Here is a 57,671-nt window from a genome sequence, read left to right as displayed (position 1 = left end):
ACGAGGTGCTCGTGCGCCGCTTCGAGCAGGTGCGCCGGCCGCACCCGCTGCAGGGCGACGGCCGCATCCTCGACGGCATCGCGGAGGAGCGGGCAGTGGTCGCGACCCTGGCCGAGCGCGCCGACCTGCGGATCGACACCTCCGACCTGTCCGTGCACGACCTCGCCCGCGAGATCCGCGCGTGGCTCGCGCACGACGCGACCGAGGTGCTGCGGATCAACGTCATCTCGTTCGGGTTCAAGTACGGCATCCCCCTGGACGCGGACCACGTCGTGGACGTACGGTTCCTCGCCAACCCGTACTGGATCACCGAGCTGCGGCACCTGACGGGACGCGACGAGCCCGTGCGCGACTACGTGCTCGCCCGCCCGGGCGCCGTCGAGTTCGCGGACCGCTACGTCGACGCCCTGGCCCCCGTGCTCGCCGGCTATCTCAACGAGGAGAAGCGCTACGTGACCATCGCAGTGGGATGCACGGGAGGAAAGCACCGGTCCGTCGCCATGTCGGACGCCATCGCCGAACGCCTGCGCGCCCGAGGACAGCTCGTCACCGTCTCGGCACGCGATCTGGGTCGCGAGTGATCCCGCACGCCCCAGGGGTGCCCGACGTCCCCGCTCCGGAGTGGAGCAAGAACCCGTCGGTCGTCGCTCTCGGCGGCGGCCACGGCCTGTCCGCCAGCCTGTCCGCGCTGCGGCTCATGTCGGACCGCCTCACGGCAGTCGTGACGGTGGCCGACGACGGCGGCTCCTCCGGCCGGCTGCGCGAGGAGCTCGACGTGCTGCCGCCGGGCGACCTGCGGATGGCGCTCGCGGCCCTGTGCGACGACTCCGAGTGGGGCCGCACGTGGAGCGCGATGCTGCAGCACCGCTTCTCGTCGTCGGGCGACCTGGACAACCACGCCATGGGCAACCTGCTGATCGTGGCGCTGTGGGAGCTGCTCGGCGACGAGGTGGAGGGCCTGGACTGGGTGGGCCGCCTGCTCGGCGCCCGGGGCCGGGTGCTGCCGATGGCCTCGGTGCCGCTGGTGGTCGAGGCCGACGTGCGGCACCCCGCCACCCCGGAGGAGCCCGAGCCCGCCCTGGAGACCGTGGTCGGGCAGAGCAAGGTCGCCGTGACCGACGGCCGGATCGAACAGCTGCGCCTGCTCCCGGCCGACCCGCCCGCCTCCCCGGAGGCGGTGCAGGCGGTGCTCGACGCCGACTGGGTGGTCCTGGGGCCGGGGTCCTGGTACTCGTCGGTGCTGGTCCACCTGCTGGTGCCGGAGCTCGCGGACGCCCTGCACGTCACCAAGGCGCGCCGCTGCGTGACGCTCAACCTGACCGCGGAGAACGGCGAGACGGAGGGCCTGACCGCCGTCGACCACCTTGAGGCCCTGCACAAACATGCGCCCGGACTGCGGGTCGACGCCGTGCTCGCCGACCCGTCCGCCGTCGAGGACGTCACTGCCCTGGAGGCCGCCGCCGCGTCGATGGGCGCGCGCGTGATCATGCGGCAGGTCCGCCGTGGTGACGACACCGCCAAGCACGACGGGCTGCGCCTGGCCGCGGCCTACCGGGACGTGTTCGAGGGTGTCTACGGCGACGTCTGAGCTGCCGCTCGTAGCCATGTCACCGGGCGTTCCGTCCGCAATGCGAGACCTTCCCGACGTCCGTTGACATGCCCTGCGGGCGGACGTACCTTCCCGCATATCGAATCCCTATCAAAGTGATAGGAAATTCGAATCGGAGGGAGACCGACATGGCACGAGCGACGAACGGCACGGTGCGGATCGCGCACGCCGGCTCCATGTGTTGTGTCCGCGAGTGTTGTCCCGCCTGTCGCTGACCGCACCCAGGTAAGACCTAGCAGCGCCCCCCGCTGAACGGTCCTCGAGGCCGGTCCGCGTCGTACCCGCCCGGGTCCGACGTCCCGCGCTCTGTCACCTCGCGTCTCCTGACCGACCTGCCGCACCCACCCGCCGCCCCGCGCTGCGCCGCACTCGCCCGCCGCACTCATCCCCGCCCCCACGTCACATCCGGTGACGGACCTGCGCGTACCCGCGCGCGGGTCTGCTTTGCCGTGCCCCGAAAGGACGCCCCTCCCATGGTCCGGACCCACCCGCGCCGCACGATCCCGAACCACAGCGCGCCGAATCGCGCGACGCCGAACCGCACCGCGCCCGCCGCCCTCGCCGTGGCCCTGGCCACCGCCCTCGCGTTGACCGGCTGCGCCGGACCCGACACCGCCTCGGGCGCCGCGCCCGCCGACCCGACGCCGGGCGGCACGCTCCGGTTCGCGCTCGGGGCCGCGCCGCAGGGCGTTGACCCGCAGCAGGTCGGCAGCAACGTCAGCATCTACGTCGCGCGGCAGCTCGCGGACTCGCTCACCGACCAGGACCCCGAGACCGGCGAGATCGGGCCGTGGCTCGCCGAGAGCTGGGACGTCAGCGACGACCTGACCGAGTTCACGTTCCACCTGCGCGACGGCGTGACTTTCTCGGACGGCAGCCCGCTCACCGCCGACGACGTGCGGGCCAGCTTCGACGCGATCGCGGGCGACCTCGGGGCGACCGCGCCGCTCGCGGCGAGCTACCTCGCGGGCTACGAGAAGACCGAGGTGCCCGACGACGGCACGGCGACCGTCGTCTTCGACGCGCCGAACGCGCAGTTCCTGCAGGCCACCTCGACGGTGTCGCTGGCGATCCTGTCGGAGGAGACCGCCGAGGCGGACCCGGCCGAGCGCCTGCAGGGCGACGTCGTCGGCTCGGGGCCGTTCGTGCTCGACAGCTACACGCAGGACCAGGGCGCCGTGCTCACCCGGCGCGACGGCTACAACTGGGCACCCGCCTCGTCGCAGCACGAGGGCGACGCGTACCTGGAGCGCATCGAGTTCTCGGTGGTCCCGGAGTCCGGGGTGCGTGCCGGCGGTCTCGCTTCCGACCAGTTCGACGCCGTCGGCGACGTGCTGCCGCAGGACGTGCCGCAGGTCGAGGGCTCGGGCGGCGGGGTGCTGACCCGCGCCAACCCCGGGGTGCCGTTCGTGCTGCAGCCCAACCTGACCCGGCCGCCCCTGGACGACCCGGAGGTGCGCCGCGCGCTCCTGGTCGCGATCGACCGCCAGGAGCTGGTCGACACCGTGCTGTCCGACGCGTTCAAGCCGGCCACCGGCGTGCTCGCCTCGACCACGCCGGGCTACACCGACCTGTCGGACGAGCTCGCGTTCGACCCCGACGAGGCCGCCAAGATCCTCGACGAGGCGGGGTGGACGGAAGGCCCGGACGGCATCCGCGTCAAGGACGGCGAGCCGCTCGAGATCGAGGTGACCTACACCCCGGTGTTCACCGGCAGCACCCCGGTACTGGAGCTGGCCGCCCAGCAGCTGCGCGCGGTCGGGGTGGACCTGAAGCTCCGCCAGCTCACAGCGGCCGAGCAGACCACCGCCCAGGACTCCGGCGACTACGACTTCTTCTACTACAACGTCACGCGGGCCGACGCCGACATCCTGCGCACCCAGTTCTCCACGGCCCAGCGCAACCTCAGCCTGCGCGAGCCCGACGACGTCGTCGACCCCCTGCTCGACGAGCAGCTCGGCGAGGCGGACCCGGCCGCCCGCGACGCGCTCGTCGCGGACGCCCAGCGGGCGATCCTCGACGAGGGTCTCGCGATCCCGCTGTTCGAGCTGGCGCAGTCGATAGGGGTGCGCGGCGACGTGCACGGCGTCACCTTCGACGCCTCCTCCCGCCTGCTGTTCCACGACGCATGGATCGAGCAGGAGTGATGCTCGCCTACGTCCTGCGCCGGCTCGCCGGCGCCGCCGCGGTCCTCTGGGCGGCGTTCACCGTCTCGTACCTGATCCTGTACCTGCTGCCCAGCGACCCCGTGGCGATCATGCTCGACCAGGGCGCCGGGGGCGAGCGCGTGGACCCGGCGCGGGTCGCCGAGCTGCGCGAGCGCTACGGGTTCGACCAGGGCCCGGTCCAGCAGTACTTGACGCTGCTCGGCCGCACCCTCACGGGCGATCTCGGCACCTCCATCAGCAGCGGCGCCCCCGTGGCGGGTCTCATCGCGGACGCGTTCCCCGAGACGGCGAAGCTCGCCGGGCTCGCGCTCGTGCTCGCCCTGGTCGCGGGCGTCGGGATCGCCACCCTCGCCTCCTGGACCAGGGCCGCCTGGCTGCGCGACCTGCTGCTCTCGCTGCCGCCGCTCGGCGTCGCGGTGCCCGGGTTCTGGGTCGGCCTCGTGCTGCTGCACCTGTTCTCGTTCACCTGGTTCGTCTTCCCGGCGGTCGGCAACGAGGGATTCGCCTCCCTGGTGCTGCCCGCGGTCACGCTCGCCGTGGGGCTGGCCGCCGTCGTCGCGCAGGTGCTGTCCCAGGGGCTGCGTGAGGCCTGGCGGGCGCCCTACGTCGAGACAGCGTTCGCCAAGGGCTCCTCGCGGGCCCGCGTGCTCGGCGCCCACGTGGCGCGCAACGGGTCCCTCCCGACCGTCACCGTCCTCGGCGTCCTGGTCGGCAACCTGCTCGGCGGCACCGTGGTGGTCGAGACGGTGTTCTCCCGGCAGGGCTTCGGCCGGCTCGTCGAGAACGCCGTGACCACGCAGGACATCCCCGTGGTCCAGGGGCTGGTGGTCGTCGCCGCCGCGGTCTTCGTCGTCACCAGCCTGCTGGTCGACCTCGCCCACCCCCTGCTCGACCCCCGGGTGCTGAGCGGCGGCCGCGGCCGCGCCGGCAGCGGGGGAGGCGCGCGATGAGCCGCACGCCGACCCGCGCCGCGCCCCACACCCTGCCCCGCGGCCTCGCCCTGGCCCGCACCCGGCCCGCCGCGCTGGTCGCGCTCGCCGTGGTGCTCCTGATCCTGGCCTGGGCGCTGTTCCCCGGCCTGTTCACCGGCCAGGACCCGATCACCGGCGTCCCCGCCGACAAGCTCCTCCCGCCCGACGGCGCCCACTGGTTCGGCACCGACCACCTCGGCCGCGACCTGTTCGCGCGCACCGTGCACGGCACCAGCCTCTCGGTGCGGGCCGCGCTGCTCGCCATCGGCGTCGCCCTGGTCGCGGGATCCGGGGTCGGGCTGGTCGCGGGCTTCCTCGGCGGCCCGGTCGACGACGCGCTCATGCGCGCCACCGACGTACTGCTCGCCATCCCCGGCCTGCTGCTGTCGCTCGCCGTGGTCACCGCGCTCGGCTTCGGGACCGTGAAGGTGGCGATCGCCGTCGGCGTGGCCTCCGTCGCCACGTTCGCCCGCGTCATGCGCAGCCAGGTGCTGCGGGTGCGGCACGCCACCTACGTGGAGGCCGCGCGGCTGGCCGGCTCCGGCCGCACCGCCGTCCTGCTGCGGCACGTGCTCCCGAACGCGGCCGGCCCCGTGCTGGCGCTCGCGGCCGTCGAGCTCGGCGCGGTGATCCTCGCGGTCTCCGCCCTGAGCTTCCTCGGGTACGGCGCCACGCCGCCCACTCCCGAGTGGGGCTCGCTGGTCGCCGAGGGCCGCGACTACCTGGCCGTCGCCTGGTGGTACTCGACGCTGCCGGGCCTGGTCATCGCGCTGTTCGTGCTCGCCGTCGGCGTGCTCGGGCGGGCGCTCACCCGCGAGGGAAGGACCGACCGATGACACTGACGACGAGGGCCTCCGTGCCGGGCACCACCGCGCCGGCCCAGGCGGAAACACCCGCGCCGGACGACCCCGCGCCGTCGGGCAGCCTGCTGCGGGTGCGCGGTCTGCGGATCGCCTATGGCGACCACGAGGTGGTGCACGGCGTGGACCTGGACGTGCGGCCGGGCGAGGTGGTCGCCCTGGTCGGCGAGTCCGGGAGCGGCAAGTCCACCACTGCCCACGCCCTCATCGGCCTGCTGCCCGACGGCGGCCGCGTCACCTCGGGGGAGGTGACCCTCGGCGCCGGGCCGCGCACCGTGCCGCTCACCGGGCTCCTGCCGGACGCCTGGCGGCGCGTGCGCGGCGTGCGCGTGGGGCTCGTGCCGCAGGACCCGGGCACCGCGCTCGACCCGGTGGTACGGGTGGGGGAGCAGGTCGCGGAGGCGCTCGTGGTGCACGGGACGCCGCGCCGGGCCGCGCGCGAGCGGGCAATCGAGATCCTGGACGAGGTGGGGCTCGACCGGCCCCGGGAGCGGGCGCGGCAGTACCCGCACCAGCTCTCGGGCGGCATGCGCCAGCGCGTGCTCGTGGGGATCGCCATGGCGTGCGAGCCGGAGCTCGTGATCGCGGACGAGCCGACGTCGGCCCTCGACGTGACCGTGCAGCGGCGCGTGCTCGACCTGCTCGCTGACCTCACGGGCCGCGCGGGGACGGCGGTGCTGCTCATCACGCACGACCTCGCGATCGCTGCCGACCGGGCCGATCGCGTAGTGGTGCTCAAGGACGGCGTGGTGGTCGAGGAGGGCCCGGCCGCTCGGGTGCTGGGCGCGCCCGAGCACCCGTACACGCGGGAGCTCGTGGCGGCAGTGCCTGGCAGAAATACTGTGCCAAGCGCAGCCTTCACAGCACCCGGTCAGGCGAGCGCGACAAACCGAGCAGGGAGCGGAACGTCGGTCTCGGCCCCAGGTGCGACGTCAGGCCTGGGTGCGAAGTTGGTCACGAACGCGACGTCGGTCACGAGCGCGACTTCCGTGACGGGCGCAACGTGGGCCACGAGCGCAACGTCGGCAACGAGCGCAACGTCGGTCACGAGCCCGACCACCGGTGAGGGATCGGCACCGGAGCCCGTGCTCCTGGCCGCGCACGCCCTGGTCAAGGAGTTTCGCCTGGGCCGCCGCGAACGGCTGCGCGCCGTCGACGACGTGTCCTTCGCCGTGCCGCGCGGCTCCGCGTTCGCGCTGGTGGGGGAGTCCGGCTCGGGCAAGTCGACCACCGCGCGACTCGTCCTGGGCCTGGAGCGGCCCGACGCCGGCGTCGTCGAGCTGGACGGCGCCCCCGTCGGCGGCGACCGGGCCACCCGCCGTCGGACCCAGCTGGTGCACCAGGACCCGTACTCGTCGCTGGACCCCCGGTTCACGGTGGCCGGTGTCGTGGAGGAGCCGCTGCGCGCGCACCGCGTCGGGAACCGCGCGGAGCGCCGCGACCGGGTGGCGCAGCTCCTGGAGCAGGTGCACCTCTCGCCGGACCTGGCCCGACGCCGGCCCGCCGAGCTGTCGGGCGGGCAGCGCCAGCGGGTGGCGATCGCGCGGGCGCTCGCGCTCGACCCGGAGCTGCTCGTGCTGGACGAGCCGACCTCCGCGCTCGACGTCTCCGTGCAGGCCCGCGTGCTCGACCTGCTCGCCCGGCTGCGCGCGGAGCACGGCCTCACCTACCTGTTCATCTCGCACGACCTGGCAGTGGTGCGGCAGGTCGCCGACCACGTCGGGGTGATGAGCAACGGGCGGCTCGTGGAGACCGGACCCGTCGGGCGCGTCTTCGACCACCCCGCCCACCCGTACACCGCCGAGCTGATCGCGGCGATCCCCGGTGCCCGCACTGCTGCGCACCCCGACCGGAAGGACCTGACATGACCGAGGTACTGAGCAAGACGACGGCCCCGGCGGCCCCAGCGGCGGACCCGGCGACCGACACGGCGGCGGACCCGGCGACCGACACGGCGGCGACGGACGCAGCGACCGAGGCGGCGACCAACGCAGCATCTGACGCACAGGTCCAGAGCGCGCCCGACGCCGCCGCCCGCGAGCACGCCGCCTGGCACGCCGCCCGCGAGCGCGAGCTGCGCTCGCCGCACGGGTGGCTGAGCCCTACCGCCCTCCTCTGGCCGACGGCGAAGCCCGGGCGCCTGCCCGGCCTGCCCGGCGAGTGGTGGGTCGCCGACCGGAAGCTGTTCACCCGGCCAGTGCCAGGGGACACGGTGGTGCTGACGGGCGAGCACGTCGAGCCGGAGGGCCCGACGGCGGTCGGTGTCGCCGAGGGGCGCAGCCGCATCATCGGCACGTTCCTGCCGGAGGGCCGGGACGACGCCGACGACGAGCACGAGGTAGCGGTAGAGGTGGTGCTGCGGACCGGCCGGTACGGCATCCGCCCGCGCGACCCGCAGGCCGCGACGCGCACGGGGTTCGACGGCGTCCCCGCGTTCGGCTACGACCCGGACTGGGTGCTGGACGTCCCCGTGCGCTGGTACGACGAGCCGGAGCCCATCACGGTCGGCGCCGCCCAGCCGCGCCTGGTGCACCACGTCGAGGTGTTCGGCGAGGTCGACATCGCCCGCGACGGGACGGTCACCACCCTGGCCCTGACCGGCAGCCTCACGGAGCCGGCCCTCCTGTTCACCGACGAGGCCGACGGCGTAGCACCCTGGCGGATCCTCCGGATCACGGCGCCGGACGTGGCCCAGGACTCAGCCCTGAACTCAGCCCTGAACTCAGCCCTGGACCCGGACCAGGACCAGGACCAGGACCTGGACCCAGCCCCCGCGACCTCCGACACCCTGCGCCTGGACCTCAACCGGGCGGTGAACCTGCCGTACGCGTTCACGGACTTCGGCACGTGCCCGGCCCCGGCGTCGGGCAACCACCTGCCGTTCGCCGTGACCGCGGGCGAGAAGGCACCCCGATGACCGCCACCACGGGGACGTCCACGGAGACCTCCCCGGCCCTGGAGGTCCGGGAGGTGCACCTGTCCGACCCGCTGGTCGAGCCGCTCCTGGCCGGGCTCTCGGTCGAGTACCGCTCCCGGTACCACGACCTCCTGACCGAGGAGCAGCACCGGGCCGAGATGGCCCACTACGCCGCCGAGGAGTTTGCTCCGCCCGTCGGCTCCCTGGTCCTGCTCCTGGAGGACGGCGAGCCGGTGGCGGGCGGCGCGTTCCGCCGTCGGCTCGAGCCGGAGCTCGGGGAGGCCGCGCGCCTGGCCCGGGCCGACGTCCGCGACGTGGACGGCGTCCCCGTGATCCCGACGGCGGAGCTCAAGCGCATCTGGACGCACGCGGCCCACCGGCGTCGCGGCCTGGCGCGGCGCGTGCTGGCCGAGCTCGAGGCGCGGGCCCGCGACCTGGGCTACCCGCGGCTCTACCTGACCACGGGCCCGCGGCAGCCGGAGGCGGCGGCGCTCTACCGGAGCACGGGCTACACGCCGCTCTCCGCTGCGGCGGCCGGCGATAGCGACCCGGCGGGCGAGCAGCCGTTCAGCCCGCTCCCCTTCGAGAAGTGGCTGGCCCCATGAGCGCGGACCTGGCCGAGGGCGAGTCGCGCCTCCTGTACCCGCCGCCCGGCCTGCCGCCGGGCGGGGGCGGCGGATCGGGGTCCGCCGGACCGGCCGACGAGGACCTGCGCGTCGTCGCGGCCCGGCCTGCCCAAGACCGAGGAGTGAGGAGCACCATGACCGACCGAACGAACACCCGAAGAGTCCCCCTGTCCGTCCTCGACCTCGCCCTGGTCGCCGACGGCGCCACCGGCGTCCAGGCGATCCAGCGCGCCGTGTCGCTCGCCATCGATCTCGACGCCCTCGGGTACCGGCGCGTCTGGTACGCCGAGCACCACCTGGCGCCCGGCGTCGCCTCGGCGTCGCCGGCGGTCCTGGCGGCCGCCGTCGCCGCCCGCACCTCGCGGATCCGCGTCGGCTCGGGGGCGGTGCTGCTGTCCACGACGTCGCCCCTGATCGCCGCCGAGCAGTTCGGCACCATCGCGGCCCTGCACCCCGGCCGGGTCGACCTGGGGCTCGGGCGCGCGTTCGCCCCGCCGCCGTCGTCGTCGGACAAGCCGGCCGACGGCGCCCGGCCGGCCCAGCCGGCCCAACCGCCGCGCCCGCCCGCGCCCGCCGTCCCGCGGCTCGTCGACGGGCTGTACGTGCCGCCCGCGCCGCCGAACGGGCTCAACGACCCGGCGCTGCGCGAGCGGATCCTGGCCCAGCAGGAGGTGATCGGCGCGCACCGGAAGCCGGCCGGCTTCCGCGAGGAGGTGGGTCTCGTGCTCGCGCTGCAGCAGGGCACCTACCGGGACCGGACCGGCGCCGCCTATGCGAGCCCGCCCGTCGAGGGGGCGGCGTTCGACCTGTGGCTGCTCGCGTCCAGCGGGGGCGAGAGCGCCACGGTGGCGGGCGAGCTCGGGCTGCCGCTCGCGGCCAACTTCCACGTCAGTCCCGCCACCGTGCTGGACACCGTCGCCGCCTACCGGGCAGCGTTCCGGCCGGGCGTGCTCGCCGAGCCCTACGTCGTGGTGTCGGCCGACGTGCTCGTCGCACAGACCCTCGAACGCGCCCGCGTGCTCGCCGAGCCGTTCGCCGACTGGGTGCTGTCCATCCGCCGCGGCGAGCGCGGCGCCATCGCCTACCCGTCGCCGTCGGCCGCCACCGCCTGGACCGACCGGCCCGACGCCGAGCGCGCGCTGGTGGCCGACCGCGTCGACACCCGGATCGTCGGCGACCCGGCCACCGTCGTCGAGCGGCTGGAGACGCTCGTGCGTGTCACAGGCGCCGACGAGCTGCTCGTCACCACCGCCACCCACGACCCCGCGGAGACGCGCCGCTCGTTCGAGCTGCTCGCCCAGGCCTGGGGCACAGACGGGGCCGCAGCCGACCGGGACGCCACCAACAGCCCGAGGACGACGGCGGGCGTGGCCTGACCCGGCTCCGCCCCCGCTGTCGTCGTCCCGCCCCGCACCGCCGTCATCCAGCACCCGCCCCGTACCGAAGGAGAACCCCCATGCCCGTCGAGTTCCTCGGCATCGCCGCCACCAGCAACGCCTCCGAGACCACCGAGCGCACGACCAAGCCCTTCGACCCCGACTACCTGGTCCGCATAGTGCGCGCCCACGAGGACAACGGCTGGACCCGCGTTCTGTTCGCCTACGGCTCGTCCGGGCCCGAGCCTGCCGCGCTCGCGGCCCACGTCGCAGCGCACGTGCCGTCGATCGAGCTGCTGCTGGCGCACCGGCCCAACGTCTCGTACCCGACGTACGCGGCGAAGACGTTCGCGACGCTGGACCAGCTCTCGGGCGGCCGGCTGTCGGTGCACTTCATCTCGGGCGGCAACGACCACGAGCAGGGCCGCGAGGGCGACACCCTCACGAAGGACCAGCGGTACGCCCGCACCCGCGAGTACATCCAGATAGTGAAGCGGGCGTGGACCAGCGCCGAGCCGTTCGACCACCACGGCGAGTTCTACGACCTCGACGACTTCGTACTGGACGCGAAGCCGGTCGACGGGCACGTGCCCACCATCTCGTTCGGCGGCTCGTCGGAGGCGGCCTACCCGGTCGGCGCGGCCGAGGCCGACATCTACGCCGTCTGGGGCGAGCCGCTGGACCGCACCGCCGAGCAGATCGCCCGCGTGCACGCCGAGGCGGCAGCGGCCGGCCGGGCGACGCCGCCGCGGATCCACGCCGCGTTCCGGCCGATCATCGCGCCCACCGAGAAGCTGGCCTGGGACAAGGCATACGACATCCTCGGCCGGATCGAGGCGCGCAAGGCCGCGCAGGGCGGCGTCCTGAGCCGGCGCCACCCGATCGACAAGCCCGAGAACGCGGGGTCGCAGCGCCTCCTGGAGATCGCCGCCCAGGGCGAGCGGTTCGACACCGCGCTGTGGACCGTGACCGCGAAGGCGACCGGCGGTGCCGGGAACTCCAACGCGCTGGTCGGCACGCCCGAGCAGGTCGCCGAGGCGCTGCTCGCCTACTACGACCTGGGCGTGCGGGTCATCTCGGCGCGCGGCTACGACCTGCTCGACGACGCCATCGACTTCGGCCGGTACGTCATCCCGCTGGTCAAGGAGGGCGTGGCGCGGCGCGACCGTGCGGCGGCTCAGGAGGTGGCGGCCTGATGCGCTTCCAGGTCCTGGACATCGCGTTCAACCCGCCGCACCCCGTCACGGGCCAGGAGGTGCCGCCCGCCGACCGGCTGAACCGGATAGTCGAGACGGCGGTGCTGGCGGAGGAGCTCGGGTTCGACTCCTTCGCCGTCGGGGAGCGGCACGCCGGGCCGGTGCTGTCGTCGGCCCCGACCGTCCTGCTGGGCGCCATCGCCGCCCGTACGTCCCGCATCCTGCTCTCCACGGGCGTCACCGTCCTGTCCCTGCACGACCCGATCCGGCTCGCGGAGGACCTGGCGACGGTCGACCAGCTCAGCCGCGGCCGGCTGGAGATCGTGATCGGCAAGGGCAACGAGGACCTGCAGTACCCGCTGCTCGGCCTGGACATCACCAAGCAGTACGAGTACCTGCGGGAGAACTACGAGCTCCTCCGGCTCCTCCTGTCCACCGAGGACGTCACGTGGGAGGGCAGGCACCGGCACCGGCTGGAGCACGCGACCACCCTGCCGCGCCCGTTCGCGGGCCCGTTCCGCATCTGGCACGGCTCGGCGACGTCGCAGTTCGCCGTCGACCTGGCGGCCGAGCACGGCGACCCGATAGTCAGCGCCAACGCGCTCCAGCCCCGCGAGAACTACGGCGTGCTGATCGACCGGTACCGCGAGCAGTACGCGGCCGCCGGGCACGACCCGGCCTACGGGTTCGTGGGCGCCGGGTCGGGCGGCCTGTTCCTGGCCGACACCACCGAGGAGGCCGTCGAGCAGTACCGGCCGATCTACGAGGGCCAGGTGCGCCAGCAGGACCAGCGGAAGCACGCGCCGGGCGCCATCGGCAAGGTGACCAGCTTCCGGACCGTCGAGGAGGCCGTCGAGCGGGGCCCGGCACTCGTGGGCTCGCCCGAGCGGGTGGCGGAGAAGATCCTCGACTACCACTCCTCGTTCGGCCACGTGCTGCAGGCGGTCTCCGTGAACCACCTGCTCGCCCCGGCGCAGCAGGAGGACGTGCTGCGGCGGTTCGCGCAGGAGGTGATCCCCCAGGTGCGGGCCGAGGTCCGGACCGACCTGTGGGGCCCGCTCGACGAGCGCCGGGCCGCCGGCTTCACCGCCGTCGACCCGCCGGCCCGCGTCGAGGAGGTGCCGGCATGACGACGCCGGCCGCCCCGGACCCCGGCCGGCGCCCCGCCGGCGTGCACTGGTTCCTGCCGACCAACGGCGACGCCCGCGGCATCGTCGGCAGCGCGCACGCGAAGGATGCCCGCGGCTCGGCAGCCGGCCTGCGGGAGCCGACCGTCGAGTACCTGGGCGACGTCGCGCGCGCCGCCGACCGCCTCGGCTACGACGCCGTGCTCACCCCGACCGGCACCTGGAGCGAGGACGCCTGGCTCAGCACGGCGGCGGTGCTGAGCCAGACCGAGCGCCTGAAGTTCCTCGTCGCGCTGCGGCCCGGGCTGGTCTCCCCGACGCTCGCCGCACAGATGGCGGCCACCCTGCAACGCTTCTCGGGCGGGCGGGTGCTGCTCAACGTCGTCACGGGCGGCGACGAGGTCGAGCTGCGCCGGTTCGGCGACTGGCTCGACCACGACGAGCGGTACGACCGCACTGCCGAGTTCCTCGAGGTGCTGCGCGGCGTGTGGTCCGTCGGTTCGTCCGACGGCGCCGCCGAACCGTTCGACCACACCGGCCGGCACTACCGCATCGAGGGGGCACGCAGCCTCGCGCCGCCCGACCCGACGCCCGAGATCTGGTTCGGCGGGTCGTCCGAGGCGGCGCTCCCGGTCGCGGCCGAGCACGCCGACGTCTACCTGACGTGGGGCGAGCCGCCGGAGCAGGCGGCACGCAAGATCGAGCGCGTCCGCGAGCTGGCCGCCGAGCGAGGCCGGATCCTGCGGTTCGGCGTGCGGCTGCACGTCCTGACCCGCGACCGGTCGTCCGACGCGTGGGAGGTGGCGCAGCGCTGGCTCGACGAGCTCAGCCCCAAGCAGGTGGCCGACGCCCAGCTCGTCCTGACGACGTCGGGATCCGTGGGGCAGCGGCGGATGGCCGCGCTGCACGACGGCGGCCGGCTCGCCGCGGCGGGCGACGCGCGCGAGCTGGAGATCCACCCGGGGCTGTGGGTCGGCGTCGGGCTGGTGCGGGGCGGCGCGGGGACGGCGCTCGTCGGCAGCCACGAGGAGGTCGCCGACCTGGTGGCGGAGTACCACGAGGCGGGCTTCGACGAGTTCGTGCTGTCCGGGTACCCGCACCTGGAGGAGGCGTACTGGTTCGCCGAGGGGGTGCGCCCGCTCCTGGACGAACGGGGCATCACGGCGCGGGCCGGTGGCGTGATTCGTTGACACGACCTGGGGAGCGACGTAATTTTCGAGGCGTAATATCCTACCGATCGAATGCCTATTCGTTTGGATGGGTATGGCACCGCGACTTCACCCGCTGCCCGGGACAACCCTTTCCGCCGCCCGCCCGTCGTGTGCGGTGGGGTCAAAGCCCGCGCCAGCCGGCACCCCGACCGGGAGGAAACGACATGACCGAGGCCCTGCACACTGGGACGGCCGGCACGACCGCCGCCGACGACGACGCCGTGAGCGGTCATGCCGCGTGGCGCGCCGCTCGCGAGCGGGAGCTGCTGGAGCCGCACGGGTGGCTGAGCCCGGTCGCGCTGTTGTGGCCCACGGCGACGCCGCGGCGCCTGCCCGGCGTGCCCGGCGAGTGGTGGGTCGCCGACGGAGTCCTCTACACCAGGCCCGCGCCGGGCGATACGGCGGCACTGGTGGGGGAGCGCGTCGTGCCGGACGGCCCGACGGCGATCGGCGTCGGCGAGGGACGCAGCCGCATCATCGGCACGTTCCTGCCGGAGGAGCGGGCCGGCTCCGCCGCCGGGGCGGACGGCGCGCACGAGGTGGCGGTCGAGGTAGTGGTCCGCACCGGCCGGTACGGCGTGCGCCTGCGCGATCCGCAGGCCGCAACCCGCACGGAGTTCACGGGCGTCCCCGCGTTCGACTACGACCCGTCCTGGGTGCTCGACGCCCCCGTGCGCTGGTACGACGAGCCGGAGTCCGTAACGGTCGGCGCCGCCCAGCCGGGCCTGGTGCACCACGTCGAGGTGTTCGGCGAGGTCGACCTCGTGCGCGGCGGGCGGTTCGCAACCCTTGCCCTCACCGGCACCCTCACGTCGCCCACCATCGTCTTCAGCGACGAGGCCGACGGCGTCGCGCCGTGGCGGGCGCTCCTGGTCACGACGCCGGACGGCACCGGCGACCCAGTGGACGAGGCGGCCCCCGCGACGTCCGACACGCTGCGCCTGGACCTGAACCGGGCGGTGAACCTGCCGCACGCGTTCACGGACTTCGGGACGAGCGCGGCGCCGCTGGCGGGCAACCACCTGCCGTTCGCCGTGACGGCGGGGGAGAAGGCGCCGCGATGAACTGCGCATTCTCGCAGGCCGGAGGACCAATGAGGCGACACGCCGGGACATTTCGCCCGTGTTTCCGCGATTCCACCGGGTTACCGTGCGCTTGACCATGGCAGGATGACGCCATGGCGCTCACGGGACAGGTCAAGGAGGAGCTCGCGCGGGTGAGGGTGGCGAAGACGTCGTGCCGCAAGGCAGAGGTCTCCGCGACGCTGCGGTTCTCGGGCGGTCTCCACATCATCTCCGGTCGGGTCGTGATCGAGGCAGAGCTCGACACCGAGTCGGCGGCGACCCGGCTGCGGCATGCCATCCACGACCTGTACGGGCACACGAGCGAGCTCATCGTCGTCCAGGCCGGCGGCCTGCGGAAGAGCTCGCGGTTCGTGGTGCGCGTGGTGCGCGAGGGCGAGTCGCTCGCCCGCCAGACCGGCCTGCTCGACGCCCGCGGCCGCCCCGTGCGCGGCCTGGCGCCCGAGGTCGTGTCCGCCGGCGTGCAGGAGGCCGAGGCCGTGTGGCGCGGCGCGTTCCTGGCGCACGGCTCCCTGACCGAGCCCGGGCGGTCCATGGCGCTCGAGGTGACCAGCCCAGGGCCGGAGGCGGCGCTCGCGCTCGTCGGAGCCGCCCGCCGCCTGGGCGTCGCGGCCAAGTCCCGCGAGGTGCGCGGCATCGACCGCGTGGTGATCCGCGACGGCGACTCCATCGGACGGATGCTGGAGCGCATCGGCGCGCCGGAGACGCTCAAGGTCTGGGAGGAGCGGCGGGAGCGCCGCGAGGTGCGCGGCACCGCCAACCGCCTGGCGAACTTCGACGACGCGAACCTGCGCCGCTCCGCCCGGGCCGCCGTGGCTGCCGGGGCGCGCGTCCAGCGGGCCTTCGAGATCCTGGGCGAGGAGCTGCCCGACCACCTGCGCCAGGCCGGCGAGCTGCGCCTCGCGCACAAGCAGGCGTCGCTCGAGGAGCTGGGCCGCCTGGCCGAGCCGCAGCTGTCCAAGGACGCCGTGGCGGGCCGGATCCGCCGGCTGCTGTCGACGGCGGACAAGCGGGCTCTCGAGCTGGGCATCCCCGACACCGAGGCGGGGCTGTCGGCCGACCTGCTCGACCTGTGACCCGACCTCTTGCTCGACCGGTGGCTCGACCGGTCACCCGACCGGCGGCTCGGTCTGTGTCGTCGTTGTGAGAACGCACAGAACCGCGAGTTCCATGCTGTCCGGGCTCGGGTCACGGTTCGGCAGGGTTCGGGTATAGGCTCAAAATCGTCAGGTGACGACGCCGTGACTATCGCGTTTCCCCTTCGGGTCGTCGCGAGGTCGCGGCGCCCGCAAGAACCCTGACAAACGCACTTCACCGTCGGCCATCGACGGCAGTGGCGACAGATCCAAGGAAACGTGTGCGCCGGGACGGCCGGCGCCCCCTGAGGAGGGCATTGTGACCATCCGCGTCGGCATCAACGGCTTCGGCCGTATCGGCAGGAACTTCTACCGGGCTCTCGTGGAGTCGGGTGCAGACATCGAGGTCGTGGGTGTCAACGACCTGACCGACAACAAGACGCTCGCGCACCTGCTCAAGTACGACACGACGCTGGGCCGCTTCGGCAAGCCGGTCGACTTCGACGACGAGAACATCATCGTGGACGGCAAGAAGATCCGCGCCCTCGCCGAGCGCAACCCCGCGGACCTCCCCTGGGGCGAGCTGGGTGCGGACATCGTCATCGAGTCCACGGGCTTCTTCACGGACGCCACCAAGGCGAAGGCGCACATCGACGCCGGCGCCAAGAAGGTCATCATCTCGGCCCCGGCCAAGAACGAGGACGCCACGTTCGTGATGGGCGTCAACAACGAGCTGTACGACCCGGCCGCGCACCACATCATCTCGAACGCGTCGTGCACCACCAACTGCCTCGCCCCGCTGGCGAAGGCGCTGAACGACTCGATCGGCATCGAGCGTGGCCTGATGACCACGATCCACGCCTACACGGGTGACCAGAACCTGCAGGACGGCCCGCACAGCGACCTGCGTCGCGCCCGCGCGGCCGCGCAGAACATCGTGCCGACCACCACGGGTGCCGCCAAGGCCGTCGCCCTGGTGCTGCCGGAGCTCAAGGGCAAGCTGGACGGCTACGCCCTGCGCGTGCCGGTCATCACCGGCTCGGCCACGGACCTGACCTTCGAGGCCTCGCGCGAGGTCACGATCGACGAGGTCAACGCCGCCGTCAAGGCCGCCGCCGAGGGCCCGCTCAAGGGCGTCCTGGAGTACGTGGAGGACGACATCGTCTCCTCGGACATCGTGACCAACCCGCACCAGAGCATCTACGACGCGAAGCTCACCAAGGTGATCGGCAACCAGGTCAAGGTCGTCTCCTGGTACGACAACGAGTGGGGCTACTCGAACAGCCTCGTCAACCTCACCGTGTTCGTCGGCGAGAAGCTCTGACCGCTCTCTCCCTGACGTGAACCCCGACGTCCGCGTGCGCATCGGCCAGCCGGCGCACGCGGACGTCGTCATGTAACGGAACCTCGACCTGGAGTGCTCATGAAGACCATCGACTCCCTCGGCGACCTGCGCGGCAAGCGCGTCCTGGTCCGCTCCGACTTCAACGTCCCGCTCGACGGGACGACCATCACTGACGACGGCCGCATCCGCGCCGCCCTGCCGACGCTGAAGCGGCTGACCGACGCCGGCGCGCGCGTCGTCGTCCTTGCCCACCTCGGCCGCCCCAAGGGCACGCCGGACCCGCAGTACTCCCTGGCGCCGGTCGCCGCCCGCCTGGGCGAGCTGCTCGGGCAGGACGTCGCGCTCGCCGAGGACCTCGTGGGCCCGTCGGCCAAGGCGACCGTCGAGGCCCTGGCCGACGGCCAGGTCGCCTTGCTGGAGAACGTCCGGTTCGACGCCCGCGAGACCTCGAAGGTCGACGCGGAGCGGGCCGAGCTCGCCGGCGAGCTCGCGCAGCTCGCGGACGCGTTCGTCTCGGACGGCTTCGGCGTGGTGCACCGCAAGCAGGCCTCCGTGTACGACATCGCGCAGGTGCTGCCCGCCGCGGCCGGCGACCTGGTGCGCAGCGAGGTCGAGTCGCTGTCGAAGGCGACCGGCGACCCGGAGCGCCCCTACGCCGTCGTGCTCGGCGGCTCGAAGGTGTCCGACAAGCTGGGCGTCATCGCGAACCTCCTGACCAAGGCCGACCGCCTGCTCATCGGCGGCGGCATGGTCTTCACGTTCCTGGCGGCCAAGGGCCACTCGGTGGGCAACAGCCTGCTGGAGACCGACCAGATCGACACCGTCAAGGGCTACCTGGCCACTGCGGAGGCGAACGGCGTCGAGATCGTGCTGCCGGTCGACATCGTCGCGGCGGACTCGTTCGCCGCGGACGCGCCGCACCAGATCGTCGGCGCGGAGTCGATCCCGGACGGCACCATTGGCCTCGACATCGGCCCCGAGTCGGGCAAGCTGTTCGCCGACAAGCTGGCCGACGCCAAGACCATCGCGTGGAACGGCCCCATGGGCGTCTTCGAGTTCGAGGCGTTCGCCGCGGGGACCAAGGCCGTGGCGCAGGGCATCATCGAGGCGACGACGGCCGGCGGGTTCTCCATCGTGGGCGGCGGCGACTCGGCAGCGGCCGTGCGTGTGCTCGGCTTCGACGAGGCCGGTTTCAGCCACATCTCGACCGGTGGTGGCGCGAGCCTGGAGCTGCTGGAGGGCAAGGAGCTCCCCGGCCTGACCGTCCTCGCCGGCTGACTCGCGCCGGCTGACCCGACGTACCTCTGAAGAGAAGGAAGAATCACGTGGCTACCACTCGCACGCCGCTCATGGCGGGCAACTGGAAGATGAACCTGGACCACCAGCAGGCGATCAGCACGGTCCAGAAGCTGTCCTGGTCCCTGAAGGACGCCAAGCACGACTACCAGGCGGTCGAGGTGGCGGTGCTGCCGCCGTTCACCGACCTGCGGTCGGTGCAGACGCTCGTGGACGGCGACAAGCTGGAGCTCGTCTACGGCGCCCAGGACATCTCCAAGCACGAGTCCGGCGCCTACACCGGTGAGATCTCCGGGTCGATGCTGCAGAAGCTGGGCTGCACCTACGTGGTGATCGGGCACTCCGAGCGCCGCGAGTACCACGCGGAGTCCGACGACCTGGTGAACGCCAAGGTGCGCGCCGCCTTCGCGCACGGCCTGACCCCGATCCTGTGCGTCGGCGAGGGCCTCGAGGTCCGCAAGGCCGGTGACCAGGTCGCGTACACGCTGGCGCAGGTCGAGGCCGCGCTGGCCGACGTCCCGGCCGAGCAGATCGCGAAGATCGTCATCGCCTACGAGCCCGTCTGGGCCATCGGCACGGGCGAGGTCGCCACCCCGGAGGACGCGCAGGAGGTCTGCGGCGCGATCCGCCGCGTGCTCGGCGAGCTGTGCGACCCCGGCGCGGCCGACGGCGTGCGCGTGCTGTACGGCGGCTCGGTGAAGTCGGGCAACGTCGCGCAGATCATGGCGCAGCCCGACGTCGATGGCGCCCTGGTGGGCGGCGCGAGCCTGGACCCGGAGGAGTTCGCAAGGATCGCCCGCTACCAGTCGCACGTCACCGCCTGATCGGTTGTGGGCGCGATCGTTGCGCCTGAAACGGGCGGGTAGCAGCAACGATCGCGCCCACAACCAAGCCTGAGCCTGTTGCGCTCGGGTCCGAGACCGTCACGCAATCTCCCTGAGGTACTCTCACTCGGGCGTGATGTTCCAGGTGTGACTCCTGCTCAGGGCTCCGCAGAGCGCTGAGCAGGGCGTTCGCACTGTGAGGTACGTCTCGCTTACTCTTGACCGATCCGCCGCCGGGTGACTCCCGGCACACCTACAACCGAGGACGTGAACCGTGGACGCGCTCCGCATCATCCTGGAAGTTCTGCTGGTCCTGACCAGCGGCTTCCTCACCATGCTCATCCTGCTCCACAAGGGCAAGGGTGGCGGGCTGTCCGACATGTTCGGTGGCGGAATCTCGATGGGCGCCGGCTCGTCCGGCGTGGCCGAGCGGAACCTCAACCGCATCACAATCGCCTTCGCCCTCGTGTGGGCAGTGGTGATCGTCCTGCTCGGACTCATCCAGAAGGTCAGCTGACCCGGTCGCCAAGCGCCTAGCAGCTGACGGCCACACACAGAGGGGACGACAGACGTGGCATCAGGCGGTCATGCGATTCGGGGGAGCCGGGTAGGCGCCGGCCCTCTCGGAGAGACGGAGCGGGGCGATACCGCGCCTCGTATCCGAGTTTCTTACTGGTGTGCCAACGGGCACGAGACAGCACCGAGCTTCTCGGTCGGCGAGGACGTAGAGGCCCCCACGCAGTGGGACTGCCCGCGTTGCGGATTCCCCGCAGGGATGGACCCGGTGAACCCGCCGGCTCCCGTGCGGAACGAGCCGTACAAGACGCACCTCGCCTACGTGAAGGAGCGCAGGTCCGACGAGGACGGCGCCGCTCTCCTGGAGGAGGCGCTGGAGGCACTGCGGATCCGTCGTGGCGGACGCATAGCACGCTAACGTTTTTCAGCCGGCGAAGCAGAGATCCGGCGAAGTAGAACTGGAGCGAGGCAACCCATCCGGGTCGCCTCGCTCCAGTTCTACTTCGCCAGCCTTTTGCTTCGCCGAGGTTCTACTTCGGCGTTGTCGCGCCTGCCGCTTCCGCGTCCAGCAGCCACAGCGTCCGTGCCTGCCCGACGGCGCCCGCGGCGGGCACCTCCGCCACCGGCTTGCCGGCCAGCGCGGCGGCCACCCGCTCTGCCTTCTCGGCACCCGCTGCCACGATCCACACCTCGCGGGCGGACCGGATCGCGTCGAACGTGAGCGAGACCCGCTCCGGCGGCGGCTTGGGCGAGCCGTGCACGCCCGTCGTCGTGCCCTGCGCGGCCAGACCCTCGTGGCCGGGGAACAGGGACGCGACGTGCCCGTCGGGACCCATGCCGAGCAGCAGGACGTCGAACGCGGGGACCGCGGCGGCTTCTTCCTGCCCGCCGCGCCCGCCCTGCTCGTCATGCCCGCCTGCGTCGTCCCGCCCGCCCCCGCCCTGCTCGCCCGCATGCTCGCGCAGGAGCGCCGCGTAGGCCGCGGCGCCCTCCTCGGGAGTCGCGACCGACGTCGGGCCCGGCATCGGGTGGACGTTGGCCTCAGGGAGACCGTGCTCGGCGACCAGGACGTCGAGCAGGGCCTGGCGGGCCTGCGTCTCGTTGCGGTCCGGGTCGCCGTCCGGCAGGAACCGCTCGTCGCCCCACCACAGGTGGACACCCGACCAGTCGACCGCCGGCACGAGCGGGCTCGCGGCGACCGCCGCGAGCGCCGCGATGCCGACCGTGCCCCCCGTGAGCACCACGTGCACGGGGGAGCGGACCGACTGCACGTCCAGGACGCGCGTGAGCAGCCGCGCGGCCGCGGCCTGCGCGAGCACTTCCTTGTCGGGGTGCACGACGACGAGCCGTACCGCGTGCGTCGGGCCGGACGCCGGGCCGTGCGTCGAGCCGGACGCCGGGCCGGACATCAGGCCGCCGTCCGCGTGGTGATGTGCCCCAGGCCCCGCATGAGAACCTCCTCGAAGATCTCGTCCGGGTCGAGCCGGCGCAGCTCCTCGATCAGGGCCTCGTTGAGCGCGCGGATCGGCAGCGCGATCCGGCGCGCGGGCTTGCCCGGCTGGGTGATCGTGACGGTGCGGCCGTCGGGCCGGTCGAGCACGATGGGGCCGCTCTTGCGCTCCAGCACCACCCGCGTGATCGCGTCGTCGCTGTTGGTGCGCACCACCTCGGCCGGGCAGTTCAGCCGTGCGCCGAGCCAGGCCGCGAGCAGGTCGAGCGACGTGTGCCGCTTCTGCCCCTCGACCGTCACGGAGAGCACGGGCTCGAACGGCGGCTGCTCGACCGCCGCCGCGATGATCGCCCGCCACAGGGTGACGCGCGCCCACGCGAGGTCGGTGTCGCCGGGGGCGTAGGTCCCGGCGAGGTTGCCGAGCATCTCCACCGGGTTCTCCGCGATGGTGCTGTCAATGATCCGGCGGGCGGCCATGGCGCCCACCGGGTCCTGCGACGGCACCGCCGGCGCCTCGCGCGGCCACCAGGCCACGATCGGAGCGTCGGGCAGCAGGAGCGGCATCACGAGGGTGTCGGTCCGCTCCAGGAGCGGGCCGAAGGCGCGCAGCACCACCACCTCGGAGGCACCGGCGTCACCGCCCACCCGGATCTGCGCGTCGAGGCGGGCGCTGGCACCGCGCGCCGCCGGGGCGACGACGATGACCCGGCACGGGTGCTCGCGGCTCGCGTCGTTCGCGGCCTCGACCGACTCCTCGACGTCGCGCTCGTCGGCCAGCACCACGAGGGTGAGCACGCGGCCCAGGGCCACGGCACCGCCCTCGTCGCGCAGGCGCACGAGACGCTTGTTGACCTGGTTGGTCGTCGTGTCCGGCATGTCAATGATCATTGGCCGTGCTCACCTTCTCGCTGTGGCGTCAGTGTCGGCAACCGCGTCACTAGGGTCGCCTCCAGGCCCTGCCGTCGCGCTCCATCATGGCGTCGGCCGACGGCGGACCCCAGGTGCCCGACGCGTACGGCTCCGGCTGGCCCTTGCGGGCCCAGTACGAGGTGATCGGGTCGAGGATCTTCCAGGACAGCTCGACCTCCTCGCGCGTCGGGAAGAGCGGCGGGTCGCCGAGCAGCACGTCGAGGATGAGCCGCTCGTAGGCCTCGGGGGAGGACTCGGTGAACGAGTGCCCGTAACCGAAGTCCATCGTCACGTCGCGGACCTGCATCGCCGTGCCCGGCACCTTGGCCCCGAACCGCAGGGTGACGCCCTCGTCGGGCTGTACGCGGATGACCAGCGCGTTGCTGCCGAGCTCGGACGTCAGGGACGACTCGAACGGGAGGTGCGGCGCCTTCTTGAACACCACTGCCACCTCGGTGACACGGCGGCCCAGGCGCTTGCCGTGGCGCAGGTAGAACGGGACGCCCGCCCAGCGGCGGTTGTCGACGTCGACCCGGACCGCGGCGAAGGTCTCCGTGCTGGAGTCCTTCGCGATGCCGTCCTCCTCGAGGAAGCCGGGCACCTCCTCGCCGCCCTGCCAGCCGGCCTCGTACTGGCCGCGGGCCGTGTGCTTGCCGAGGTCACGGGGCAGGCGCACGGACGAGAGCACCTTGATCTTCTCGGCGCGCAGCTCGGCGGCGTCGAAGTTGACGGGCTCCTCCATGGCCACCAGCGCCAGGAGCTGGATCAGGTGGTTCTGGATGACGTCGCGCGCGGCGCCGATCCCGTCGTAGTAGCCGGCGCGGCCACCGATGCCGATGTCCTCGGCCATGGTGATCTGCACGTGGTCCACGTAGTTCGAGTTCCAGATGGGCTCGAACATCGTGTTGGCGAAGCGCAGCGCCAGCAGGTTCTGGACGGTCTCCTTGCCCAGGTAGTGGTCGATGCGGAACACCGACTCCGGGTCGAAGACCTCGGACACCACGGCGTCGAGCTCCTTGGCGCTGGCCAGGTCGTGCCCGAAGGGCTTCTCGATGACCACGCGGCGCCAGGCGTTCACGCCGTCGCCGTCCGCGTCGTCGTCGGGACGCGACAGCCCGTGCTCGGCGAGCTGCCGGCACACCACGGGGAACGCGGCCGGCGGGACGGACAGGTAGAACGCGTGGTTGCCGCCCGTGCCGCGCTCCTTGTCGAGCGTCTCGACGGTCTCCCGCAGCCGCTCGAACGCGGCGTCGTCGTCGAAGGAGCCGTGCACGAACCGGATGCCCTCGGCGAGCTGGCGCCACGTCGCCTCCCGGAACGGGGTGCGGGCGTGCTCCTTCACGGCGTCGTGCACGACCTGGGCGAAGTCCTGGTCGTCCCAGTCGCGCCGGGCGAAGCCCGTCAGGGCGAAGCCCGGCGGCAGGAGGCCGCGGTTGGCCAGGTCGTAGACGGCGGGCATGAGCTTCTTGCGCGACAGGTCACCCGTCACGCCGAAGATCACGAGCCCGCTGGGGCCCGCGATGCGGGGCAGGCGCAGGTCGATGGGGTCGCGCAGGGGGTTGACCCCCTGCGCGATCTTGGCCGGCCTCACCGCTCGCCGGCCCCTGCACCGGCGCTGTCGAGCCCGGTCTTGGTGGTCGTCAGGAGCTCGTCCCAGCTGACCTCGAACTTCGTCACGCCCTCGTCCTCCAGCTGTGCCGTCACCTCGTCGATAGAGATGCCCTGCGCCTCGATGGCCGCGATCGTCGCGGCCGCCTCCTCGCCCGACCCGGTGACGGTGTCGGCGAGGACTATGCCGTGGTCGGCGAACGCGTCGAGCGTCTTCTCGGGCATCGTGTTGACGACGCCGGCCACCACGAGCTCGTCCACGTACATCGTGTCGCGGTAGCTCGGGTCCTTGACGCCGGTCGACGCCCACAGCGGGCGCTGCGGCTGCGCGCCGGCGGCCTTCAGGGCGGCCCACCGGTCCGAGGAGAAGACCTCCTCGTAGGCAGCGAAGGCCAGCCGGGCGTTCGCGATGGCGGCCTGGCCGCGCAGGGCGAGCGCCTCGTCCGTGCCGATCGCGGCCAGGCGCTTGTCGACCTCCGAGTCCACGCGGGACACGAAGAAGGACGCCACCGAGCCGATGACGGACAGGTCGTGGCCCGCCGCCTTGGCCTGCTCCAGGCCGGCCAGGAACGCGTCCATGACCGCCCGGTACCGCGGAAGCGAGAAGATCAGCGTCACGTTGACGCTGATGCCCTTGGCCAGGGTCGACGTGATGGCCGGCAGGCCCTCGACCGTGGCGGGGATCTTGATCATCACGTTCGGCCGGCCGACGGTCTCCCACAGCCGGACGGCCGTGGTCTCCGTCGCCGCCGTGTCGCGGGCCAGCCGCGGGTCCACCTCGATGGACACGCGGCCGTCCACGGCGGCGCTGGCGTCGTAGGCGGGGCGCAGCACGTCAGCGGCGTCGCGCACGTCGTCCGTCGTGATGCGCTCCACCGCCGTCTCCACGTCGGAGCCCGCCAGCTCGGCCAGGATGCCCGCGTAGGCGTCGCCGTGCGCGAGGGCCGCGGCGAAGATCGTCGGGTTGGTGGTCACACCCACCACGTTCCTGGTGGTCATGAGCTCGGCGAGGTTGCCGGTGCGCAGGCGCTCACGGGACAGGTCGTCCAGCCAGATGGCGACACCCGCCTCGGACAGCCGCTCGGTGGGACTGACGTTCTCGTTGACGCTGTCGTTGGTGCTGTCGGTCATCGTGCCCTTCCTCTCTCGTGTCCGTGTGTCTCGTGCCCGGTCGTGACGTGCCCGGGTGATCCGGAGCGGCTCAGGACGCCGCCTCGATCGACTCCTTGGCGGCCTGGGCAACCGCCTCGGCCGTGATGCCGTACTCGGCGTAGAGCGTCTTGTAGTCGGCCGACGCGCCGTAGTGCTCGAGCGAGACGATGCGGCCGGCGTCGCCGACCACCTCGCGCCAGCCCTGCGCCACGCCCGCCTCGACCGAGACGCGAGCCTTTACGCCGGACGGGATGACCGACTCGCGGTACGCCTCGTCCTGCTTGTCGAACCACTCGCGCGAGGGCATGGAGACCACGCGGGCCTGCACGCCGTCGGCGGCGAGGATCTCGCGCGCCTCGACGGCGAGCTGCACCTCGGAACCGGTGCCCACGAGGACGACGTCGGGCGTGCCGTCGGTGTCCAGGAGCGTGTAGCCGCCCTTGAGGGTGCCCTCGGCGGAGCCGAAGCCGTCGGTGCCGCGCGGGTAGGTGGGCACGTTCTGCCGGGTCAGCACGATGCCGGCCGGGTTCTTCGTGTTCTCGAGGATGCCGCGCCAGGCCCAGGCGGTCTCGTTCGCGTCGGCCGGGCGGACGACGTCGAGGTTCGGGATGGCCCGCAGCGCCGCGAGGTGCTCCACCGGCTGGTGGGTCGGACCGTCCTCGCCGAGGCCGATCGAGTCGTGCGTCCACACGAACGTGGTCGGGATGCTCATGAGCGCGGCCAGGCGCACCGAGGCGCGCATGTAGTCGGCGAACTGCAGGAACGTACCGCCGTAGGGGCGGGTCAGGCCGTGCAGCACTATGCCGTTGAGGATCGAGCCCATGGCGTGCTCGCGGATGCCGAAGTGCAGGGTGCGGCCGAACGGGTCGCCCGGGAACTTCTTGGTCGCGTGCTCCGTCGGCACGAAGGACGGCACGCCGTCCATGGTCGTGTTGTTCGAGCCGGCCAGGTCGGCGGAGCCGCCCCACAGCTCGGGCAGCACGTCCTTGAGCGCGGTCAGCACCTTGCCCGACGCCGCACGGGTCGCGACGCCCTTCTCGCTCGCCTCGAACTCGGGCAGGGAGTCGGTCCAGCCCTCGGGCAGCTCGTGGGCGCGCAGCCGGGCCAGCAGGGCCGCGTTCTGCGGGTTCGCCTCGGACCAGGCCGCGAAGGCGGCCTCCCACTCCTCGCGCTGGGTGGACTGGCGCGCCGCGACGGAGCGCGTGTAGGCCAGCACCTCGTCGTCGATCGCGAACGTCGCCTCGGGGTCGAGGCCGAGCGCGGACTTGAGGCCCTTGACCTCGTCGGCGCCCATGGCCGAGCCGTGGATGCCGCCCGTGTTCTGCTTGGTGGGCGCCGGCCAGCCGATGATGGTGCGCAGCGCGATGATCGACGGCTTGCCGGTCTCCGCCTTGGCGGCGTCGATCGCCGCGGCCAGCGCGTCGGTGTCCTCGGCGTAGCCGTCGCCGCCCGAGGTCCAGTCCACGCGCTGGGTGTGCCAGCCGTAGGCCGCGTAGCGCCCCAGCACGTCCTCGGTGAACGCGATGTTGGTGTCGTCCTCGATCGAGATCTTGTTGTCGTCCCAGATCAGGATCAGGTTGCCGAGCTGCTGGTGGCCCGCGAGCGACGAGGCCTCGGAGGTCACGCCCTCCTGCAGGTCGCCGTCGGACGCGATGACGTACACGTGGTGGTCGAACGGCGACTCGCCGGGGGCGGCGGCCGGGTCGAGCAGGCCCCGCTCGCGCCGGGAGGCGAACGCCATGCCGACGGCGGAGGCGAGGCCCTGGCCCAGCGGGCCGGTCGTGATCTCGACGCCGGCGGTGTGGCCGTACTCCGGGTGGCCCGGGGTCTGGGAGCCCCAGGTGCGCAGTGCGGCGATGTCCTCCATCTCGAGGCCGTAGCCCGCGAGGAAGAGCTGCAGGTAGATGGTCAGCGACGAGTGGCCGGCGCTCAGCACGAACCGGTCGCGGCCCTGCCAGGCGGGGTCCGACGGGTCGTGGCGCATGGCCTTCTGGAAGAGGAGGTACGCGGCCGGCGCGAGCGAGATCGCGGTGCCGGGGTGTCCGTTGCCCACCTTCTCGACGGCGTCCGCAGCCAGCGCCTTGATGGCCTTGACCGCTCGCTCGTCGAGCTCCGACCACTCCAGGGGCTTCAGCACGGGGTCGAAAGCGTTCACGAGTCCTCTTTCTCTCCGCCGCCAGCACTCGTCCTGCCCGGAGAGCGGACGGGCCGGAGAGCCGCGCAGCGTGTGTTCGGCGGCGGCGGGATACCGGCCGCCCTTCGTTCAATTGCGAAATCAACCCTATACGCGCACCACAGCCGTCGCGCAGGGCTGTCCACGTCCTGTGCATCACAGGACCCAGGACAAATCTCACATGGTCCTGCGGGAATGCGGTGCGCGGCCGCGTCATGACGCGACGTACGATGGGCACGCACCCGACTGGCAACAGGGCCTACCAGGTGCGTTATCGCCCTCAGGACACTCCCGAACGGAACTGCGACGCGCGTGAGAACGAGCCACACGACGACCGGCCAGACCGCGCGTCCCCAGCCCTCCGGTCCCGAGGAGCCCGCCGTCGGCGTCGGGCAGCGTCCCGGTGGCTGGTTCCTGAGCCGCGCCGGCGCGTACGTCGCGCTGACCAAGCCGCGGGTCATCGAGCTGCTGCTCGTCACCACCGTGCCCACCATGATCCTGGCGGCCGACGGTCTGCCGAGCTTCTGGCTGATCATCACGACGCTCATCGGCGGTGCCGGTGCGGCGGGCAGCGCCAACGCGTTCAACATGTGGTGGGACCGCGACATCGACCAGATCATGAACCGGACCAAGAAGCGTCCGCTGGCCACGGGGGAGATCACGCCGCGCGCCGGCCTGGTGTTCGCCTCGATCCTCGGTCTGCTGTCGCTGACCTGGTTCGCGCTCGTCATCAACTGGGCAGCGATGTGGCTCACGCTGGCCGCCATCGTCATCTACGTCGTCGGCTACACGATGATCCTCAAGCGCCGCACCCCGCAGAACATCGTCTGGGGCGGCATCGCCGGCTGCATGCCCGTGTTCATCGGCTGGGCCTCCGTGACGGGCGAGCTGAGCTGGGCCGCGCTGGCGCTGTTCGGCATCATCTTCTTCTGGACGCCGCCGCACTACTGGCCGCTGTCGATCAAGTTCAAGAAGGACTACGCGAACGCGAACGTCCCGATGCTGCCGGTCGTCAGCGACGACAAGCGGGTCGCCGCCGAGATGGTGGGCTACACGCTCGCGATGATCGCGTGCTCGCTCCTCCTGACCCCGCTCGCGGGCATGTCGTGGGTGTACACCGCGGTGGCCGCCGCGCTGGGCGCATGGTTCCTCTGGGCCACCATCGCGATGCTCCGCCGGGCGCAGGGCAAGGCCAGCGGGAAGCTGGGCGCGATGAAGGTGTTCCACGCGTCGATCACCTACCTGTCGCTGCTCTTCGTGGCGGTCGCGGTGGACGTCTTCCTCCCGTTCTGACCTGCCGCACCCTGCCGAACCCTGCCGCTCTCTTTCCGGGACCCGGCCACCTCGGTGGGGTAGCATCCCGTGCGTTCTGTGCCGCATATGTCCGGCATGTGTCCGGCCCGTGCGGCGATCGCACGACCAGCAAGGGGGAACGTCCGGTGTTGCAGGATCACCTTGCGCGGTGGACGCTCCCGACCCCGGAGCCCGCGGCCCTGGGCCGCGGCGAGCCCCGCACGATCGGCCCCTTCCGGATCCGGAGCCGGCTCGGGAGCGGCGGCATGGGGGACGTCTACCTCGGGACCGGGCGCCGCGGGCAGCAGGTGGCGATCAAGCTGATCCGGGGCGCCCAGCTGGACGACAGCGAGTTCCGCGCGCGCTTCCGACGCGAGGCGCGCGCCGCGGCCCGGGTGCGCAGCCGGTTCGTCGCGAACCTGGTCGACGCCGACCTCGACGCGGGCACCCCGTGGCTCGCGACCGAGTACGTCGCGGGGCCGACCCTCTCGCAGGCGCTGAAGGCGCACGGCCCCCTGCCGCAGGAGGCCGTGCTGAACCTGGTTGCGGGCGTCGCGGAGGCGCTGCACACGATCCACCGCTCCGGCCTGGTGCACCGCGACGTCAAACCGGCCAACGTGATCCTCGGACCGGACGGCCCGTGCCTGATCGACCTGGGTGTGGTCGCCGCGATGGACGCGCTCGACGTGACGAAGCTGACCATGACGGGGCAGCCGGTCGGGACCCCGATGTACATGGCCCCGGAGCAGGCGATGGCGGGCCGCGCGACGGCGGCCGCCGACGTCTGGGCGCTGGGTGCGCTGGCCTACTACGCCGCGACCGGGAACCGGCTGTTCTCGGGGACCCACCCGGCAGTGGTGCTGTACCAGGTCTCGGCCGAGGACCCGTCCTACGACGACTGCCCCGCCTACCTGCGCCCGCTCCTCGACGCCTGCCTGGTCAAGGACCCGGCGGGGCGCCCGTCCCTCGACACGATCCTGCGGTCCCTCAGCCCTTACGTGTCGGCCGACGCCGCTGCTGCCGTCGGCGCTGGTGCTGCGAGTGCCGGAGCCGCCGGTGCCGCCGCCGGTGCCGGAGCGGCTGGTGTCGGCGCGGCTGATGCGGGAACTGCTTCCGCCGCCGGAGCTGCCGCCACTGGAGCCGCAGCCGGCGTGGACCGGCGCGAACCGGCCCCGGCCGGCGGGACGGGATCCCCGCTCGGCGCACGGCGAGCCCTCGTCCGCCTGAGCGCGGTCGTCGCCGGGGCGGCGGTGCTGTCCGCGGCGGCGTTCGGCGCCTGGAGCGCACTCACCAACAACGAGGCCCCGGCCGGCACGGAACGGGCGCCGGTGGCCGGAGCGCCGCAGGCGTCGGGCGATCCGACCAACGGGCCCCTCGCCGAGCCTCCCGAGACGGGTGTGCTGGCCCAGGACGGGAGCCACGACAGCCCGTGGGCACAGGGGACCGCGCAGCGCCTCAGCGACGGCTCGTGCTGGACCGTCAGCGTCGACGACGTGCAGGGACAGCTGGCCACCCTGACGCTCTCCTGCGACCAGGCGGGGACGGCCGCGTACGGCACGCCGACGCCGAGCGAGTGGTTGACGGTCTCCGCCGTCGGGGCGGACGGGACCGTCGCGTCCAGCACCCCGGCCGACGCCATGGCGACGGACACGTTCTGGGCGCAGGGGAACCTCATGGACGCGGCGAGCGTGACCACGACGATCACGCTGCCCGACGTCGGGCAGCTGGCAACGGTGGCCGTGCAGCAGAACAGGGGAGGCTACGGCTGGGAGTGGGCCGCCACCCGCTGACGCTCCCGGCGCGGGCCCGCGGCATCGTTCGATACGCGGGCGCACGATGGATGACCAAGATGAAGCGGTGGTCATGATTCGGTAGGCCCGGATATCCCGGCCTAGGCTGAGCGCGTGACCGAGACCCCAGCCGACCGAACCACCGACTCCGCCGACCAGCCTGCCGACCAGTCCGCCGCCCAGTCCGCGGGCTACTCCTCGGGTCTGCCGGCCGCGTCCGCCGTCGCCCAGGAGAGCGACCTGGCCCCCCGCCGGGCCGCCCGCGAGAAGTCGCGAGTCGCCCCCGACTACGCGCGCGCCTGGCTGCTCCTGTCCGCGATGCGGACCGAGCTCTTCGACAAGGCTCAGCTCTCCCGCGCGGACCAGGTGATCCTCGACTGCGAGGACGCCATCGACGACCGCCTGAAGGACGAGGCGCGCGAGAACGTCATCCGGTGGATCAAGAGCGGCGGCAGCGCCTGGGTCCGGATCAACGACCGCCACGCGCCGTCCTGGGCCGACGACGTCGCGTACCTGCGCGGCCTCGAGGGGCTCAACGGCGTGATGCTCGCCAAGACGGAGAGCGCCGACGACGTCATCGACACCGCGCAGCGCCTCGGCGGCGACGTGCCCGTGATCCCGCTCGTGGAGTCGGCCCTCGGTATCGAGGAGGCCGTCCACATCGCCAAGGCCCGCGGCGCGTTCCGCCTCGCGTTCGGCTCCGGCGACTACCGCCGCGACACCGGGGCAGCCAACGAGCCCATCGCCATGGCGTACCCGCGCTCGCGCCTCGTGGCCGCCAGCCGCATCGGCGGCCTGCCCGGCCCGGTCGACGGCCCCACTGTCGGCTCGTCGCACGCGCTGCTGCGCGAGCAGTCCGCCGACGCCGTCAACCTCGGCATGACCGGCAAGCTCTGCCTGGACTTCGAGCAGCCGGCAGTCATCAACGAGTCCTTCGCGCCGACGTCGTCCGACGTGGCCTGGGCCGTCGACTTCTTCGCCGAGTTCGAGGCCGCCGGGTCCGTGATCCGCGACGGCAGCGACAAGCCGCGCCTCGCCCGCGCCCAGGTGATCCGCTCGCGCGCGGAGCTGTTCGGGATCAACCCGTCCTGAGCCGTCCCCACGCGATCGATCCCCACGTGATCCATTTCCACACGATCGAACCCCACGCGATCCGCCCTGGCGCGATCGACCCCGCGTGGCGGTCTCCCGGCGTGGCCCGCCCGCCCCGCGGGCCACGCTCGGCATGATGGGGCGGTGTCCACCGCACTGGCCCATTTGTCGTCGCCCCATGAGATCCAGCCAGGCACGCCGCCCACCTCGGCCGAGCGCGCCCTGCTCGACCGCGCCCTGCGGGACTACCTCGCGCACCTGAGCGTGGAGCGCGGCCTCTCGGTCAACACCGTCGCGGCGTACCGCCGCGACCTCGTGCGGTACGCGGGATTCCTCGAGTCGGTGGACCGCCCCGGCCTGGCCGGGGTCACGGAGGCCGACGTCACGAGCTTCGTCGAGTCGGTGCGCCTGGGGTCCGACGGCGGGCGGCCGCTGTCGCCGTCGTCCACCGCCCGGGCCCTGGCCGCCGTGCGCGGCTGGCACAAGTTCGCCCAGGCCGAAGGCCTGTCCGTCGACGACCCCTCCGCCGAGGTGCGGGCCCCCACCCAGCTGCGGCGCCTGCCGCACGCGCTGTCCGTCGACGACGTCGCCGGGCTGCTCGACGCCGCGGGCACCGGTGACGGGCCGCTGCCCCTGCGCGACCGCGCCCTGCTGGAGCTGCTGTACGCCACCGGCGCGCGGATCTCCGAGATCGTGGGGCTCGACGTCGACGGGGTGAGCGACAGCACCGCCGTCCGCCTGCTCGGCAAGGGTTCGAAGGAACGGGCGGTCCCCGTTGGCTCGTTCGCGCGCGACGCGCTGGAGGCCTACCTGGTCCGGTCGCGCCCGGCCCTGGTCGCGGCGGGCCGCGGCACGCCCGCCCTGTTCCTCAACACGCGCGGCGCGCGGATGTCCCGGCAGACGGCCTGGGCCGCGCTGCAGTCCGCCGCCGCGCGGGCCGGCCTGAAGGAGCACGTCTCGCCGCACACCCTGCGGCACTCGTTCGCCACCCACCTGCTGTCCGGCGGGGCGGACGTGCGCGTGGTCCAGGAGCTGCTCGGGCACGCGTCGGTCACGACCACGCAGATCTACACGATGGTCACCCCGGACGCGCTGCGCGAGGTCTACGCGGCCGCCCACCCGCGGGCCCGGTAGCCGGACCGGCGGCGACCGGGGGCGGGCTCGGCAGCGGCCGGACGGCGAGCTCGGCAGCGGAAGCCCGCCACGCCGGGGCTTCGAGCCTGCGGTGCCCACACTCTGGTATAGCGTGGCGGGCGTGAGCGAGGCACCCAGCCAGGAGGGAGCGAGCACGATGACCGACATTCTTCTCGGCAAGACGGTTGTCGGCGCACCCACGGACTCGGCGAACCTGCACGACGTCGTCGGACGCCCCATGCCGGACCTGCCCGAGCCGCCGCCGCTCGCCAGCCACGGCCCGGCGCGCATCATCGCGATGTGCAACCAGAAGGGCGGCGTCGGCAAGACGACGACGACCATCAACCTCGGCGCCTGCCTCGCGGAGTACGGCCGCAAGGTGCTCCTGGTCGACTTCGACCCGCAGGGCGCCGCGTCGGTGGGCATCGGCATCAACCCGCACGAGCTCGACCTCACCGTCTACAACCTGCTCATGGAGCGGGACGTGGACATCCACGACGTGATCATCCCGTCGGGCATCGAGAACCTCGACGTGCTGCCGGCGAACATCGACCTGTCGGCCGCGGAGGTGCAGCTCGTGGGCGAGGTCGCCCGGGAGTCGGTGCTGGCCCGCGCGCTGCGTCCGGTGCTCGACGTCTACGACGTGATCCTCATCGACTGCCAGCCGAGCCTCGGCCTGCTCACGGTGAACGCCCTGACCGCGGCGCACGGCGTGCTGATCCCGCTGGAGTGCGAGTTCTTCGCGCTGCGCGGCGTCGCGCTCCTGGTGGAGACCATCGAGAAGGTGCGGGACCGGCTCAACCCCGCCCTGGAGATCGACGGTATCCTCCCCACCATGTACGACTCGCGCACCCTCCACTCCCGGGAGGTCGTGGCCCGCGTGTACGAGGCCTTCGGCGACACGCTGCTGCACTCGATCATCGGGCGCACGGTGAAGTTCCCCGACGCCACGGTCGCCGCCGAGCCGATCACCGACTACGCCCCGGGACACCCGGGCGCGGCCGCGTACCGTCAGCTCGCCCGGGAGCTCGTGGCCCGTGGCGACGCTGCCTGACGTCGCGGTGGATCGTTCCGACGTCCTGGAGGCGGAGGCTGACGTCGCCGCCGAGCCGGACGCCGTCGCCCCGGAGACGGACGCTGCCGCCCCGGAAGGGGACGCCGACCAGGCCCCCGTCGACGAACGCCGCTCCTCCCGCACGTTCCAGGTCCACCTGCACAACTTCGAGGGCCCGTTCGACCTGCTGCTCTCGCTGATCGCGAAGCACAAGATGGACGTCACCGAGGTGGCGCTCGCGGTGGTGACCGACGAGTTCGTCGCGCACATCCGCGAGGCCGAGCGAGCCACCCGCGAGGCCGCCGCACGCGGCGAGGACCACGCGTCCTGGGACCTCGGCGTGGCCAGCGAGTTCCTCGTCATCGCCGCGACCCTGCTGGACCTCAAGGCGGCCCGCCTGCTGCCCGGCGTCGTCGACGAGGACGCGGAGGACCTCGAGCTGCTCGAGGCCCGCGACCTGCTGTTCGCCCGGCTCCTGCAGTACCGCGCGTACAAAGAGGTCTCGAAGGTCCTCGCGGAGCAGATGGCGTCGGCCGGACGCCGCGTGCCGCGCCTGACGCCGCTGGAGCCGCACCTGGCCGCGATCCTGCCGGAGCTGGTCTGGGACACGACGGGGGAGCGGCTCGCCGAGCTAGCGGCGCGGGTCCTGGCCCCGAAGCCGCCGCCCGTGGTGGGGCTGGCCCACCTGCACGGCTCCGCCGTGAGCGTGCGCGACGAGGCGGGCACCATCGTGAAGCGCCTGCGCGCCGAGCACTCGGTGACGTTCCGGTCGCTGACGGCGGGCACCGAGCGCCTCGTGACCGTCGCCCGGTTCCTCGCGCTGCTGGAGCTGTTCCGCGACTCCCTGGTCGGGTTCGAGCAGGTCAGCCCGCTGGGCGAGCTGACGGTGCGCTGGACCGCCGGGCCCGACGACGGCGAGAAGTACCTCGACCCCACCGCCGGCCCCAGCGAGTTCGACGAGGACGACCTGCCTGGACCGGTGGCGGACTCCGGCGTGGACCCGGACCCGGCCGAGGCTTCTGCCGGGGGTCCGGAGCAAGCTGCTGAGGACCCCGCCGGTCACGACCAAGCAGAGACCGCGCAGCCCGGAACGGAGGCGACAGCATGACCGTCGAAGAACAGGCCCCCGAGGCCGTGCAGGTGGCCGCCCGGGATGGCTCCGCGCAGGACGAGCTGCCCTTCGTCGACGTGCACACGCTCCCGGGCGGTGCGCACGCGGCGGTCGAGGCCGTGCTCATGGTGGCCGACGCGCCGATCGGCGCGGACCGGATCGCGGCGGCGCTCAATCTGACGCAGGACGAGACCGACGACATCCTGCACGAGCTGGCCGACGAGTACGCCGGCCACCTCGGGTCCCGTCCGCGCGGTTTCGAGCTGCGCCGCACGGTGGACGGGTGGCGCATCTACTCGTCCGCCGCCCACGCGGACCCGGTGGGGCGCTTCGTGCTGGACGGCCAGTCGGCCAAGCTGAGCCAGGCCGCGCTGGAGACGCTCGCCGTGATCGCGTACCGTCAGCCGGTGTCGCGCGGCCAGATGAGCGCGGTGCGCGGCGTGAGCGTCGACGGCGTCGTGCGCACCCTGCTGACCCGCGGGCTGATCGCCGAGATCGGTCAGGACCCGAGCTCGGGTGCGGTTCTGTTCGGAACCACGGGATACTTCTTGGAGCGGATGGACTTCTCGTCGCTCGACGAGCTGCCTCCGCTGGCGCCGCACCTGCCGGACCTCGACATGCTCGACGGCCTCGACGGACTGGACAACTAGTCCTGCCCGAGGCCTGCACGACGGGTTTCGCGCGCGCCCCTTTTCCGAGATCTTCCGACGTACCGAGAGACGAATCATGAGCAACGAACGCCGCGGCGGGAGCCGCCGCGAGTCCGGTGACGGGCAGCAGCCCCGCCGTCCTGCCCGATCGGGCAACCCGTCGGGCAAGCAGTCCGGCAAGCAGGGTGGACGACAAGGCCAGAACTTCCGTGGGGGCAGCTCCGCGAAGAGCCGCGCGCAGGCGAACCAGCCGCGCCGTCGGCCCGCGAAGCCCACGGAGCCGGCCCGGGACGTGCACGTCGAGGACGGTGTGCGGCTGCAGAAGGTGCTCGCGCAGGCCGGGCTGGGCTCGCGCCGCGCGTCCGAGGAGCTGATCGCGAACGGGCACGTCGAGGTGGACGGCCAGCTCGTCACGGAGCTGGGCGTGCGGGTCGACCCCGCCACCGCCGTCATCCACGTGGACGGGCTGCGCATCCAGCTCGACCAGGCCAAGGTGACGATCGCGCTGAACAAGCCCCTGGGCGTCGTGTCCACGATGGACGACCCCAAGGGCCGCCCGACGGTCGCCGACCTCATCAAGAACCGCGAGGAGCGCCTCTTCCACGTGGGCCGGCTCGACGCCGACAGCGAGGGCCTGCTGCTCCTGACGAACGACGGCGAGCTCGCCAACCGCCTCTCGCACCCCAAGTACCAGATCGCCAAGACGTACCTGGTGACGGTCGAGGGCGAGATCTACCCGCGGGTCGGCCGCGAGCTCCTGAAGGGTGTGGAGCTCGAGGACGGCATCGCGAAGATGGACGCCGTGCACGTGCTCCAGCAGATCGACGGGTTCGCGATGCTGGAGGTCGTGCTGCACGAGGGGCGCAACCGCATCGTGCGCCGCATGTTCGACGCCGTCGGGCACCCCGTCACGCGCCTGGTGCGCACCCGGATCGGCCCGATCCCGCTGGGCGACCTGAAGTCGGGCCGCACCCGCGTCCTGGGCCGCACGGAGCTGGGCACCCTGATGAACGCGGTAGACCTGTAATCTCTCCCGCTGAGTGCTGGGTGTCTGTGCCCTGGCAAGCACTCCGACAACAGATAGCCAGCACTCGACGGAAGTGAGCACATTCGTGACCAGCCCTGTAGTGATCGCCATCGACGGGCCGTCCGGGTCCGGCAAGTCGAGCGTGTCCAAGGCGGTCGCCGCACGCCTCGGCCTGGCCTACCTCGACACGGGCGCCATGTACCGGGCGGCCACCGTGTGGAGCATGGAGACGGCCGACCTGGAGGACGCCGGGTCGGTCGCCACTGCGGTCCGCGCGATGCCGCTGGTCATGGGGCTGGACCCGGCCGCGCCGGGCGTCGAGCTGGACGGGCGGGACGTCGCCGTGACGATCCGCACCACCGAGGTCACGACCAACGTCTCGAAGGTGGCGTCGAACCTCGAGGTGCGGGCCGAGCTCAAGCGGCTCCAGCGCGAGATCATCGACCGAGAGTCGGGCGCGGCCCAGGCCGGGCACTCGGGCGGCCGGGGGATCGTCGCCGAGGGCCGCGACATCACCACGGTCGTGGCGCCCGACGCCGACGTCTGCGTGCTGCTCACCGCCTCGGAGGAGGCGCGCCTGCGCCGTCGGTCCCTGGAGGTGCACGGCGCCGCCGACGCCACCGCCGTGGACGCCACGCGGGACCAGGTGCTGCGCCGCGACCGGGACGACGCGAAGGTCACGCAGTTCCTCGTGGCCGCGGACGGCGTGGTGACCGTCGACTCCAGCGACCTCGACTTCGAGCAGACGGTCGACGCCGTCCTCGCCGTCGTCACGCAGGTGACGGGGCGCGAGGTCGCGCCGTCCGCCTGAGCCGGAGGCGCGGCGCGGGGTGCGGGCCGAGGGACGAGGCGCGCGCCCGGGGCGGAACCGCAGGCTCCGGCGGCACGGGAAGAGCCTGCGGCGGGCGGGCGGGAGCGACGCAGGTCATACGGCGGCGAGGCGGCCTGAGGGCGCCGGGCCTGCGACAATGAGGGCATGACCCACGACTCCTCTGCATCGGAGGCTGCTGCCCTGGACGCCGCGGCCCGAGATGATGCTGCCCTGGACGCTCCTGCCCTGGATGCCGAGGTCCCGGTCGCACCCGATCTCGACCTCGACCTCAGTGAGACCGAGGACGACCTCGCGCGCGAGCGGGCCCTGCGTGTGGGCCTCGAGGAGTTCGAGCTCGACGAGACGGACCAGGCGCTCCTCGACTCCGAGTGGACCGACGAGGACGCGGAGGCCGAGCAGGCGCTGCCGGTGCTGGCCATCATCGGGCGGCCGAACGTCGGCAAGTCGACCCTGGTCAACCGCATCATCGGCCGCCGCGAGGCGGTCGTGGAGGACAAGCCGGGCGTGACGCGCGACCGGGTGTCCTACCCGGCCGAGTGGGCCGGCCGCCGGTTCATGCTCGTGGACACGGGCGGCTGGGAGACCGACGTCGCCGGCATGGAGTCCAAGGTTGCCGAGCAGGCCGAGGTCGCGATCTCCCTGGCGGACGCCGTGGTGTTCGTGGTCGACGCCGCCGTCGGCGCCACCGCCACCGACGAGCGCGTCGTGGAGCTGCTGCGCCGCTCCGGCAAGCCCGTGGTGCTGTGCGCCAACAAGGTGGACGGCGCCTCGGGCGAGGCGGACGCCACCTACCTGTGGGCCCTGGGCCTGGGGGAGCCGTACCCGGTCTCCGCCCTGCACGGCCGCGGCACGGGCGACCTGCTCGACGCCGCGATCAAGGCGCTGCCGACGGAGTCCGCGCACGGCAAGCTGCGGCCCTCGGGCCCGCGCCGCGTGGCGCTCGTCGGGCGGCCGAACGTCGGCAAGTCGTCGCTGCTGAACAAGATCGCGGGCTCGGAGCGCGTGGTCGTCGACGAGGTGGCCGGCACCACGCGCGACCCGGTCGACGAGCTCATCGAGCTGCGCGGCATCCCGTACTGGTTCGTGGACACCGCAGGCATCCGCCGTCGGGTGCACCAGACCAAGGGCGCCGACTTCTACGCGTCGCTACGCACCGCTGCCGCGATCGACAAGGCGGAGATCGGCGTGGTCCTGGTGGACGCGTCGAACCCGCTGACCGAGCAGGACATCCGCGTGATCCAGCAGGTGGTGGACGCCGGCCGTGCGCTCGTCATCGCGTACAACAAGTGGGACCTCATGGACGAGGACCGCCGCCCCTTCCTCGAGCGCGAGATCGAGAAGGAGCTGGTACAGATCGCGTGGGCGCCGCGGGTCAACCTGTCGGCGCGCACCGGCTGGCACAGCGAGCGCCTGGTCCCGGCGATCGAGCGGTCGCTCGAGTCCTGGGACCGGCGCGTGCCGACGGGCAAGCTGAACGCGTTCCTCGGCGAGCTCGTGGCCGCGCACCCGCACCCGCTGCGCGGCGGCAAGCAGTCGCGGATCCTGTTCGCCACGCAGGCCTCGACGCGTCCGCCGCGGTTCGTCATCTTCGCCACGGGGTTCATCGAGGCCGGCTACCGCAGGTTCATCGAGCGCCGCCTGCGGGAGACGTTCGGCTTCGAGGGCACGCCCATCGAGATCTCGGTGCGGGTGCGGGAGAAGCGCCGGCGCTGAGGTCGCAGTCCGCTTTTACCCGGTGATCGGGCCCGAAAGTCGCGCGACTTTCGGGCCCGATCACTGGGTAGAGGCGGACTTTGTCCTGGGAGCCGGGCTCCCGATGCCCACGAGGTCGGTGTCTCGCGGTACCTTCGGGTCGTGCTTCCGGCCAGTATCCCCAGCCCCGACCCGGTGTGGTCGCAGTTCAGCCTGGGCCCGCTCACCATCCATACCTACGCCCTGTGTCTGCTGGCGGGCATCGTCGCCGCCGCATACATCACCGACCGGCGGCTCCGCGCGCGCGGCGCCGCCCCGGGACTCGCGGTCGACGTCGCGATGTGGGCGGTGCCGATCGGCATCGTCGGCGCCCGGATCTACCACGTGCTGACCCACCTCGGTGACTTCACCGGCCCCGACGTCGACGCCTGGGCGTGGGTGCGGATCTGGGAGGGCGGCAACGCCCTGTTCGGGTCGCTGCTCGGCGGCGCGGTCGGCGCGTGGATCGGCTGCCGCATGACCGGCCTGCGCTTCTGGTCGTTCGCCGACGCCCTCGCGCCCGGCCTGCTCGTTGCCCAGGCGATCGGCCGGCTCGGCAACTACGTGAACCAGGAGCTGTTCGGCCTGCCGACCACGCTGCCCTGGGGCCTGGAGATCCGGTCCGACGCGCCGATGTTCCCCACCGGGACACCGGAGGGCACCTTGTTCCACCCCCTGTTCCTGTACGAGATGATCTGGAACCTCATCGGGGTGGCCGTGCTGCTGTTCATCGAGCGCCGCGTGGTCCGCCGCAACACCGCCCTGCTGGCCGACGGCGGCACGCCGGGCGCGGGCCTGCGCTGGGGCCGCATGTTCGGCCTCTACCTGATCTGGTACGGCCTGGGCCGCAGCTGGCTCGAGGCCATCCGGATCGACCCCACGAGCGACGCGCCCCTGGGCGTCCCCGCGAACATCTGGACGTCCGGGATAGCGGTCCTGCTGGGCATCGCGATCATCGTGGTGCAGGGACGGCGGCACCCGGAGCCCGAGCCGTCGGTGTACATGCCGGGGCGCGAGCCCGAGCCCGAGGAGCCGGAAGAGGCTGAAGACTCGAAGAGCGCCGGTGGCGCCGACGAGGGCACGGATGCGGACGATGCCGAGGGAGCGGACACCGACGCCGACACCGACACCGACACCGACGCCGAAGCGGGCACCGGTGACGCGGCGAGCCCGGCCGAGCCCTCCGAGAGCAAGTAGCCCGCAGACGGCGAGCTCCGCGACAACGCGCGCCGGAGAGAAACCCCGCGCGCGGAGCGTGTTGCGGTGAGTAGACAAGTTCTACTCACCGCAACAGAATCCTGCGGAGTAGCTGCTTTCCCAGAGCGGGGGTTGCGTGCCTGTGCGCACCCTCACAGCCCCACGGCTTCAGCTGGCGCCCAGCTGCGGTGTGCGTGTGTCCCTAGTACGGCTGGCCAGTCCTTGTGCGCTACCGGCGTGGCTCACGCTTGTGGTGGACGGCGCGCTGGGTCTGCGGCAAGGTTCTGCAGTGCCTCTTCGTCCCCGCGTCAACGCCCCACTCGATATGCCCTCGGTGCCGACCCGACGGCCCGATCCTGAGGCACGTCGGTTGAGAGCCGTCGGGCGAGTGCCATTAGATCCATCACATGGTCTGCCTGCCGGCCCCATTCGGTCGGCCATCCCGGAACTTTTCCTGGCTACGGCATGGGTCTTCGGGTTGTCTATCCTCGCCGGGTTGTGGCAAGGCCCTATGGACCCGTTCGAGGAACAGCTCTGGGACGTGAGTCGACGGGGATTCGACGAGCTCACGCTCATGGGTCCAGCGGTCCGTTTGGGTGTCCTCGCGGCGTTGTTGGCACTGGCTGTTGCTGTTCCGGGCGCGTTGGGAAGCACGATTCGCCGCGGCCAGGCGATAGCACGTCAGCGCCGATTGAGCGGACGTCGGGACGATAGTCGGCTCGTCCACGAGTTGCGCACGCTTGTCGGCGTCAGCGTTGGCGAGTGGGCGACATGCAGCCTGCTCGTTGCGTCATGCTGTCTGCTGGTCGCGTCCTTCTGGAGGTCGGGAGGCAGCGGAGACGCGATCGGCGCAGTTGTGTCGGTCATGACAGGTGCATTTATCGTCCTTCAGACCCGGAAACTCAACTACGCGATGGCCTTTGCGTATGACGTGGTTCAGGTGGATCGAGAACGGGCTGAGCGCGTGGTCGAGAGGCGAACCACGGAGGTTTCGGGTGGGGATCGAACGCCCGGGCGGCGAGCGTCCGTGGGTCTGTTCATTTTCTGCGCCCTGCAGCCGTTGCTTGCGGCACTACCTCGGAGTGGATTGCACGCCGCAGTGATCGCGGCCGCGGCGCTGATGTGGTTGTTCGTCGTGAAGGCACTCGGCGGAGCGGCTGTCGATCTGCTCTTCCGCCAGCGTTGGGCGGCCGTTGTCGCCTATGCAAGCGCCATTTCGGTCACCCTGGCAAACATGGCACTGGTTGGGTCGGCGGCGGTTGTATTCGGCTCAAACGGTGGTCCGTTCCTCGTGCTCTACCTCGGTGCTCACTGCGCGACCGTAGTTGCCATAGCTGCCGGGTTCACAGGCCGTGGTCCCGCGAGGGCTTTGCACGACATGACCCTGGTGGCGGCCAAGAAGGAACTGATTAGAGTTCGCTCCGTGAGTCGATCGGTTAGGTGATAGAGCGAACGCGTTACCCGCGGCTCCACTCGAAGCGGGGCGCGCCGCTGGGTGCCTGCCCGGCGAGTCCGACGCGGTTTACGACGGGCGTAGCTGCTCGAATCGCACGCCGCCCGACGGCTCGCTGCCGTGCCGGACGACCGGCGCGACGTGCTCGGGGCCGACCCGCCGACGGGCGAGGGGTACGCGGCGGAGGGTTACGGAGAGTGAACAATGTTCACCCTCCGTAACGTAACCCGCTCCACGCACTAGTAGTTGCCCAGGCAGTCGTTCGGAGCGGCGACGCGCATGTGCGCACCCTCACAGCCCCACGGCTTGTTCACCCGGGCGCCGGTTGCGGAGGATGTGGTCATGCCACACTCGCGCCCCGGGGACGCCTCTGCCTCGAACCGGCGCACCGTGGGACAGCGAACCTGGTGGCCCGTCGCCGCCGTCCTGCTGGCCGTCGCGTGGGGCGGCAACGAGTTCACCCCGCTGCTCGTGATGTACCGCGAGCAGGGGGACATGGGGCCGGTCACCGTCGACGCGCTGCTCGCCGTGTACGTGTTCGGCCTGGTCCCCGCACTGCTGCTCGGCGGACCGCTGTCCGACCGGTTCGGGCGCCGCCCGCTGCTGCTGCCCGCGGCGCCGATCTCCGCGCTCGGGTCGCTCGTGCTCGCGCTGGACCCGGCCAGCCCGGTGGTCCTCGCGATCGGACGCCTGCTGTGCGGCGTCGCGCTCGGCCTGGCCATGGCCGTGGGATCCACTTGGCTCACCGAGCTCAGCGCGGCCACCGGCGACCGCGCCGCAGGCCCTCGGCGAGGGTCCCTGTCCCTGACCGCAGGGTTCCTCTCGGGCGCGGGCGTCGCCGCGATGCTCGCGCAGTTCGCCCCGTGGCCAACGCTCCTCTCGTACGTGCTGCACGCGGCCGGCGCACTGCTCGCCGGGCTCGTGCTGCTGCGCGTACCGGAGACCCGTCCGAGCCTCCCACGCGGTATGCGGGCACCACTGCTCGACGACCTGCGCATCACCGCCGTCGGGCACCCGCGCTTCCTGCGCGTCGTGGTGCCGCTCGCGCCCTGGGTGTTCGGCTGCGCCGGCTGCGCCTTCGCCGTGCTGCCCAGCCTGCTCACCGACCATGTCGGCGGCATCCCCATCGCGTTCGCGGGGATCATGGCCGTGCTCGCGCTCGGCTGCGGCATCGGCGTCCAGGTGGTGGCCCGGCGGATCGACACACCGTCGTCGGCCCGCGCGTCCGTGGTAGCGCTCGCCGTCGTCGCGGCCGGGATGGCGCTCGCGGCCTGGGCGTCCATGGCGCTCTCGCTGCCGCTGGGCGTGTTGGCGGCCATGGTGCTCGGGACCGGCTACGGCCTGGTGCTCGTGGCGGGGCTGAGCGAGGTAGCGCGCATCGCAGGTCCCGGGCAGCTCGCGGGCCTGACCGCCGTGTTCTACTCCCTGACCTACCTCGGGTTCTTCGTCCCGATGGTGCTCGCCTGGCTGCGGGACACCTGGTCGTACGGCGAGACGTTCGGCTTCGGGGCTGCCGCGGCGGCGCTGTGCCTGGCGATGGTCGCGGCCTCGTCGCGCAGCGCGCTCCCGCGGGCCGACGGCGGCGACAGCGACTGACCTTGGTTCAACAGGCCGCCGCGCCGAGCGGCGTGAAGAAGTTGACGAGGTTGCCATCGGGATCGCGGAAGAGCAGCGACCGGTTGCCCCACGGCATGTCGGTCGGCTCGTTGACGAAGACCTCGACCGTGTCCCGGAGCGACGGGTAGAGAGCGTCGACGTCGTCGACTCGGAAGTCGAGCGTCACGGATCGGTTCGCTCGGGCCTCTGCCACGCCCTCGCCGAGCAGCGGAACCGTAGCGGTGCTGGCGATCGCGAGGGTGCCGGAGCCGGTCCGGATCTCGGCGAACAGCTCGTGGAGCCAGCTCGCTTCGATCCCCGTGACCTGCTCGTAGAAGGAGACCAGGACCTTGACGTCGTCGGTCATGATGCGGGTTGCGGAGAAGTCCATCGTGCTGAGCTCCTTTGTGTACGGATCTTCCGGGCGCACGGGTGTGGGCCCGGATGACACGCTAGGAGCAATACCGGGCAGTATCCGCCCGGTATATGCGGGACGATAGGAACATGACGCGACCGACGTCCCGGGTGCTGCAGCTGCTCGAGCTCTTGCAGTCCTCCGGCACCCGCACGGTCGGTGAGCTCGCCGGCCGGCTCGAGGTCGACGAGCGCACCGTGCGGCGCTACGTGGGCCACCTCCTCGATCTGGAGATTCCGGTCGAGTCCGTCCGCGGGAGGTATGGCGGCTACCGCATCGCCGCCGGATACCGGATGCCCCCGCTGATGTTGAGCGGCGACGAGGCGCTCGCGGTGCTCTTCGGCCTCGTCGCGATCCGCACCGCGCAGAACCCGGGGGTCTCCGCCGCCGCGGCGGAGACGGCGATCGCCAAGATCCGACGTGCCCTGCCGGAACGGTTGGCGGGACGCGCTCGCACACTCCTCGACAGCGCCGTGCTCGCTCCCTCTTCTACACACTCTTCTACACACGTCCCGGTACCGGACGCGGAGGTCCTGCTCACCGTCGCGGACGCCGTCCACCTCAGCCTGCCGCTCGCGATGCGGTACCGCTCGGGCGACGGCATCCCCTCCGAGCGGACCATCCATCCCTACGAGCTGGTCGCCTATGCGGGTCGGTGGTACGTGGTCGCTCTCGACACCCAGCGGCGCGAGGAGCGAACGTTCCGGCTCGACCGCATCGCCGGCGTCCGAACGCTCCCCGGAACGTTCCGGCCGCCGGTGCGGGATGGCGCACCGGCGCGGCTGGTCGAGGGCTTCGCACGGGCCGACTACGAGCATCACGTCGTGCTTCGGATACAGGCGGGCAAGGAGCACATCGAGGCACGCCTGCCGCCCAGCGTCGCGATCCTCGAACAGGTCCCCGCACCAACGGACGGACCCGACGCGCCGCCGTGGTTCCGCGTCGACATCAGAGCCGCACGTCTGGACTGGATCCCGGCGGTCATCGCCGCACTCGACTGCCCGGTTGTCATCGACGCCCCTGGCGAGCTGCGGAAGCTCGTGTCCCAGCTCGCGAAGAGGCTGACGGCAGCCGCGACGGCGACGGCGTAGACGTCAGTGGTCTCGGCCATGATGACGCGCCCGGCAGCGCGGCGATCCTGGCGCGTGAGAGAGGTCAGAACCGGTCGAGGTCAGAACCGTCCGGGCGCTCAGAGCCGTTCGAGTGCTCAGAGCCGTTCGAGCCAGGAGAAGAACGCCGGCCGGACGTACATGACGACGTCGTGCGCAGGGGTGCCGTCCGCCGCCGTCGCCGCCAGCTCCACGACGCTCCACGCCTTCGCCAGCAGCACCTCGTCGACGGTCGGCGCTCCCGCGCCGTAGGCGGCGGTCACCGCCGCCGCCGCTGCCCGGTCCGGCAGCCCGGCCAGCACTATCGCGAGGTCGAGCGCCGGGGACGCCACCGTGAGGCGTTCCAGGTCCAGCAGCACCGGGCACTGCTCGCCGTCGACGCGCCAGTTGAGCGGGTTGGGGTCACCCGAGACCACGCACCGCGGGTCGAACAGCGGCTGCGCGCGCTCCGCAAGCACCGCGAGGCGGTCGACGACCGCGTCGTCCGCGCCCAGCGTGGACGCGGCGCTCGCGGTCAGGGCGTCGTCCCACCCCGGCAGGTATCGTCCGGGCAGGTCCTCGACGGCGTCCGACGGGAGCGTGTGCAGCGCGCGGAGCATGGCGATGACCTGCCCGTCGGCGCCCCAACGTCCCTGGGGCAGCGGGTCGGGCAGGTACTCCATCACGATCCAGGTCCCGTCATCGGCGGTCTCCGGCGTGGCGAACACCCTCGGGACGCGGACGGAGTGCCTGAGCAGCAGCTCGGGGAAGCGGCGTGCGACCTCTACCTCCGGCGTCGACACGGGGCCTTTGGCGACCACCGAACGACCGGTGCCCTGCACCCTGGCCACGATGCGTCCCGAGAGACCACCGAGCGACTCGATCCGGGTGATCCCTCCTGCGCACGCGCTGGCGGCGGCCAGGACCTTGGGAGGCAGGCTCGGGATGCCGTCGGGTGCGCGCATGGGATCGCTCCTATGGTCTTCTCGTCACGAGGCCGGTCGCCAGGGCGGTGAGCGACTGCCCGGCCACCGCGGGGATCGTGATGCCCTGCAGCACGTCGAGGTCGGCGGCGTCCGGCGCGCTGCCGGAGGCGCCGCACAGCGCGCCGACGAGGCCGGGCAGGCTGTCCTGGTGCCGTGCGACCGTGAGCGCGAGCGGCAGCGCCGTCTCGTGGTCGCCCTGGGTGGCGGCGGTGAGGGCGAGCGCGAGGGGCAGCGTCTCGGCGACGGTGCCCGGGTGGCTGTAGGTGCGGGGCGCGAACCGCGCGACGAGCGCGGGGACCGCCCCGAACGGGGACCGTGCCCCGTCGACGATGCCGAGCGCGTCGCGCACGCCGTCGGCGAGCCAGTCGTCGTCGGCGAGGTCGTCGGCGACGGCGTCGAGCGCGTCCCGGATCGGCGCGCCGTCCAGCAGGTGGCCGACGAGCCGGGCGAACACGACGGCCGCGTGCACGCCGATGCCGTCGTGGGTGATCGTGGCGTACCTGCGCGCGAGGTCAGCGGCGCCGGCGGGGTCGCCGCCGGCGATCGCGGCGGCGAGGGCGCCGGGGAGCGCCGTGTCGTCGTAGAAGGCGGGGTTGTCGGCGCCGGTGTGTGGCGGCCGGAGCCCGGCCGCCGCGTTGAGCAGCGCCGATCGTTGCGCGGGACCGGTCCAGGTGTCGGGCGTGTCGAGGAGCGCGCGCCACGTGTCGAAGAGGTCGCCGTCGTCCCGGGTGGGGGAGTCGAGCAGGACGCGCGCCGCGACGGCGAACGTCTCGGTGTCGTCGGTCGCCACGAGCGGCGGCGAGTCGATGGCGGTGAGCACGAAGGGCACCACCGGGCGCAGGACGCGAGACTCGTCGAGCTCCAGTGCCCCCTTGCGCAGCATCTGCCGGACCCAGGGGTCGCGGACGGTCCGGTGCTCGCTGGCGGGCGCGCCGAGGGCATCACCCAGCGCGAGGCCGTGGACGGCGCCGACGGCGCGGTCGAGGCGGTCGTCGGTCATGCCCGAGTCTCCTTGCCGAGGGTCGTCTCGTCGCGGACGACGCCGTGGGTCACGCGGTCGAGAGCCGCGCGCTCGACGAGCGCGTCGGCCAGGTCGATGAGGTCGGTGCCGGCTGTGGCCTTGATGCACTGGCCGGTGACGGACCGCACCTGGTCGACGTGGGCCGGGTCGAACACGCTCGCGCCGTGCAGGGCGCCGGCGACCGCGCCGGCCATCGCCGCGATGGTGTCGGAGTCCCGTCCGATGTTGACCCCCGACTCGATGACGCTCGGCGCCCCGTCGTTGGCGCGCAGCAAGCCGATGGTCAGCGCTACCGCCTCGGGCGCGATGTCCGCCCACATGTAGTGCCGGAGCGGGATGGTCTCGAACAGGTCCTCCTCGGCCTGCTCCAGCGACCCGGCCCGTGCGGCAATGTCGACGGCGCGGTGTGCCATGCGGGACGACCAGGAGTCGGCGGGCAGCGCCGCGAGCATGGCGTCGAGGACGGGGTCGATGCTGTTCTCGACCATGGCGGCGGCGACGCCGGCGGCGATCGCCTGGGCGCAGTAGATGCCGTCGCGGGAGTGGCTGACCTGGGCGTCGGCGAGGGCCATCCGCCGGGCGAGCGCCGGGTCGCCGGCCGCGTAGACGCCGATCGGCGCGACGCGCATCGCGGCGCCGTCGCTCCAGGTCTCCGCGTTGCGCTGCCCGCTGGCGGGTGGCTGCATGCCGGCGTTGAGGTTGGCGATCGCGATCATCTCGCTGAACCCCGCCCGGTTGAACCCGGTGCGCTGCGAGCTCAGGGCCTCCAGCCAGGTGTCGGCCACCACCTGCGAGGTGAGCCCGGCGCCCGCCGCGAGCACGCCACGGGCGCACAGCACCGCGTACTCCGTGTCGTCGGTGCCTGCGGCGTCCGGGTCGACGAACCCGCGGACACGGCCCCACTTCTCGCGGATCGCGGGCAGGGTCATGCCCTCGGTCGGCGCGCCCATCGCGTCGCCGATGGCGAGGCCGAGCAGCGCCCCGCGCGCCCGATCGTTGTTCATGGTCCTCCGCTCCTCGGCACCCGTCCTCCGGCAGGTGCGCCTCGGAACGTTACGTTTTGCATGGATCCAGCACCCTGAGGATCCTCGACAGCTCGGTGTTTGCGCAGGTGTTTGCGCTTGTGTCTTGCATCACAGGGGGTTCATGCAGGATGCTACTGCAAAACCTTTTGCGTGCCGCCCCTCGGCGCGCGAGGCCTACGAGGAGCGTGTGATGGTCGGGATTCGCGACGTGGCCGAGGCCGCCGGCGTGAGCGTGTCGACCGTCTCGCAAGTCGTCACGGGCAGACGCCCTGTGGCGGCGGCGACCCGGGCACGCGTCGAGGCGGCCATCACGCGCCTCGGCTACCGCGCCCACCCCGGCGCGTCACAGCTGCGCGGTGGGCGCACCGGCACGATCGCGCTGATCGTGCCGACCCTGGAGAACCCCTTCTACCCGCTGGTCGCCGTCGGGATGCAGGACGTGCTCGTGCCCCGCAACATCCTGCTGACCGTCACCGACGCCAGCGGCATGGACCGTTCCGCGAGCGCCATCCACCGGCTCCTGTCGCGTCGGGTGGACGCGATGGTCGCCGCGCCGTTCGGCCTGCCGGAGTCGAGCCTGGCCGAGCTGCACGACGCCGGCATCCCGTTCGTCTCGCTCGGGAAGGCGCCGCCCGGTGGCGGTGACTTCGTGCACACCGACGACGTCAGCGGCGCTCGTGAGGTGACGACGCACCTGATCGAGCGGGGCCGCCGTCGGATCGCCTTCCTGGGTGGGGAGGAGTCCGTGGTTCCCACGCAGCAGCGCCTGGAGGGATACCAGGCGGCGCTGCGCGCGGCCGGCCTCCCGGTGCGCGGCGACGACGTGGTCTTCGAGGAGTACACCCGTGAGGGCGGGCGGAAGGGTGCGGCGACCCTGCTCGACCGCGACGACCGTCCGGACGCGATAGTCGCGGCCAACGACCTGATCGCTCTGGGTGTCCTGGACGCGACCCGGGCCCGCGGGCTGCGGGTCCCCGACGACGTCGCCGTGACCGGCTATGACGACATCGAAGCGGCGTCCCTGGTCAGCCCGCCGCTGACGACCATAGAGAACCCCGCGCGGGAGATCGGGCGGGCCTGCGCGCGCCTCCTGCTGGAACGTCTGGACGGGATGGTGACGGACGTGGCTCGCACCGTGGCCCTGTCGACGCGCCTCATCGTCCGCGACTCGAGCTGACCCCGCGATTCCTGCCTGTCCCTGCCTACTCACGACCTGCTCATGACCTGCTCACGACTCACGCGAGAGAGACATCATCTTGAGAATCACGAAGCGCGCACTGGTCCCCGTCAGCCTCGTGGCCGCGGTGTCGGTCGCCCTGGCCGGCTGTGTGGGCGGTGGCAGCAGCGGCGGCGGCGGTGAGGTCACCTACTGGGGGGCGTTCTACGCGCCCACCACCGAGGAGGCGTTCCAGGAGATCTTCGTCGACGGGTTCAACGCCGACAGCGACGCGAAGGTCGACATGGAGGTCAAGGAGCTGACCACCATCGGCCAGCTCACCGAGACGGCGGTCTCGGCCGGCGAGGCTCCCGACATCGTGTACTCGGACGGGCCGACGTCGGCCTCCGACTTCGCCCGGGCCGACCGGACCCTCCCGCTGGACGAGTACGCCGAGGAGTACGGCTGGGAGGAGAAGTTCCTGCCCTGGGCCTACGAGCTGAGCACCGTCGACGGGAAGGTCTCGTCGGTGCCGGCCAGCTACGGGTCGATGGCCCTGTTCTACAACGCGGAGGTGTTCGAGGAGCACGGCTGGACCCCGCCGACCACGCTGGCGGAGTTCGAGACGATCGCCGAGGAGGCGGACGAGGCCGGCATGGTGCCGCTCGGCGGCGGCAACGCGGGCTACCAGGGGATGAACGAGTGGCTCGTCACCGCCGTCTTCAACGCCGCCGTCGGCCCCGAGAAGATCTACGACGTGCTGACCGGTGAGGCGTCGTTCACCGACCCGGAGTTCGTCTCGGCGATCGAGCTCATCCAGAGCTGGATCGACAAGGGCTGGCTGGCCGGGGGCTCGGAGTCCTACTTCACCACCGACGACACGGCGAACGTGACGGGCCTCGCCAACGGCACCACGGCGATGTACGTGAGCGGGACGTGGACGTTCAACTCGCTCTCGGAGGTGTTCGAGGACCCGGCGCAGTGGGCGTGGGCGCCGCTGCCGTCGCTGAACGAGTCGGTCGATCCGGGCGTGTTCCCGCTGGCGATCGGGACGGCGCTCTCGGTCAGCGCCGATGCGGCCGACCCTGACGCGGCGGCGTCGTTCATCGACTACGTGACCGGCGACGTGGACCGGGCGCTGTCGTACACGGCGCGCACGGGCGAGAACCCGCCGCCGCTGGAGATGAGCGCCGACCAGTTCCCCGAGGACGTCGACGAGCGGTCCGTCGAGCTGTACACCCAGATCCCCGAGACGAGCAACGTCGGCTACGCGACGTGGACGTTCTTCCCGCCGCAGACGAACGCGTACCTCATCAGCGAGTTCGACAAGATCGTGACCGGGGACCTCACCGCCGAGGAGTACCTGTCGGGGATGCAGGACGCGTTCGACGAGGAGTTCGACGCCGGCGAGACGCTGGTTCCCTTCACCCCGCAGGGTCGAGGCTGACCGATGACCGCCGACACCGCGATCCCGGGCGCCGTCCTGGTCGCGCCCCCGACCCGGAGGGGCGCTCCGCCGTCCCTCCGGGGTCGGCGTCTGGGGGCCCGGGCGAACCGCCGGCTCCTGGCGTGGGTCTTCGTCGCGCCGTTGCTGGCGGTCAACCTCCTGGTCATCACCGGCCCCGGCATGGCTTCGGTGTTCTACTCGTTCACGGACTGGGACGGGCTGAGCACGCCCCGGTTCGTGGGCCTGGCGAACTACGCAGAGATGCTGGGTTCGGGCGCGGTGCTCAACGCGCTGGTCCACAACGTCCTGTGGACCCTGTTCTTCCTCGTGGTCCCTATGACGATGGGGCTGGTCGGCGCGTTCCTGCTGTCGCGGCTGCGCCGCGGCCAGGCCTTCTTCCGCGTCCTCTACTTCATCCCGTACGTGCTGGCCACTGTCGTCTCGGCGGCCATCTGGCGGCAGATCCTCGACCCGGACGGTGGGATCGGCGCCGCCCTCGCGACCCTGGGGATCCCGTTCCTCGCCGACGTGAACTTCCTCGGCAACCCGTCGCTGGCCCTCGGCTCGGTGGCCTTCATCAACACGTGGCAGTGGTGGGGCTTCCTGCTGGTGATCTTCCTGGCCTCGATGCGGTCGGTGGACCCCGCCCTCTACGAGGCCGTGCGGCTCGACGGCGCCGGGCCCGTCCGCGAGTTCTGGCACATCACGCTGCCCTCGATCCGCCCGACCCTGGTCTTCCTCGGGCTGATGACCGTGATCTGGTCGTTCCTCGTCTTCGACTACATCTACGTCCTGACCCAGGGCGGTCCCGCCGGCGCGACCGACGTGCTCAGCACGGTGCTCTACCGCGAGGCCTTCCAGAACCAGAGCCACGGGTACGCCTCCGCCGTGGCGATGCTGCTGTCGGCCATCAGCGCCCTGACGGTGCTCGGCTACCTCGCGCTGCGCCGTCGACTGGGGTGGGAGGTCTAGTGAGCACCACACGGCTTATCCGGCCCACACCGCCCACCCCGCACGCGCCGGTCGTGGCGGCGCCCGCCGTCGTGCCGGAGCGACGCCGGGCCCGCCGTCAGCCGGTCACCTGGGTGGTCCTCGGGCTGCTCGGCCTGTACGCGATCGGGCCGCTCCTGGTCTTCGCGTCCAACTCGCTGAAGTCTGCCCGCGAGATCGACAGCAACCCGCTCGGCCCGCCCCGGTCCTGGAACTGGTCGAACTTCGCCTACGCCTGGGAGCAGGCGCACATGGGCGGCGCGCTCCTGAACAGCCTCCTGATCGCCGGCGCCACCGCGGCCGGTGTGGCCGTCATCGCCACGACTGCCGCCTACGCCATGACCCGCCTCGGCCTGCCGGGCGGGGGCGGCTGGATCCTGTGGCTGCTCGTCTCCTCGTCGCTGCCGATCCAGCTCTTCCTCGTGCCGCTGGTGAGCTGGTGGTCCCTCCTTGGGCTCTACAACCAGCCCATCGGCCTGGTCATCATCTACTGGGCCGTGTACAGCCCGTTCGCCACCCTGCTCGTCCGCTCGTTCCTCATCGGGCTCCCGGCGGAGTACGAGGAGGCGGCCCGCCTGGACGGCGCCGGCGAGCTGCGCGTGTTCTCGCGCATCGTCCTGCCGATGATCCTGCCCGCGGTCCTGACCGCTGCCCTCGTCTCCGGGCTGCAGGCCTACAACGAGTTCATGCTCGCCGTGACCTTCATCCAGGACCGCGACTTCCAGCCGGTCGCGCTGTCGCTCTACTCGTTCCAGCAGGGCTTCACCACCGACTGGTCGCTGGTCAGCGCGGCGGGTCTGGTCATGGCGCTGCCCGTCGTCGTCCTCTTCCTGGTGATGCAGCGCAAGTTCATCGACGGCTACGTCTCTCAGGGCGTCGCCGCATGAGACATCCGCCGGACCACCCCGCACGAGCCCGCCACCACGAGCTCTACGCCGGGACCTGCCAAGAGACTCACCACGAGACCCATCACGAGACCCATCACGAGACCCAAGGAGTGTCGATGACTTCCGCCAAGGAAATCCTGAGCACCACCGCGGCCCAGCAGATCGTGTCGGGTGTCGTGGACCTCATAACGGTCAACAGCTACGACCGCTCCGTCGGAGCCATCCTCGCCGCGAACGACAGCCACCGCCTCATGATGGTGGATCTCCGCGTCGACGAGGAGACGCACCTCTGGTCGTGGACGGCATGGGTCGACGGCACGATCGGCGAGACAGAGGTCACGTCGGACGAGCCGACCGCCCGGACGGCGGTGACGGACTGGCTCGCCGTGGCGCCCGCCGTCCGGCGCGACCCCGGGCGCGACATCTTCGCCACCATCACCGCCGACGAGGACTGGCGCTGAGCTGACCGCCGGGTGCTCCGGAGCAGTCCGGACGCGCCGGTGAACCTGTCTGCCCGACCGGTCTCAGCGGCCGTCGTCGGTCGGACGCTGGGTTCGCCGCTCGGCTGGCGGGGTGGTTGGCGAGGCGGACGGCGCGGCGGACGGCACCGGCCCGGCAGGGATCGGCTCCTCGAACACCAGCAGCGTGTGCGTGTTCAGGATGCCCTTCATGCCCTGTATCTGGTCCAGGATCAGATGCCGCAGATCGGCGTTGTCCCGAGCGCGAACGAGCAGGACGAGGTCGAACTCTCCGCCGACCAGCCCGATGTGGTCGACGCCCCGAAGGGTACGGAGCTCCTCGCGGACCGAACGCCACTCCGCCTGCTTCAGGTTGACCGTGACATAGGCCGACGTGCCCAGGCCGGCCAGCACCGGATCTATGTCCGCGCGGTAGCCGCGGATGACTCCGTCGGCCTCGAGCCGCTGCACCCGCGCGTACGCGTTGGCCCGTGAGATGTGCAGCTTCTCGGCCAGCGATCGCATGGACATACGGCCGTCCTGGCGCAGCTCGTCGACGATGCGCCGGTCGACGTCGTCGAGACCCCCTGCCACTTGTCTCGCGGCCACGCCCTAACTCCCCTCTGAGTTGGACATTTGGATCCCATTACCCTCGTATGGCTGGACAGCCTCTCGGATCGTCGCCGTTGATGGAATCCGAATGAGACTTTGACCAGTATATCTATATGACGAGTGACGCAGATCGTTTGTTGCCGTCCCGGGAGCCAGTGATGCTTCTCGACCCCGACGGCCGTCCGACGGCGGCCGGCAAGGCCGCCCTACCCGCGGGCGAGGAGCTGCTCCGGGGTCTCGCGGGCATGGTCACCGCCCGCCGCTTCAACGAGCAGGCCTCCGCGCTCGTCCGGCAGGGGCGCCTGGCGGTCTACCCCTCCTCCTACGGGCAGGAGGCGTGCCAGGTCGCCGCGGCGCAGGTGCTCGCCGACGGCGACTGGCTGTTCCCGACCTACCGCGACACCGCGGCCGCCGTCGCGCGGGGTGTCGACCCGGTCGAGGTGCTCGGCCTGCTCAAGGGCGACTGGCACTCGGGGTACGACCCCTACGAGCGCCGTGTCGCACCCCTGACGACCCCGCTCGCCACGCAGCTCCCGCACGCCGTAGGGGTGGCGCACGCGGCGCGGCTGCGCGGGGAATCCACCGTGGTGCTGGCGATCTGCGGAGACGGCGGCACGAGCGAGGGCGACTTCCACGAGGCCCTGAACTTCGCTGCGGTCTTCCGGGCGCCGGTCGTGTTCTTCGTCCAGAACAACCAGTACGCGATCTCGGTGCCGCTGGCCCGGCAGTCGGCCGCGCCGTCGCTGGCCCACAAGGGTGTGGGCTACGGCATTCCCGGGGAGCAGGTGGACGGCAACGACCTCGCGGCCCTCCTGGACGTGCTGTCCAGGGCGGTCGAGCGTGCGCGTGCCGGTGCGGGGCCCCAGCTCGTCGAGGGCCGCACCTACCGGATGCAGGCCCACACCAACGCCGACGACGCGACGCGCTACCGGACCGACGACGAGGTCGCCGGATGGGCGGCCAAGGACCCGCTGGTGCGGCTGGAGACCTACCTCCGCGCCGAGGGAGTCCTGGACGACGCGCATGCCGCCGCGTTTGCCGAGGCCGCCGAACAGGTCGCGCGCCGCACGCGTGACGGGATCAACCAGGACGTCGAGCCGAACCCCGACGACCTGTTCGGCTACGTGTTCGCGCAGCCGACCCCTCAGCTCGTGGAGCAGCGCGCACTGGTCCGCGACGAGCTGAGCCGAGAGGAGGCGCGCTCATGACCAGCGTGACCAGCATGACCAGCGCCGCGGTGGAGCACGAGACGCTCAGCACCGCGCAGGCGATCAACCGAGCCCTGCGCGACGCGATGGCCGAGGACCCGACGGTGCTCGTGCTCGGAGAGGACGTCGGCGCGCTCGGCGGCGTCTTCCGGGTCACCGACGGCCTCACCGCTCAGTTCGGCGAGGACCGCTGCTTCGACACCCCGCTCGCCGAGGCCGGCATCGCCGGCTTCGCCGTCGGCCTCGCGATGAACGGCATGCGGCCCGTGATCGAGATGCAGTTCGACGCCTTCGCCTACCCCGCCTTCGAGCAGGTGGTCAGCCACATCGCCAAGATGCGGAACCGGACCCGCGGCCGCGTCGGGCTGCCTCTTGTCATCCGGGTCCCGTACGCCGGCGGGATCGGCGGGGTCGAGCACCACTGCGACTCGTCGGAGTCCTACTACGCCCACACTCCCGGCCTGCACGTCGTCGCGCCGTCGAACCCCTCGGACGCCTACTCGCTCCTGCGCGAGGCGATCGCCTCGCCGGACCCGGTGGTCTTCCTCGAGCCGAAGAAGCTCTACTGGGCGAAGGGCGATGTCGCGCTGGGCAACGCTCGTGAGCCGGGCATCGGCACGGCCGTCGTGCGCCGCCGGGGCAGCGACGCCACCCTCATCGCCTACGGCCCGTCCGTGCCGGTCGCGCTCGAGGCCGCCGAGGTGGCTGCGCGCGACGGGCGCAGCCTGCAGGTCGTCGACCTGCGGTCGATAGTGCCGTTCGACGACGCCACCGTCTGCGCCGCCGTGGAGTCGACGGGACGCGCCGTCGTCATCGCGGAGGCGGCGGGCTTCGCCAGCATCGCGTCCGAGATCGCGGCCCGGGTGAGCGAACGCTGCTTCCACTCGCTGTCGGCGCCGGTTCGGCGCGTCACCGGGTTCGACATCCCGTACCCGCCGCCGAAGCTCGAGCACATCCAGCTGCCGTCGGTCGACCGGATCCTCGACGCCGTCGACGACCTCCAGTGGGAGGACGCATGACCAGCCGGACGACGGGCCGTACGACCGAGCAGATCTTTCTTCTGCCCGACCTCGGCGAGGGCCTGACCGAGGCATCGGTCGTGCAGTGGCTGGTCGCCGAGGGCGACGTCGTCACCGTCGACCAGCCGGTGGTGGAGGTCGAGACGGCCAAGTCGGTGGTCGAGGTGCCGAGCCCGTTCGCCGGCCGGGTCGGCGTCCTGCACGCCGCCGAGGGGGAGACCGTCGAGGTGGGCACGCCGCTGATCACCATCGCCGTCGCCGACGCTGGCCGCGACGTCGCTACCGACGGGGGGTCCGCCGCCACTGTCGCCGACTCGGCTGCCGTCCCTGTCGTCGACTCGGTTGCCGACTCGGTTGCCGACTCCGCCGCGGACTCGGCCGCCGCCGAGGTCTACCGCGAGGAGGAGCAGGCAGGCTCCGGCAATGTGCTCATCGGGTACGGGACCTCCGCGCACCCGGGTTCAGGCCGCCGACGTCGGCCGCGCGGTGCCGGGGCGACGGCGCTCGCCGTCGCCGTGGCGGCGGACGGCCGCCCGGTGAAGGTGATATCGCCGATCGTCCGGCGGCTTGCCAGGGAGGCGGGGCTGGACCTGCGCGCGATCGCGCCTTCCGGGACCGGCGGGGTCGTCACCAGGTCCGACGTGCGGTCGGCGATCGAGCGCGCGCTTCCCGCTGCGCGCACATCCGGCTCTGCGTCCGCCGGCTCTGCGTCCGCCGGCTCTGCGACGGTCGAGTCTGCGACGGCTGAGTCTGCGACGGTCGAGTCTGCGACCGCCGGCTCTGCGACGGCCGAGTCTGCGACGGCCGAGTCTGCGACGGCCGAGTCTGTGACCGCCGGCTCTGCGACGGTCGAGTCTGCGACGGCTGTTGCTCCTGCCGTCGTCGTGCCGAGCGCTTCCGCCGTCGCGCCCGTCGCCGCCGCGCCGGGCCCCGCCGCGCCCGGCGAGCGGCGCATCCCGCTCAGCGGTTTCCAGAAGGCGGCAGGCAGGGTGCTGTCGCGGAGCCGCTCGGAGATCCCTGAGGCGACCGTCTGGGTCGACGTCGACGCGACGGCGCTCTGGGAACTACGCGAGGCGACCCGCACGCCGACCGACCCGGGGCCAGGACTGCTCGCCCACCTGGCCCGGTTCGTCGTCGCGGGCCTCAAGGACTATCCGGTGCTGAACGCGCGGCTCGACGCGGAGCGCGGCGAGATGGTCGTGCCAGACGTCATCAACCTCGGCATCGCCGTCCAGGGCGAGCTCGGGCTGGTGGTCCCGGCGGTGCTCGGGGCCGGCACGATGACCACCGCCGAGCTCGACGTGGCCCTCCGCGACCTTACCGCGCGCGCCCGCGTCGGCCGTGCGACGCCGGAGGAGCTCGCCGCGGGGACGTTCACGCTGAACAACTACGGCAGCCTCCGGGTCGACGGCAGCGCGGCAATCATCAACCACCCGCAGGTCGCGATCCTGGGCTTCGGCCGCATCATCGACCGGCCGTGGGTGGTCGACGGCGAGATCGTGGCGCGCAAGATCACGCAGATGTCCTTCGTGTTCGACCACCGGGTCTGCGACGGCGGGACGGCGGCGGGCTTCATGCGTTCCGTCGCCGACGCCATAGAGAACCCGCTGGCGGCGATCGTGCGCTACTGACGGCGTGCCTTTGAACCCTGGTGCTCAGCGGCGCGGTCCGCGTGGGTTGTTGACCTTGGTAGCGCCGTCGAGGACGGTCACGGCCAGCGCACCAGGTCGGTCTTCTCTATGCCCTCAGCGCGGACGTGCTTCTGACCGTTGAGGCTTCCAGGGCGGGCCCAGAGGCAGTCACAGGAGACCGTGAAGAGTTATCCACAGATTTCAGATCGTACTCGCAGACCATACGAATGTTCGAGACAATGGTGTCATTGAACAACGACGAGGCCAGCAGGCAAC

General features: G+C 72.2%; 51 protein-coding genes (1 of these 51 running past the window's edge). 41 read left to right on the top strand and 10 right to left on the bottom strand.

What is annotated here, in order from left to right:
* The 19 genes from rapZ to C8K30_RS18490 form a co-directional block, all read left to right on the top strand.
* Positions 1–581: the 3' portion of an RNase adapter RapZ gene (gene rapZ, locus C8K30_RS18580; protein ID WP_108494411.1), read on the top strand. 358 nt of this gene lie to the left of the window's left edge; 581 of the gene's 939 nt are visible here — the last part of the coding sequence; its start codon lies off the left edge, out of view; its stop codon occupies positions 579–581.
* Positions 582–598: 17 nt separating this feature from the next.
* Positions 599–1,588 carry a uridine diphosphate-N-acetylglucosamine-binding protein YvcK gene (gene yvcK, locus C8K30_RS18575; RefSeq protein WP_108494410.1) on the top strand — a complete coding sequence of 330 codons (990 nt, stop codon included), beginning with the start codon at positions 599–601 and terminating at the stop codon, positions 1,586–1,588.
* A gap of 494 nt (positions 1,589–2,082) precedes the next feature.
* The gene (locus C8K30_RS18570; protein ID WP_108494409.1) at positions 2,083–3,756 is read left to right on the top strand and encodes an ABC transporter substrate-binding protein; all 1,674 of its coding nucleotides are present in this window, start codon (positions 2,083–2,085) and stop codon (positions 3,754–3,756) included.
* Positions 3,756–4,727: an ABC transporter permease gene (locus C8K30_RS18565; protein WP_108494408.1), complete on the top strand. Its 972-nt coding sequence runs from the start codon at positions 3,756–3,758 to the stop codon at positions 4,725–4,727. Before C8K30_RS18570 ends, C8K30_RS18565 begins: the two co-directional genes overlap by 1 nt.
* The gene (locus C8K30_RS18560; RefSeq protein ID WP_108494407.1) at positions 4,724–5,584 is read left to right on the top strand and encodes an ABC transporter permease; all 861 of its coding nucleotides are present in this window, start codon (positions 4,724–4,726) and stop codon (positions 5,582–5,584) included. Before C8K30_RS18565 ends, C8K30_RS18560 begins: the two co-directional genes overlap by 4 nt.
* Positions 5,581–7,476: an ABC transporter ATP-binding protein gene (locus C8K30_RS18555; RefSeq protein WP_108494406.1), complete on the top strand. Its 1,896-nt coding sequence runs from the start codon at positions 5,581–5,583 to the stop codon at positions 7,474–7,476. The genes C8K30_RS18560 and C8K30_RS18555 overlap by 4 nt, the downstream gene beginning before the upstream one ends.
* Positions 7,473–8,525, top strand: a complete 1,053-nt coding sequence (locus C8K30_RS18550; RefSeq protein ID WP_108494405.1) for a DUF1684 domain-containing protein — start codon at positions 7,473–7,475, stop codon at positions 8,523–8,525. Before C8K30_RS18555 ends, C8K30_RS18550 begins: the two co-directional genes overlap by 4 nt.
* Positions 8,522–9,130 carry a GNAT family N-acetyltransferase gene (locus C8K30_RS18545; RefSeq protein ID WP_108494404.1) on the top strand — a complete coding sequence of 203 codons (609 nt, stop codon included), beginning with the start codon at positions 8,522–8,524 and terminating at the stop codon, positions 9,128–9,130. Before C8K30_RS18550 ends, C8K30_RS18545 begins: the two co-directional genes overlap by 4 nt.
* A complete protein-coding gene (locus tag C8K30_RS18540; RefSeq protein ID WP_233257277.1) occupies positions 9,127–10,527 on the top strand; it encodes an LLM class flavin-dependent oxidoreductase in 1,401 nt (466 codons plus the stop codon). Before C8K30_RS18545 ends, C8K30_RS18540 begins: the two co-directional genes overlap by 4 nt.
* Positions 10,528–10,607: 80 nt before the next feature.
* On the top strand, positions 10,608–11,723 hold the full coding sequence (locus C8K30_RS18535; RefSeq protein WP_108494403.1) for an LLM class flavin-dependent oxidoreductase: 1,116 nt from the start codon (positions 10,608–10,610) through the stop codon (positions 11,721–11,723).
* Entirely contained in the window at positions 11,723–12,853 is a 1,131-nt protein-coding gene (locus tag C8K30_RS18530; RefSeq protein ID WP_108494402.1) for an LLM class flavin-dependent oxidoreductase, read from the top strand. Before C8K30_RS18535 ends, C8K30_RS18530 begins: the two co-directional genes overlap by 1 nt.
* The gene (locus C8K30_RS18525; RefSeq protein WP_108494401.1) at positions 12,850–14,040 is read left to right on the top strand and encodes an LLM class flavin-dependent oxidoreductase; all 1,191 of its coding nucleotides are present in this window, start codon (positions 12,850–12,852) and stop codon (positions 14,038–14,040) included. Before C8K30_RS18530 ends, C8K30_RS18525 begins: the two co-directional genes overlap by 4 nt.
* Before the next feature lie 185 nt (positions 14,041–14,225).
* Positions 14,226–15,125 carry a DUF1684 domain-containing protein gene (locus tag C8K30_RS18520; RefSeq protein WP_108494400.1) on the top strand — a complete coding sequence of 300 codons (900 nt, stop codon included), beginning with the start codon at positions 14,226–14,228 and terminating at the stop codon, positions 15,123–15,125.
* A gap of 113 nt (positions 15,126–15,238) precedes the next feature.
* Positions 15,239–16,219 carry a DNA-binding protein WhiA gene (gene whiA, locus C8K30_RS18515; protein ID WP_108494399.1) on the top strand — a complete coding sequence of 327 codons (981 nt, stop codon included), beginning with the start codon at positions 15,239–15,241 and terminating at the stop codon, positions 16,217–16,219.
* A gap of 319 nt (positions 16,220–16,538) precedes the next feature.
* The gene (gap, locus tag C8K30_RS18510; RefSeq protein ID WP_108494398.1) at positions 16,539–17,543 is read left to right on the top strand and encodes a type I glyceraldehyde-3-phosphate dehydrogenase; all 1,005 of its coding nucleotides are present in this window, start codon (positions 16,539–16,541) and stop codon (positions 17,541–17,543) included.
* A 99-nt stretch (positions 17,544–17,642) separates the two neighbouring features.
* A complete protein-coding gene (gene pgk / locus C8K30_RS18505) occupies positions 17,643–18,842 on the top strand; it encodes a phosphoglycerate kinase (RefSeq protein ID WP_108494397.1) in 1,200 nt (399 codons plus the stop codon).
* 71 nt (positions 18,843–18,913) lie between these two features.
* Complete coding sequence (gene tpiA, locus C8K30_RS18500; RefSeq protein WP_233257297.1) at positions 18,914–19,684, top strand: triose-phosphate isomerase; 771 nt, start codon at positions 18,914–18,916, stop codon at positions 19,682–19,684.
* A gap of 274 nt (positions 19,685–19,958) precedes the next feature.
* Positions 19,959–20,201: a preprotein translocase subunit SecG gene (secG, locus tag C8K30_RS18495; RefSeq protein ID WP_020014806.1), complete on the top strand. Its 243-nt coding sequence runs from the start codon at positions 19,959–19,961 to the stop codon at positions 20,199–20,201.
* Between the two features lie 54 nt (positions 20,202–20,255).
* Positions 20,256–20,618: an RNA polymerase-binding protein RbpA gene (locus C8K30_RS18490; RefSeq protein WP_108494395.1), complete on the top strand. Its 363-nt coding sequence runs from the start codon at positions 20,256–20,258 to the stop codon at positions 20,616–20,618.
* Positions 20,619–20,730: 112 nt separating this feature from the next.
* On the opposite strand, the gene C8K30_RS18485 is transcribed toward C8K30_RS18490, so the two are convergent.
* The 5 genes from C8K30_RS18485 to tkt all read right to left on the bottom strand — a co-directional run bounded on the left by C8K30_RS18485 (position 20,731) and on the right by tkt (position 27,474).
* Positions 20,731–21,609 carry a 6-phosphogluconolactonase gene (locus C8K30_RS18485; protein WP_108494394.1) on the bottom strand — a complete coding sequence of 293 codons (879 nt, stop codon included), beginning with the start codon at positions 21,607–21,609 and terminating at the stop codon, positions 20,731–20,733.
* Positions 21,609–22,538, bottom strand: coding sequence for a glucose-6-phosphate dehydrogenase assembly protein OpcA (opcA, locus tag C8K30_RS18480; RefSeq protein ID WP_108494393.1), 930 nt, complete (start codon positions 22,536–22,538; stop codon positions 21,609–21,611). Before opcA ends, C8K30_RS18485 begins: the two co-directional genes overlap by 1 nt.
* A gap of 49 nt (positions 22,539–22,587) precedes the next feature.
* On the bottom strand, positions 22,588–24,150 hold the full coding sequence (zwf, locus tag C8K30_RS18475; protein WP_108494392.1) for a glucose-6-phosphate dehydrogenase: 1,563 nt from the start codon (positions 24,148–24,150) through the stop codon (positions 22,588–22,590).
* Positions 24,147–25,298 carry a transaldolase gene (gene tal / locus C8K30_RS18470; RefSeq protein ID WP_108494391.1) on the bottom strand — a complete coding sequence of 384 codons (1,152 nt, stop codon included), beginning with the start codon at positions 25,296–25,298 and terminating at the stop codon, positions 24,147–24,149. The genes zwf and tal overlap by 4 nt, the downstream gene beginning before the upstream one ends.
* A gap of 70 nt (positions 25,299–25,368) precedes the next feature.
* Positions 25,369–27,474 carry a transketolase gene (gene tkt / locus C8K30_RS18465; RefSeq protein ID WP_108494390.1) on the bottom strand — a complete coding sequence of 702 codons (2,106 nt, stop codon included), beginning with the start codon at positions 27,472–27,474 and terminating at the stop codon, positions 25,369–25,371.
* A 330-nt stretch (positions 27,475–27,804) separates the two neighbouring features.
* On the opposite strand from tkt, the gene C8K30_RS18460 reads away from it, so the two are divergent.
* The 13 genes from C8K30_RS18460 (at position 27,805) to C8K30_RS18400 (ending at position 43,452) form a co-directional block, all read left to right on the top strand.
* Positions 27,805–28,785, top strand: coding sequence for a heme o synthase (locus C8K30_RS18460; RefSeq protein ID WP_108494389.1), 981 nt, complete (start codon positions 27,805–27,807; stop codon positions 28,783–28,785).
* Positions 28,786–28,931: 146 nt separating this feature from the next.
* Positions 28,932–30,575, top strand: a complete 1,644-nt coding sequence (locus C8K30_RS18455; RefSeq protein ID WP_108494388.1) for a serine/threonine-protein kinase — start codon at positions 28,932–28,934, stop codon at positions 30,573–30,575.
* A 240-nt stretch (positions 30,576–30,815) separates the two neighbouring features.
* Positions 30,816–31,667 carry a CoA ester lyase gene (locus tag C8K30_RS18450; protein ID WP_108494673.1) on the top strand — a complete coding sequence of 284 codons (852 nt, stop codon included), beginning with the start codon at positions 30,816–30,818 and terminating at the stop codon, positions 31,665–31,667.
* 222 nt (positions 31,668–31,889) lie between these two features.
* Positions 31,890–32,801: a site-specific tyrosine recombinase XerD gene (gene xerD, locus C8K30_RS18445; RefSeq protein WP_108494672.1), complete on the top strand. Its 912-nt coding sequence runs from the start codon at positions 31,890–31,892 to the stop codon at positions 32,799–32,801.
* A 157-nt stretch (positions 32,802–32,958) separates the two neighbouring features.
* Positions 32,959–33,855: a ParA family protein gene (locus C8K30_RS18440; RefSeq protein WP_108494387.1), complete on the top strand. Its 897-nt coding sequence runs from the start codon at positions 32,959–32,961 to the stop codon at positions 33,853–33,855.
* Positions 33,839–34,963: a ScpA family protein gene (locus tag C8K30_RS18435; RefSeq protein WP_108494386.1), complete on the top strand. Its 1,125-nt coding sequence runs from the start codon at positions 33,839–33,841 to the stop codon at positions 34,961–34,963. Before C8K30_RS18440 ends, C8K30_RS18435 begins: the two co-directional genes overlap by 17 nt.
* Complete coding sequence (locus tag C8K30_RS18430; protein WP_108494385.1) at positions 34,960–35,616, top strand: SMC-Scp complex subunit ScpB; 657 nt, start codon at positions 34,960–34,962, stop codon at positions 35,614–35,616. The genes C8K30_RS18435 and C8K30_RS18430 overlap by 4 nt, the downstream gene beginning before the upstream one ends.
* A 76-nt stretch (positions 35,617–35,692) precedes the next feature.
* Positions 35,693–36,643 (top strand): pseudouridine synthase, encoded by a 951-nt coding sequence (locus tag C8K30_RS18425; RefSeq protein ID WP_108494384.1) that lies wholly within the window; start codon positions 35,693–35,695, stop codon positions 36,641–36,643.
* A gap of 85 nt (positions 36,644–36,728) precedes the next feature.
* Entirely contained in the window at positions 36,729–37,454 is a 726-nt protein-coding gene (gene cmk, locus C8K30_RS18420) for a (d)CMP kinase (protein WP_233257276.1), read from the top strand.
* 165 nt (positions 37,455–37,619) lie between these two features.
* A complete protein-coding gene (gene der, locus C8K30_RS18415; RefSeq protein WP_233257275.1) occupies positions 37,620–39,188 on the top strand; it encodes a ribosome biogenesis GTPase Der in 1,569 nt (522 codons plus the stop codon).
* Positions 39,189–39,329: 141 nt separating this feature from the next.
* Positions 39,330–40,403 (top strand): prolipoprotein diacylglyceryl transferase, encoded by a 1,074-nt coding sequence (gene lgt / locus C8K30_RS18410; protein WP_108494382.1) that lies wholly within the window; start codon positions 39,330–39,332, stop codon positions 40,401–40,403.
* A gap of 511 nt (positions 40,404–40,914) precedes the next feature.
* Positions 40,915–41,847 carry a hypothetical protein gene (locus tag C8K30_RS18405; RefSeq protein ID WP_108494381.1) on the top strand — a complete coding sequence of 311 codons (933 nt, stop codon included), beginning with the start codon at positions 40,915–40,917 and terminating at the stop codon, positions 41,845–41,847.
* A gap of 351 nt (positions 41,848–42,198) precedes the next feature.
* A complete protein-coding gene (locus C8K30_RS18400; protein ID WP_233257274.1) occupies positions 42,199–43,452 on the top strand; it encodes an MFS transporter in 1,254 nt (417 codons plus the stop codon).
* Between the two features lie 7 nt (positions 43,453–43,459).
* On the opposite strand, the gene C8K30_RS18395 is transcribed toward C8K30_RS18400, so the two are convergent.
* Positions 43,460–43,843 carry a VOC family protein gene (locus C8K30_RS18395; protein WP_108494380.1) on the bottom strand — a complete coding sequence of 128 codons (384 nt, stop codon included), beginning with the start codon at positions 43,841–43,843 and terminating at the stop codon, positions 43,460–43,462.
* Between the two features lie 113 nt (positions 43,844–43,956).
* Between C8K30_RS18395 and C8K30_RS18390 the strand changes: the two genes are divergently transcribed.
* On the top strand, positions 43,957–44,958 hold the full coding sequence (locus C8K30_RS18390) for a YafY family protein (protein ID WP_108494379.1): 1,002 nt from the start codon (positions 43,957–43,959) through the stop codon (positions 44,956–44,958).
* Between the two features lie 116 nt (positions 44,959–45,074).
* Here C8K30_RS18390 and C8K30_RS18385 read toward each other — a convergent pair whose 3' ends face one another.
* From C8K30_RS18385 to C8K30_RS18375, 3 genes are read right to left on the bottom strand one after another with little or no spacing between them, the layout of a single operon-like run.
* Positions 45,075–45,920 (bottom strand): phosphotransferase, encoded by an 846-nt coding sequence (locus C8K30_RS18385; RefSeq protein WP_108494378.1) that lies wholly within the window; start codon positions 45,918–45,920, stop codon positions 45,075–45,077.
* Between the two features lie 10 nt (positions 45,921–45,930).
* On the bottom strand, positions 45,931–46,941 hold the full coding sequence (locus C8K30_RS18380) for an ADP-ribosylglycohydrolase family protein (protein WP_108494377.1): 1,011 nt from the start codon (positions 46,939–46,941) through the stop codon (positions 45,931–45,933).
* A complete protein-coding gene (locus C8K30_RS18375) occupies positions 46,938–47,966 on the bottom strand; it encodes an ADP-ribosylglycohydrolase family protein (protein ID WP_108494376.1) in 1,029 nt (342 codons plus the stop codon). Before C8K30_RS18375 ends, C8K30_RS18380 begins: the two co-directional genes overlap by 4 nt.
* Positions 47,967–48,177: 211 nt before the next feature.
* Here C8K30_RS18375 and C8K30_RS18370 point away from each other — a divergent pair, with 211 nt between their 5' ends.
* From C8K30_RS18370 to C8K30_RS18350, 5 genes are all read left to right on the top strand, one after another.
* Positions 48,178–49,164 (top strand): LacI family DNA-binding transcriptional regulator, encoded by a 987-nt coding sequence (locus tag C8K30_RS18370; RefSeq protein WP_158281053.1) that lies wholly within the window; start codon positions 48,178–48,180, stop codon positions 49,162–49,164.
* Between the two features lie 79 nt (positions 49,165–49,243).
* Positions 49,244–50,590, top strand: a complete 1,347-nt coding sequence (locus tag C8K30_RS18365) for an ABC transporter substrate-binding protein (RefSeq protein ID WP_158281052.1) — start codon at positions 49,244–49,246, stop codon at positions 50,588–50,590.
* 3 nt (positions 50,591–50,593) lie between these two features.
* On the top strand, positions 50,594–51,562 hold the full coding sequence (locus C8K30_RS18360; RefSeq protein WP_233257273.1) for a carbohydrate ABC transporter permease: 969 nt from the start codon (positions 50,594–50,596) through the stop codon (positions 51,560–51,562).
* Entirely contained in the window at positions 51,562–52,467 is a 906-nt protein-coding gene (locus C8K30_RS18355) for a carbohydrate ABC transporter permease (RefSeq protein WP_108494373.1), read from the top strand. The genes C8K30_RS18360 and C8K30_RS18355 overlap by 1 nt, the downstream gene beginning before the upstream one ends.
* A gap of 116 nt (positions 52,468–52,583) precedes the next feature.
* Complete coding sequence (locus C8K30_RS18350) at positions 52,584–52,928, top strand: hypothetical protein (RefSeq protein ID WP_108494372.1); 345 nt, start codon at positions 52,584–52,586, stop codon at positions 52,926–52,928.
* 63 nt (positions 52,929–52,991) lie between these two features.
* On the opposite strand, the gene C8K30_RS18345 is transcribed toward C8K30_RS18350, so the two are convergent.
* Positions 52,992–53,534, bottom strand: coding sequence for an Lrp/AsnC family transcriptional regulator (locus C8K30_RS18345; protein ID WP_369940418.1), 543 nt, complete (start codon positions 53,532–53,534; stop codon positions 52,992–52,994).
* A 116-nt stretch (positions 53,535–53,650) separates the two neighbouring features.
* On the opposite strand from C8K30_RS18345, the gene pdhA reads away from it, so the two are divergent.
* The 3 genes from pdhA to C8K30_RS18330 are packed head-to-tail and all read left to right on the top strand — an operon-like array spanning position 53,651 to position 57,395.
* Positions 53,651–54,745 (top strand): pyruvate dehydrogenase (acetyl-transferring) E1 component subunit alpha, encoded by a 1,095-nt coding sequence (pdhA, locus tag C8K30_RS18340; RefSeq protein WP_108494370.1) that lies wholly within the window; start codon positions 53,651–53,653, stop codon positions 54,743–54,745.
* Positions 54,742–55,764 carry an alpha-ketoacid dehydrogenase subunit beta gene (locus tag C8K30_RS18335; protein ID WP_233257272.1) on the top strand — a complete coding sequence of 341 codons (1,023 nt, stop codon included), beginning with the start codon at positions 54,742–54,744 and terminating at the stop codon, positions 55,762–55,764. The genes pdhA and C8K30_RS18335 overlap by 4 nt, the downstream gene beginning before the upstream one ends.
* A complete protein-coding gene (locus tag C8K30_RS18330) occupies positions 55,761–57,395 on the top strand; it encodes a dihydrolipoamide acetyltransferase family protein (RefSeq protein WP_108494369.1) in 1,635 nt (544 codons plus the stop codon). Before C8K30_RS18335 ends, C8K30_RS18330 begins: the two co-directional genes overlap by 4 nt.
* Positions 57,396–57,671 lie beyond the last annotated feature (276 nt).

Source organism: Promicromonospora sp. AC04, assembly GCF_003058225.1.
Taxonomy (GTDB): domain Bacteria; phylum Actinomycetota; class Actinomycetes; order Actinomycetales; family Cellulomonadaceae; genus Promicromonospora.
This window is presented reverse-complemented; position numbering and strand designations above follow the sequence as displayed.

Bases quoted from the DNA above. Each gene is read 5' to 3' on its own strand.
- C8K30_RS18570 (WP_108494409.1), top strand. From the start codon at position 2,083: ATGGTCCGGACCCACCCGCGCCGCACGATCCCGAACCACAGCGCGCCG.
- C8K30_RS18565 (WP_108494408.1), top strand. From the start codon at position 3,756: ATGCTCGCCTACGTCCTGCGCCGGCTCGCCGGCGCCGCCGCGGTCCTC.
- C8K30_RS18560 (WP_108494407.1), top strand. From the start codon at position 4,724: ATGAGCCGCACGCCGACCCGCGCCGCGCCCCACACCCTGCCCCGCGGC.
- C8K30_RS18555 (WP_108494406.1), top strand. From the start codon at position 5,581: ATGACACTGACGACGAGGGCCTCCGTGCCGGGCACCACCGCGCCGGCC.
- C8K30_RS18550 (WP_108494405.1), top strand. From the start codon at position 7,473: ATGACCGAGGTACTGAGCAAGACGACGGCCCCGGCGGCCCCAGCGGCG.
- C8K30_RS18545 (WP_108494404.1), top strand. From the start codon at position 8,522: ATGACCGCCACCACGGGGACGTCCACGGAGACCTCCCCGGCCCTGGAG.
- C8K30_RS18540 (WP_233257277.1), top strand. From the start codon at position 9,127: ATGAGCGCGGACCTGGCCGAGGGCGAGTCGCGCCTCCTGTACCCGCCG.
- C8K30_RS18535 (WP_108494403.1), top strand. From the start codon at position 10,608: ATGCCCGTCGAGTTCCTCGGCATCGCCGCCACCAGCAACGCCTCCGAG.
- C8K30_RS18530 (WP_108494402.1), top strand. From the start codon at position 11,723: ATGCGCTTCCAGGTCCTGGACATCGCGTTCAACCCGCCGCACCCCGTC.
- C8K30_RS18525 (WP_108494401.1), top strand. From the start codon at position 12,850: ATGACGACGCCGGCCGCCCCGGACCCCGGCCGGCGCCCCGCCGGCGTG.
- C8K30_RS18520 (WP_108494400.1), top strand. From the start codon at position 14,226: ATGACCGAGGCCCTGCACACTGGGACGGCCGGCACGACCGCCGCCGAC.
- whiA (WP_108494399.1), top strand. From the start codon at position 15,239: ATGGCGCTCACGGGACAGGTCAAGGAGGAGCTCGCGCGGGTGAGGGTG.
- pgk (WP_108494397.1), top strand. From the start codon at position 17,643: ATGAAGACCATCGACTCCCTCGGCGACCTGCGCGGCAAGCGCGTCCTG.
- tpiA (WP_233257297.1), top strand. From the start codon at position 18,914: ATGGCGGGCAACTGGAAGATGAACCTGGACCACCAGCAGGCGATCAGC.
- C8K30_RS18485 (WP_108494394.1), bottom strand. From the start codon at position 21,609: ATGTCCGGCCCGGCGTCCGGCTCGACGCACGGCCCGGCGTCCGGCCCG.
- opcA (WP_108494393.1), bottom strand. From the start codon at position 22,538: ATGATCATTGACATGCCGGACACGACGACCAACCAGGTCAACAAGCGT.
- tal (WP_108494391.1), bottom strand. From the start codon at position 25,298: ATGACCGACAGCACCAACGACAGCGTCAACGAGAACGTCAGTCCCACC.
- C8K30_RS18440 (WP_108494387.1), top strand. From the start codon at position 32,959: ATGACCGACATTCTTCTCGGCAAGACGGTTGTCGGCGCACCCACGGAC.
- C8K30_RS18430 (WP_108494385.1), top strand. From the start codon at position 34,960: ATGACCGTCGAAGAACAGGCCCCCGAGGCCGTGCAGGTGGCCGCCCGG.
- C8K30_RS18425 (WP_108494384.1), top strand. From the start codon at position 35,693: ATGAGCAACGAACGCCGCGGCGGGAGCCGCCGCGAGTCCGGTGACGGG.
- der (WP_233257275.1), top strand. From the start codon at position 37,620: ATGACCCACGACTCCTCTGCATCGGAGGCTGCTGCCCTGGACGCCGCG.
- C8K30_RS18405 (WP_108494381.1), top strand. From the start codon at position 40,915: ATGGACCCGTTCGAGGAACAGCTCTGGGACGTGAGTCGACGGGGATTC.
- C8K30_RS18400 (WP_233257274.1), top strand. From the start codon at position 42,199: ATGCCACACTCGCGCCCCGGGGACGCCTCTGCCTCGAACCGGCGCACC.
- C8K30_RS18395 (WP_108494380.1), bottom strand. From the start codon at position 43,843: ATGGACTTCTCCGCAACCCGCATCATGACCGACGACGTCAAGGTCCTG.
- C8K30_RS18390 (WP_108494379.1), top strand. From the start codon at position 43,957: ATGACGCGACCGACGTCCCGGGTGCTGCAGCTGCTCGAGCTCTTGCAG.
- C8K30_RS18385 (WP_108494378.1), bottom strand. From the start codon at position 45,920: ATGCGCGCACCCGACGGCATCCCGAGCCTGCCTCCCAAGGTCCTGGCC.
- C8K30_RS18380 (WP_108494377.1), bottom strand. From the start codon at position 46,941: ATGACCGACGACCGCCTCGACCGCGCCGTCGGCGCCGTCCACGGCCTC.
- C8K30_RS18375 (WP_108494376.1), bottom strand. From the start codon at position 47,966: ATGAACAACGATCGGGCGCGCGGGGCGCTGCTCGGCCTCGCCATCGGC.
- C8K30_RS18370 (WP_158281053.1), top strand. From the start codon at position 48,178: ATGGTCGGGATTCGCGACGTGGCCGAGGCCGCCGGCGTGAGCGTGTCG.
- C8K30_RS18360 (WP_233257273.1), top strand. From the start codon at position 50,594: ATGACCGCCGACACCGCGATCCCGGGCGCCGTCCTGGTCGCGCCCCCG.
- C8K30_RS18350 (WP_108494372.1), top strand. From the start codon at position 52,584: ATGACTTCCGCCAAGGAAATCCTGAGCACCACCGCGGCCCAGCAGATC.
- pdhA (WP_108494370.1), top strand. From the start codon at position 53,651: ATGACGAGTGACGCAGATCGTTTGTTGCCGTCCCGGGAGCCAGTGATG.
- C8K30_RS18335 (WP_233257272.1), top strand. From the start codon at position 54,742: ATGACCAGCGTGACCAGCATGACCAGCGCCGCGGTGGAGCACGAGACG.
- C8K30_RS18330 (WP_108494369.1), top strand. From the start codon at position 55,761: ATGACCAGCCGGACGACGGGCCGTACGACCGAGCAGATCTTTCTTCTG.